Origin of the sequence: Brachybacterium sp. J144 (genome assembly GCF_036321705.1) — a bacterium.
Lineage (GTDB): Bacteria > Actinomycetota > Actinomycetes > Actinomycetales > Dermabacteraceae > Brachybacterium.
Genome location: NZ_JAZDCG010000031.1, coordinates 168,804 through 225,175 on the forward strand (window position 1 = coordinate 168,804; position 56,372 = coordinate 225,175).

50 protein-coding genes and 2 tRNA genes (2 of these 52 cut by a window edge) are annotated in these 56,372 nt (G+C 73.4%); 30 read left to right on the forward strand and 22 right to left on the reverse strand.

Annotated elements, in window-relative coordinates; genetic code table 11:
* Positions 1-27: the 5' end (the start) of an AIM24 family protein gene (locus V1260_RS12325; RefSeq protein WP_329747113.1), read on the reverse strand. 651 nt of this gene lie to the left of the window's left edge; the window shows 27 of its 678 coding nt (coding positions 1-27); its start codon is at positions 25-27; its stop codon lies beyond the left edge, outside the window.
* A 188-nt stretch (positions 28-215) separates the two neighbouring features.
* Between V1260_RS12325 and V1260_RS12330 the strand changes: the two genes are divergently transcribed.
* The 4 genes from V1260_RS12330 to V1260_RS12345 all read left to right on the forward strand — a co-directional run bounded on the left by V1260_RS12330 (position 216) and on the right by V1260_RS12345 (position 3,881).
* On the forward strand, positions 216-2,183 hold the full coding sequence (locus tag V1260_RS12330) for a serine/threonine-protein kinase (protein ID WP_329747114.1): 1,968 nt from the start codon (positions 216-218) through the stop codon (positions 2,181-2,183).
* A gap of 111 nt (positions 2,184-2,294) precedes the next feature.
* Positions 2,295-3,116: a DsbA family protein gene (locus V1260_RS12335; protein ID WP_329747115.1), complete on the forward strand. Its 822-nt coding sequence runs from the start codon at positions 2,295-2,297 to the stop codon at positions 3,114-3,116.
* Positions 3,117-3,185: 69 nt separating this feature from the next.
* Positions 3,186-3,257 (forward strand) — tRNA-Thr (locus V1260_RS12340).
* A 159-nt stretch (positions 3,258-3,416) separates the two neighbouring features.
* On the forward strand, positions 3,417-3,881 hold the full coding sequence (locus V1260_RS12345) for a hypothetical protein (RefSeq protein WP_329747116.1): 465 nt from the start codon (positions 3,417-3,419) through the stop codon (positions 3,879-3,881).
* Here the strand turns inward: V1260_RS12345 and V1260_RS12350 are convergent, their stop codons facing one another.
* Positions 3,882-5,051: a DUF6636 domain-containing protein gene (locus V1260_RS12350; protein ID WP_329747117.1), complete on the reverse strand. Its 1,170-nt coding sequence runs from the start codon at positions 5,049-5,051 to the stop codon at positions 3,882-3,884.
* A 145-nt stretch (positions 5,052-5,196) separates the two neighbouring features.
* Complete coding sequence (treS, locus tag V1260_RS12355) at positions 5,197-6,978, reverse strand: maltose alpha-D-glucosyltransferase (RefSeq protein ID WP_329747118.1); 1,782 nt, start codon at positions 6,976-6,978, stop codon at positions 5,197-5,199.
* A gap of 126 nt (positions 6,979-7,104) precedes the next feature.
* Here treS and V1260_RS12360 point away from each other — a divergent pair, with 126 nt between their 5' ends.
* Complete coding sequence (locus V1260_RS12360) at positions 7,105-7,839, forward strand: hypothetical protein (RefSeq protein WP_329747119.1); 735 nt, start codon at positions 7,105-7,107, stop codon at positions 7,837-7,839.
* Positions 7,840-7,888: 49 nt separating this feature from the next.
* Here V1260_RS12360 and V1260_RS12365 read toward each other — a convergent pair whose 3' ends face one another.
* Positions 7,889-8,563, reverse strand: coding sequence for a uracil-DNA glycosylase (locus V1260_RS12365; RefSeq protein WP_329747120.1), 675 nt, complete (start codon positions 8,561-8,563; stop codon positions 7,889-7,891).
* A 76-nt stretch (positions 8,564-8,639) separates the two neighbouring features.
* Here V1260_RS12365 and V1260_RS12370 point away from each other — a divergent pair, with 76 nt between their 5' ends.
* The 4 genes from V1260_RS12370 to V1260_RS12385 all read left to right on the forward strand — a co-directional run bounded on the left by V1260_RS12370 (position 8,640) and on the right by V1260_RS12385 (position 12,636).
* Positions 8,640-8,942 (forward strand): DUF3263 domain-containing protein, encoded by a 303-nt coding sequence (locus V1260_RS12370; protein ID WP_329747121.1) that lies wholly within the window; start codon positions 8,640-8,642, stop codon positions 8,940-8,942.
* Between the two features lie 83 nt (positions 8,943-9,025).
* A complete protein-coding gene (locus V1260_RS12375; protein WP_329747122.1) occupies positions 9,026-9,628 on the forward strand; it encodes a LytR C-terminal domain-containing protein in 603 nt (200 codons plus the stop codon).
* 227 nt (positions 9,629-9,855) lie between these two features.
* On the forward strand, positions 9,856-11,490 hold the full coding sequence (gene groL, locus V1260_RS12380; RefSeq protein WP_329747123.1) for a chaperonin GroEL: 1,635 nt from the start codon (positions 9,856-9,858) through the stop codon (positions 11,488-11,490).
* A 246-nt stretch (positions 11,491-11,736) separates the two neighbouring features.
* On the forward strand, positions 11,737-12,636 hold the full coding sequence (locus tag V1260_RS12385) for an endonuclease/exonuclease/phosphatase family protein (RefSeq protein ID WP_329747124.1): 900 nt from the start codon (positions 11,737-11,739) through the stop codon (positions 12,634-12,636).
* Between the two features lie 9 nt (positions 12,637-12,645).
* Here the strand turns inward: V1260_RS12385 and V1260_RS12390 are convergent, their stop codons facing one another.
* Together V1260_RS12390 and V1260_RS12395 are read right to left on the reverse strand one after the other, a co-directional pair.
* Entirely contained in the window at positions 12,646-13,212 is a 567-nt protein-coding gene (locus V1260_RS12390) for a hypothetical protein (protein WP_329747125.1), read from the reverse strand.
* 1 nt (position 13,213) lies between these two features.
* On the reverse strand, positions 13,214-14,221 hold the full coding sequence (locus V1260_RS12395) for an LLM class flavin-dependent oxidoreductase (protein WP_329747126.1): 1,008 nt from the start codon (positions 14,219-14,221) through the stop codon (positions 13,214-13,216).
* Between the two features lie 117 nt (positions 14,222-14,338).
* Between V1260_RS12395 and V1260_RS12400 the strand changes: the two genes are divergently transcribed.
* A complete protein-coding gene (locus V1260_RS12400) occupies positions 14,339-15,307 on the forward strand; it encodes an MsnO8 family LLM class oxidoreductase (RefSeq protein WP_329747127.1) in 969 nt (322 codons plus the stop codon).
* A 10-nt stretch (positions 15,308-15,317) separates the two neighbouring features.
* On the opposite strand, the gene V1260_RS12405 is transcribed toward V1260_RS12400, so the two are convergent.
* From V1260_RS12405 to V1260_RS12420, 4 genes are all read right to left on the reverse strand, one after another.
* Positions 15,318-16,298, reverse strand: a complete 981-nt coding sequence (locus V1260_RS12405; RefSeq protein WP_329747128.1) for a cation diffusion facilitator family transporter — start codon at positions 16,296-16,298, stop codon at positions 15,318-15,320.
* Positions 16,295-16,651 (reverse strand): ArsR/SmtB family transcription factor, encoded by a 357-nt coding sequence (locus tag V1260_RS12410; protein ID WP_329747129.1) that lies wholly within the window; start codon positions 16,649-16,651, stop codon positions 16,295-16,297. Before V1260_RS12410 ends, V1260_RS12405 begins: the two co-directional genes overlap by 4 nt.
* Before the next feature lie 107 nt (positions 16,652-16,758).
* Complete coding sequence (locus V1260_RS12415) at positions 16,759-17,235, reverse strand: rhodanese-like domain-containing protein (protein ID WP_329747130.1); 477 nt, start codon at positions 17,233-17,235, stop codon at positions 16,759-16,761.
* Entirely contained in the window at positions 17,232-18,815 is a 1,584-nt protein-coding gene (locus tag V1260_RS12420; RefSeq protein ID WP_329747131.1) for a DEAD/DEAH box helicase, read from the reverse strand. The genes V1260_RS12415 and V1260_RS12420 overlap by 4 nt, the downstream gene beginning before the upstream one ends.
* A 251-nt stretch (positions 18,816-19,066) precedes the next feature.
* Between V1260_RS12420 and V1260_RS12425 the strand changes: the two genes are divergently transcribed.
* From V1260_RS12425 to V1260_RS12460, 8 genes are all read left to right on the forward strand, one after another.
* Positions 19,067-20,068 (forward strand): LacI family DNA-binding transcriptional regulator, encoded by a 1,002-nt coding sequence (locus tag V1260_RS12425; protein ID WP_329747132.1) that lies wholly within the window; start codon positions 19,067-19,069, stop codon positions 20,066-20,068.
* A 188-nt stretch (positions 20,069-20,256) separates the two neighbouring features.
* Positions 20,257-22,209: a glycoside hydrolase family 2 protein gene (locus tag V1260_RS12430; RefSeq protein WP_329747133.1), complete on the forward strand. Its 1,953-nt coding sequence runs from the start codon at positions 20,257-20,259 to the stop codon at positions 22,207-22,209.
* A 315-nt stretch (positions 22,210-22,524) separates the two neighbouring features.
* Entirely contained in the window at positions 22,525-23,286 is a 762-nt protein-coding gene (locus V1260_RS12435; protein WP_329747134.1) for a class I SAM-dependent DNA methyltransferase, read from the forward strand.
* On the forward strand, positions 23,283-24,335 hold the full coding sequence (locus V1260_RS12440; protein ID WP_329747135.1) for a GNAT family N-acetyltransferase: 1,053 nt from the start codon (positions 23,283-23,285) through the stop codon (positions 24,333-24,335). The genes V1260_RS12435 and V1260_RS12440 overlap by 4 nt, the downstream gene beginning before the upstream one ends.
* A 10-nt stretch (positions 24,336-24,345) precedes the next feature.
* Complete coding sequence (locus V1260_RS12445; protein WP_329747136.1) at positions 24,346-25,380, forward strand: alcohol dehydrogenase catalytic domain-containing protein; 1,035 nt, start codon at positions 24,346-24,348, stop codon at positions 25,378-25,380.
* 48 nt (positions 25,381-25,428) lie between these two features.
* Positions 25,429-26,409 carry a ribonuclease HI family protein gene (locus tag V1260_RS12450; RefSeq protein ID WP_329747137.1) on the forward strand — a complete coding sequence of 327 codons (981 nt, stop codon included), beginning with the start codon at positions 25,429-25,431 and terminating at the stop codon, positions 26,407-26,409.
* Positions 26,406-27,650 carry a DUF418 domain-containing protein gene (locus tag V1260_RS12455; RefSeq protein ID WP_329747138.1) on the forward strand — a complete coding sequence of 415 codons (1,245 nt, stop codon included), beginning with the start codon at positions 26,406-26,408 and terminating at the stop codon, positions 27,648-27,650. The genes V1260_RS12450 and V1260_RS12455 overlap by 4 nt, the downstream gene beginning before the upstream one ends.
* A 5-nt stretch (positions 27,651-27,655) precedes the next feature.
* The gene (locus V1260_RS12460; RefSeq protein ID WP_329747139.1) at positions 27,656-28,207 is read left to right on the forward strand and encodes a DUF4031 domain-containing protein; all 552 of its coding nucleotides are present in this window, start codon (positions 27,656-27,658) and stop codon (positions 28,205-28,207) included.
* A 51-nt stretch (positions 28,208-28,258) separates the two neighbouring features.
* Here the strand turns inward: V1260_RS12460 and V1260_RS12465 are convergent, their stop codons facing one another.
* The 5 genes from V1260_RS12465 to V1260_RS12485 all read right to left on the reverse strand — a co-directional run bounded on the left by V1260_RS12465 (position 28,259) and on the right by V1260_RS12485 (position 33,732).
* Complete coding sequence (locus tag V1260_RS12465) at positions 28,259-29,833, reverse strand: sensor histidine kinase (RefSeq protein ID WP_329747140.1); 1,575 nt, start codon at positions 29,831-29,833, stop codon at positions 28,259-28,261.
* A gap of 29 nt (positions 29,834-29,862) precedes the next feature.
* Positions 29,863-30,582 (reverse strand): response regulator transcription factor, encoded by a 720-nt coding sequence (locus V1260_RS12470; protein WP_329747141.1) that lies wholly within the window; start codon positions 30,580-30,582, stop codon positions 29,863-29,865.
* Positions 30,583-30,636: 54 nt separating this feature from the next.
* Positions 30,637-31,152, reverse strand: a complete 516-nt coding sequence (locus V1260_RS12475) for a LapA family protein (RefSeq protein ID WP_329747142.1) — start codon at positions 31,150-31,152, stop codon at positions 30,637-30,639.
* Positions 31,153-31,180: 28 nt separating this feature from the next.
* Positions 31,181-32,866, reverse strand: coding sequence for a DNA repair helicase XPB (locus V1260_RS12480; protein WP_329747143.1), 1,686 nt, complete (start codon positions 32,864-32,866; stop codon positions 31,181-31,183).
* A gap of 68 nt (positions 32,867-32,934) precedes the next feature.
* Positions 32,935-33,732, reverse strand: a complete 798-nt coding sequence (locus tag V1260_RS12485) for a hypothetical protein (RefSeq protein ID WP_329747144.1) — start codon at positions 33,730-33,732, stop codon at positions 32,935-32,937.
* Between the two features lie 295 nt (positions 33,733-34,027).
* On the opposite strand from V1260_RS12485, the gene gndA reads away from it, so the two are divergent.
* A complete protein-coding gene (gene gndA / locus V1260_RS12490; protein ID WP_329747145.1) occupies positions 34,028-35,488 on the forward strand; it encodes an NADP-dependent phosphogluconate dehydrogenase in 1,461 nt (486 codons plus the stop codon).
* A 223-nt stretch (positions 35,489-35,711) separates the two neighbouring features.
* Here the strand turns inward: gndA and V1260_RS12495 are convergent, their stop codons facing one another.
* Both V1260_RS12495 and V1260_RS12500 read right to left on the reverse strand, forming a co-directional pair.
* Positions 35,712-35,978, reverse strand: coding sequence for a hypothetical protein (locus tag V1260_RS12495; protein WP_329747146.1), 267 nt, complete (start codon positions 35,976-35,978; stop codon positions 35,712-35,714).
* Between the two features lie 197 nt (positions 35,979-36,175).
* Positions 36,176-38,338, reverse strand: a complete 2,163-nt coding sequence (locus tag V1260_RS12500) for a helicase-associated domain-containing protein (protein WP_329747147.1) — start codon at positions 38,336-38,338, stop codon at positions 36,176-36,178.
* A 60-nt stretch (positions 38,339-38,398) separates the two neighbouring features.
* On the opposite strand from V1260_RS12500, the gene V1260_RS12505 reads away from it, so the two are divergent.
* A tRNA-Leu gene (locus V1260_RS12505) sits at positions 38,399-38,472 on the forward strand.
* A gap of 39 nt (positions 38,473-38,511) precedes the next feature.
* Positions 38,512-39,246, forward strand: coding sequence for a YggS family pyridoxal phosphate-dependent enzyme (locus V1260_RS12510; RefSeq protein WP_329747148.1), 735 nt, complete (start codon positions 38,512-38,514; stop codon positions 39,244-39,246).
* Between the two features lie 37 nt (positions 39,247-39,283).
* On the opposite strand, the gene V1260_RS12515 is transcribed toward V1260_RS12510, so the two are convergent.
* Positions 39,284-40,375, reverse strand: a complete 1,092-nt coding sequence (locus V1260_RS12515) for an ROK family transcriptional regulator (RefSeq protein ID WP_329747149.1) — start codon at positions 40,373-40,375, stop codon at positions 39,284-39,286.
* Between the two features lie 186 nt (positions 40,376-40,561).
* On the opposite strand from V1260_RS12515, the gene V1260_RS12520 reads away from it, so the two are divergent.
* From V1260_RS12520 to cls, 4 genes are all read left to right on the forward strand, one after another.
* Entirely contained in the window at positions 40,562-41,908 is a 1,347-nt protein-coding gene (locus V1260_RS12520; protein WP_329747150.1) for an MFS transporter, read from the forward strand.
* Between the two features lie 112 nt (positions 41,909-42,020).
* A complete protein-coding gene (locus tag V1260_RS12525; protein WP_329747151.1) occupies positions 42,021-43,154 on the forward strand; it encodes a trans-sulfuration enzyme family protein in 1,134 nt (377 codons plus the stop codon).
* A 135-nt stretch (positions 43,155-43,289) separates the two neighbouring features.
* A complete protein-coding gene (locus V1260_RS12530; protein WP_329747152.1) occupies positions 43,290-44,216 on the forward strand; it encodes a Bax inhibitor-1/YccA family protein in 927 nt (308 codons plus the stop codon).
* A 73-nt stretch (positions 44,217-44,289) separates the two neighbouring features.
* Positions 44,290-45,777, forward strand: a complete 1,488-nt coding sequence (gene cls, locus V1260_RS12535; protein WP_329747153.1) for a cardiolipin synthase — start codon at positions 44,290-44,292, stop codon at positions 45,775-45,777.
* A 25-nt stretch (positions 45,778-45,802) separates the two neighbouring features.
* On the opposite strand, the gene V1260_RS12540 is transcribed toward cls, so the two are convergent.
* Both V1260_RS12540 and V1260_RS12545 read right to left on the reverse strand, forming a co-directional pair.
* Positions 45,803-46,600, reverse strand: a complete 798-nt coding sequence (locus tag V1260_RS12540) for a hypothetical protein (RefSeq protein ID WP_329747154.1) — start codon at positions 46,598-46,600, stop codon at positions 45,803-45,805.
* 22 nt (positions 46,601-46,622) lie between these two features.
* Positions 46,623-47,564: a hypothetical protein gene (locus V1260_RS12545; RefSeq protein WP_329747155.1), complete on the reverse strand. Its 942-nt coding sequence runs from the start codon at positions 47,562-47,564 to the stop codon at positions 46,623-46,625.
* Between the two features lie 178 nt (positions 47,565-47,742).
* Here V1260_RS12545 and thiD point away from each other — a divergent pair, with 178 nt between their 5' ends.
* Positions 47,743-48,615, forward strand: a complete 873-nt coding sequence (gene thiD, locus V1260_RS12550; protein WP_329747156.1) for a bifunctional hydroxymethylpyrimidine kinase/phosphomethylpyrimidine kinase — start codon at positions 47,743-47,745, stop codon at positions 48,613-48,615.
* Positions 48,616-48,663: 48 nt separating this feature from the next.
* On the opposite strand, the gene V1260_RS12555 is transcribed toward thiD, so the two are convergent.
* On the reverse strand, positions 48,664-49,899 hold the full coding sequence (locus tag V1260_RS12555) for a glycoside hydrolase family 3 N-terminal domain-containing protein (RefSeq protein ID WP_329747157.1): 1,236 nt from the start codon (positions 49,897-49,899) through the stop codon (positions 48,664-48,666).
* 66 nt (positions 49,900-49,965) lie between these two features.
* Between V1260_RS12555 and V1260_RS12560 the strand changes: the two genes are divergently transcribed.
* The 4 genes from V1260_RS12560 (at position 49,966) to V1260_RS12575 (ending at position 54,923) form a co-directional block, all read left to right on the forward strand.
* Positions 49,966-50,547: a hypothetical protein gene (locus V1260_RS12560; protein ID WP_329747158.1), complete on the forward strand. Its 582-nt coding sequence runs from the start codon at positions 49,966-49,968 to the stop codon at positions 50,545-50,547.
* Positions 50,544-52,721 (forward strand): prolyl oligopeptidase family serine peptidase, encoded by a 2,178-nt coding sequence (locus V1260_RS12565; protein ID WP_329747159.1) that lies wholly within the window; start codon positions 50,544-50,546, stop codon positions 52,719-52,721. The genes V1260_RS12560 and V1260_RS12565 overlap by 4 nt, the downstream gene beginning before the upstream one ends.
* Positions 52,718-54,106: an alpha/beta fold hydrolase gene (locus tag V1260_RS12570; RefSeq protein ID WP_329747160.1), complete on the forward strand. Its 1,389-nt coding sequence runs from the start codon at positions 52,718-52,720 to the stop codon at positions 54,104-54,106. The genes V1260_RS12565 and V1260_RS12570 overlap by 4 nt, the downstream gene beginning before the upstream one ends.
* Positions 54,107-54,179: 73 nt before the next feature.
* Positions 54,180-54,923, forward strand: coding sequence for a hypothetical protein (locus V1260_RS12575; RefSeq protein ID WP_329747161.1), 744 nt, complete (start codon positions 54,180-54,182; stop codon positions 54,921-54,923).
* 13 nt (positions 54,924-54,936) lie between these two features.
* On the opposite strand, the gene V1260_RS12580 is transcribed toward V1260_RS12575, so the two are convergent.
* On the reverse strand, positions 54,937-56,372 hold the 3' portion of the coding sequence (locus V1260_RS12580; protein WP_329747162.1) for a DUF2079 domain-containing protein. It continues 19 nt past the right edge of the window; only the last 1,436 of its 1,455 coding nucleotides appear in the window; the start codon falls outside the window, past its right edge; it ends in the stop codon at positions 54,937-54,939.

Genomic DNA, 56,372 nt, shown 5'->3' on the forward strand with positions numbered 1-56,372 from the left:
GGAGGCATCGAACAGGTTCGAGCGCATGAGGGCCCTTCCTCTCTCGGCCGGGCGCTGCCCGGGATGTGACGACGCCCACCGCGCCGACGGGCCCGATCGTCTCACGGCGCGCACCCGCCGGGGGAGGGGCGTGGTCCCGCCGGGCCGGTGGGGGCCCTGTGGCGGAGCGGTGAAGGGTGCCCGGGGCGGGACGGCGGTTCCGTAGCATGGCCGACATGGCCGACCCCCGCACGCCCCGACGAGATCTCCGCGACCCGCGGCTGGTCGCGCTCGCCGAGGACTCCGGCTACGAGATCCTCGGCCGCATCGGCACGGGCGGGATGGGCATCGTCTACCGCGCGCACGACGCCGACGGACACGAGGTCGCGATCAAGCTACTGCGCCACGAGATCGCCGAGGACCCGCGAGCGCGCGAGCGCCTGGCCCGGGAGGTCGCGGCCCAGCAGCGGGTCCGCAACGACAGCATCGTGCGGATCCTCGACGCGGAGCTCGACTCCGCCGACGCCTTCGTCGTCACAGAGTTCGTGCCGGGCCCGACCCTCGAGGACGCCGTGCGGGTGCGCGGCGGGCTGCACCCGGAGGCGGTGCGCGAGATCGGCCTGGTGCTCGGGGAGTCGCTGCGCGCGATCCACGGCGCGGGGGTGATCCATCGCGACCTCAAACCGTCCAACGTGCTGCTGCGCGGGGCGGGCGACGCGGACCTCGACGGTTTCGACCCGGACGGCGACGGGCTCGACCCGGTGATCATCGACTTCGGCATCGCCGTCGCCGCCGAGGAGTCGCGGCTGACGTCGACGGGTCTGGTGATGGGCACGGCCGCCTACCTCGACCCGGAGGTGCTGCGCTCTGACCGCACCGACGAGGCGGGCGACTGGTGGGCGTGGGCGGCGATGCTGGCCTTCGCCGCGACGGGGCGGGAGCCGTACGGCACGGGCCGCGCCGACGTGGTCTTCCTGCGGGCCGAGCGCGGCGAGCTCGACGTGGACGGGACGCCCGTCGAGCTGGGGGAGTGGCTGCGCCGGGCGCTGACCTCCGAGCCGTCGGAGCGCCCCGCCCCCGAGGAGCTGCTCGCCTCCCTCGCCGAGCTCGATCTCGAGCGCTATGCGGAGGCCGGGATGACGGAGGCGCTGCCGGGGACCCCGGGGGACGGGACCGCCGAGGATCCGGAGAGCACCAGCGTGACGGCGCCGGTGCCCGAGGAGAGCACCGACGAGGTCCCGATCTCCTCCCCGACGCAGGTCCTGCCCGTCGTCCCCGCCGCGACCGAGACGCTGCCGCGGACGGCCACCCCCGCGGAGCCGGTCACCGAGGTGCTGCCGGTGCTGTCGACGCCGACGCAGGTGCTGCCGGCCGTGCCGGCCGCCGCACCCCCGGCGGGACCGCCCGTCGGACTGGGCGGTCCGGCAGGTCATCCGGTGCAGCGGGCGCCGCAGCAGGCGGGCTGGGCGGGAGCCCCCGCCGGGCCGATGACCGCGCCCGTCCCGCAGCCGCAGCCGCAGCGCGCACCGCAGCCGATGCCGCCGCAGCCGATGCCGAGCCCCTACGGTGCTCCCGGCCCCTACGGCTGGGCGACGCCGCTGCCGCCCGCGCCGCGGCGACCCGTGCTGGTCTGGCTGGGCCACCTCCTGCTCGTCGGCCTCGCCGCAGTCGCCCCCTATGTCGCACTGACCCTGATGCTCCTGCTCGGTGCGACCGCCCGCACCTGGGAGCGCTCGCACCGCTCCGTGGCCGAGAAGCGCCTGCGCGGGGCCGTCGGCGGCGGACCGCTCGTGACCGCCGGCCTGCTGGCCCCCTTCGGCCTGCTGCGCGGTCTGGTCGAGCTCGCCCTGCAGGCGCTGCTCCCGTTGATCCTGGGCCTCCTGGTGGGGATCGCGATGGACGCCGCCTGGACCCTGCTCAGCGGCGGCCCCGCCCCGCCCGACGGGGTCGTCTTCGCGATCGCCCTCGGCGTCACCCTGCTGATCACGTGGGTCGGTCTCGGCAGCGGCACGACCAGGCGGGGCGCCCACCGCATGCTCGACGCCGCGGCCCCCGACCGGATGTGGACCGGGGTGCTCCTGGGGCTGCTGCTGCTCCTCCTGGGTGCCGTGATCGCCGCGATCCTCGCCCGGCAGGGGATGGTCGACTACTTCCCGTTCCCCACCGGTCCCCGGCTCGAGGACGTGGCGGTGTGGCGGCGCTGACCGCGCCGTGACGTGCACCATCGCACCCAGCCGCGGCCAGGTCCCGGCAGTTACACTCCGAGCGGAAATGTCACCCAGCAGCGCCTCGGGCACGAGGCACAGGAGCAGCACATGGCCGCGTCTGGATCGTCGAAGTCAGCGCAGGAGCGCCGCGAGGCACAGCGGGAGGCCCTGCGCAAACAGCGGGAGTCCGAGCTGCGCCGCCAGCGCACCGTGCGCACCGTCGTGATCGCCGCGGTGACCGTCGCCGCGCTCGTGATCGTCGCGGGCGCCGGGTACCTGATCTACCGGACCACCCGCCCGGCGGGTCCCGTGGCTGTCCCCGCCGGCATGGCGCAGGACCAGCCCTACCTGAGCTTCGGTGCGGAGGAGGGCTCCGGCGCCCCCGTGGTCGAGCTCCACCTCGACTTCATGTGCCCCTACTGCGGGCAGTTCGAGCAGATCAACGGAGAGGACGTCGCCGCCCTCGTCGAGGACGACGCGATCACCCTCCACCTGGTGCCCCGCCGCATGCTCGACACCGCCTCCACCACCGGTGACTACTCGTCGCGGGCCGCGAACGCGATGGTCTGCGTGTACGAGGAGAACCCGGACGCGGCCATGGCCTTCCAGCAGCTGATGTTCGCCAACCAGCCCGCCGAGGGCACCGCCGGACTCACCGACGACCAGATCTGGGACTACGCCCAGCAGGCCGGCGCCACCGAGGCCGTCCAGGGCTGCCTCACCTCCCGCACCTATCAGCCGTGGGTGCGCCAGGTCGCCGAGCCGTACGCCTCGGAGATGCAGAAGGGCACCCCGTACATCGCGATCGACGGCACCCAGTTCGGGGAGTGGACCACCGAGGGTGCGTTCCTCGCGGCGGTGCAGGCCGCGGGCGGCTCGACGGCCTCCGACGCGGGCGGCGCCGAGGCCTCCGACGGCGGCGAGGGCTGAGCCTCGGTCGAGGCGGGCGACGAGTTCGCTAGGATCTGGGGCCGGTCGGGCATCCGATCGGCCCCTTCCGCTGGAGTGGCGCAACGGTAGCGCACCTGTCTTGTAAACAGGTGGTTGCGGGTTCGAATCCCGTCTCCAGCTCTCTTCGGCCGGGCGCCATGCCGGTCTTCCGCTCCCCGGAATGGGGACTTCTCCCCAGTGCGGCACGGATGCTCCCGGCCTAGGCTCGGAGCCTGCGGCATCAGGGGGATGCCGCCTCGCCACGCTCCGCTGCGGCGGCACGAGTACGGGGGAGCACCGATGATCATCTGGCGAGGCTGGGGCGTCCTGGCGGTCCTCTACATCGCGCTGTGCGCGGCGCTGCTCGGCGGGCTGCTGGGCGCGTCGGTGCTGCAGTCCTCGGCGGCGGCCGGGCCGCTCGCGGGGATCGGCATCGCGATCGGCGGGGCGCTCGCCACCGCCCACGGCTGGTACCTCAACATCATCGGCCCGCGGAAGCGGTCGCTGGCCTGGGCCGAGGTGGAGAAGCCCCGGCTGACCCGTGCCGCTGACGAGGGGACGCTCGTGATCGGGAACGTCCGACCGTCCAGCCGCGAGGAGGCGCACGCCCTCGTCGACCAAGTGCTGGAGGACGGGAAGCGCCAGATCGGCCGGCACGGCCCGCACTCCGTGTTCTGGATCCCGATGGAGGTGATCGGGATCCTCGCGATCGCGGGCGGCGTCGTGCTCGCCGTCGGGACCGGGATCGTCGCGCTCAGCGGGTGATCAGAAGGTCTCGTAGGTGCCGCGACTGACCATGAAGCCGTGCCCGGAGCGCACGTCCCAGCAGGTCATGCCGTCGTCGCGGCTGGTGCAGGCGACATTCCCGTCGACCGCGGTCTGGCCGTACTCGAGCGTCTCCGCGCCCTCGGCCCCGACCGTCCCCTCGCAGTCGAGGGCGACCTCTTCGCCGGTCGCGCGGATCGTGAACTGGGAGTCGCCGCAGTCCTCGACGTCCTCGTCGTAGCGGGTCTCCTCCAGCGAGCAGGCGACGGTGTCGCCGTCGAGCTCGCAGCGGATGTTCCCCGTGGGAGACTGCACCGCGGACATCTCGAGCGCGTCCTCCGGAGCGGGGGAGACAGGGTCCTCGGTCGGGGACGCGGACTCTTCCGCAGGGCTCGAGCCCTCCGCGGGCTCCTCCGCCGCCGTCGTGGAGCTGTCGCGCTCGTAGCCCTCCTCGTCACCGCTCAGCCAGGCGCGGCCCACGAGACCGCCGACCACGAGCAGCACGAGCGCCAGCAGCAGGCAGCCGCCGCAGGCGAACCACATCCGCCGATCGCGTCGGCCCTCGCCGTCGTCGGCCTGCGGTGCCGGGGCCGCTGGGAGGGCGGCTGTCGGGGCGCCGTACGCCGGGCCGGGCGCGGCGACCGGTCCGGGCGCCTCGCGGTCCGGGGTCGACGGGAGCGGCACCACGCCCGAGGAGGGCGCGATCCGCACGGTCCCCGTGGGGCCGGCGGCCGCGGTCGTGGCCGCGGCCGGGGCCGGCACCTCCTGCGGAACAGGGGTCCAGGCGGCGGTCGCCTCCGGATCCGCCGCGGACGGGGTCGAGTCCGGGGCGCTCGCGAGGTCGCCCCAGGCGGAGGTCTCGGGACCGGACTCGAAGGCGGGGGAGTCCGTGACGATCGGGTGGCGGCGGGTGGCGTCGGGATCGTCGGACGGCTCCGCGCCCACGGTTCCCTCCTCGCCCTCCTTGCCCCGCGCTCCCTCCGCCTGCTCGAGCGCCTGGCGCGCCTCGGGGGAGGTGGCGAGGATCCAGTCCTTCGCGACCTGCGGCGTGGCGGGGTTCAGGACCAGCGGCACCTGCAGCTCGGGGTGGTGCTGGGCCAGCTCGAGGAGCCGTTCAGGGCTCGTCGCGGGGTCCGCGGCCTCCTCGGCGGTCGTCCGGGGCTCTGCCACCGTGCTCTCCCTTCGTCGCGCGGCGCACCGGCGGCGTCGCGTCGACCGACGAGGATGGCACAGGTGCCCGGACGGCGGCAGGGATCGGGAAGCGTCTCGGACGCAGATCACTGCCGCCGTCAGGCCTCCGCCCGGCTGGCGCGGATCAGCCCTCCGGGGCCACCACGGGCAGGGCGGTGGTGGACGTCATCGGCTCGCCGTGGGCGTCCAGGGGGCGCATCTTGAGCCAGAAGTAGCCGTGGCCGGCGAGGGTCAGGGTGAGCGAGCCGTCGGCCGTCACCGCCGGGAACTCGTGCCCCCCGAACAGGTCGCGGATCGTGCGCCGCTCCATGCCCACCAGGTCCAGCGTCGAGGTCACCGGCTGCGCCGACAGGTTGAACACGCACAGCAGGGTCTCCGCGTGCTCCTCCGCGTCCTCGCCGTGATCGGCCCCGTCATAGGTGCGGGTGAAGGCCAGCACCCGCTCGCTGTCCGCGGCGACCGCCCGGTACGCGCCCATGCCGAAGGCGGCGTGCTCACGACGCACCGCGAGCATCCAGCGCACGAAGTGCAGCAGCGAGCCGGAGTGCGCCATCTGCGCCTCGACGTTCACGGTCACGTAGTGGTGGACCAGGTTCTGGATCACCGGGAGGTACAGCTTGCCCGGGTCCGCGATCTCGCTGAAGCCGGCATTGCGGTCCGGGGTCCATTGCATCGGGGTGCGCACGGCGTCGCGGTCCTCGAGCCAGATGTTGTCGCCCATCCCGATCTCGTCGCCGTAGTAGAGGAACGGCGAGCCGGGCAGGGACAGCAGCAGCGCATGGATCAGCTCGATCTCGGAGCGGGAGTTGTCCAGCAGCGGGGCCAGACGCCGACGGATGCCGACGTTCGCCCGCATCCGCGAGTCCGGCGCGTACCAGCCGAGCATCGCCGAGCGGTCCTCGGGCGAGACCATCTCGAGGGTCAGCTCGTCGTGATTGCGCAGGAAGGTGCCCCACTGGGCGCCGCGCGGGATCTCCGGGGTGTCGGCGAGGATGTCGATGATGTGCCGGGCGCTGCCCTCACGCAGCGCGTAGAACAGGCGCGGCATCACCGGGAAGTGGAAGCACATGTGGCACTCGGGCTTCTCCGGGGTGCCGAAGTACTCAACCACGTCCGCCGGCCACTGGTTCGCCTCCGCGATGATCACGCGGCCCGGCCAGTGCTCATCCACGTACGCGCGCAGTTCGGCGAGGAACTCGTGGGTCGCCGGGAGGTTCTCCCCGTCGGTCCCCTCCTCCTCGAAGAGGTACGGGATCGCGTCGGCCCGGAAGCCGTCGATGCCCTTGTCGAGCCAGAACCGCACCACGTCGAACATCGCCCGGCGCACGGCGGGGTTCTCGAAGTTGAGGTCCGGCTGGTGGGAGAAGAACCGGTGCCAGAAGAACTGCCGGCGCACCGGATCGAAGGACCAGTTGCTCTCCTCCGTGTCCACGAAGATGATCCGCGCCTCGGAGTACTTCTCGTCGGTGTCGGACCAGACGTAGAAGTCGCCGTAGGGCCCCTCGGGATCGGAGCGGGACTCGAGGAACCAGGGGTGCTTGTCGCTGGTGTGGTTCATCGGCAGGTCGATGATCACGCGGATCCCACGACGGTGCGCCTCGGAGACCAGCCGCTCGAAGTCGGTGATCGAGCCGAACTCCGGCAGCACCTGTTCGTAGTCGGAGATGTCGTAGCCGCCGTCCCGCAGCGGGGAGGCGAAGAAAGGCGGCAGCCACAGGCAGTCGATGCCCAGCCACTGCAGGTAGTCGAGGCGCTCGATGAGTCCGGTGAAGTCGCCGGTGCCGTCCCCGTTGCCGTCGGCGAAGGCGCGCACGAGCACCTCGTAGAACACGGCGCGGCGGTACCAGTGGGGGTCGTAGTCGACCCCGGGGCCCTGCGGCGATAACTGGGAGAGGTTCAGGGGCATCGGGTCCTCCGCGTGGACGGGGCGAGGGCGTCGCCGACGGGACGGGCACTCCCAGCCTAGAGCCCTCCGTACCATGGGCGCAGGCCCGACGCGGGCGTCGGGGAGATCAGGAGGGGAGGAGGGGACATGGGGCAGTCGGATCAGGGGTGGAGCGGGGGCGGGACGGCCGGGGGGCCGTCCTCGCCGTCCTGGGAACAGCAGGCGGGCCAGCAATGGGGGCAGGCCCCGGGCGGCCCCGCTCCGTCCGGCGGAGGACGCTCCCGGCAGTGGATCGTGCTCGGCTGCGCCGGTCTCGTAGTGATCCTGCTGATCGTGGCGATCACGGGCGGGATCATCGTGCTGGTCTCGCAGCGCGGAGGCGGCGAGGAGGAGACGAGCGCGGCGCCGCAGTCGACCGTCTTCGAGACCGAGGACTTCCGCCTCGAGTACCCCGCGGACTGGGTGACCCATGAGGTCACCGAGCAGGACGCGGGCTTCGGCAAGCTCCTGCACGTCACCGACCTGGAGATCGCCCCGGAGGACGAGTTCGACCATTACCCGCCCAACAGCCTCGAGGTCTACAAGTTCGAGAGCGACGTGCACGCCGAGGTCGAGTGCGAGATGCAGGCGATCTGGGCGGGCTTCGGCTGGGACGAGTCCGGGGACGAGGGCGTCCTCGAGGGCCCGGAGCTCGGCGGCCGCCCGGTGCACGGCTACACCAAGTCCGGGGAGCACGACGGGGCCGACGCGATCACCGAGGGCTTCTGCGCCGACGTGGGTGACGAGATCGTTCAGGTGGTCGTCGAGACCCACGGTTCCACCGAGATCTCCCCCGCCCTGCGCGAGATCCTCGACAGCTGGACCTGGGTGGGAGAGGGCTGAGGGCAGACCCGCGGACCGGGCGGGGCGGCCGGTTCGGCGCCAGCTCGCCTCAGCGAACCGTCCAGTCGATCTCCGCGCCGCCCTGCGCACGGAGCAGGGCGTTCGCCTGCGAGAACGGGCGTGACCCGAAGAAGCCGCGCGAGGCCGAGAGCGGGCTCGGATGCGGGCTCGCGACGTGCGGCAGCTCGCCCAGCAAGGGGATCAGCGACTGCGCGTCCCGTCCCCACAGGATCGTAACGAGCGGCCCGCCGCGATCCACGAGGGAGCGGATGGCGAGCTCCGTGACCTCCTCCCAGCCGCGGCGGCGATGGGAGGCGGCCGCGCCCGGTCGCACCGTGAGCACCCGGTTCAGCAGCATCACCCCCTGGTCCTGCCAGGAGGAGAGATCGCCGTGGGCGGCAGGGGAGATTCCCAGGTCAGATCGCAGCTCGGTATAGATGTTCGCGAGGGAGCGCGGCAGCGGTCGCACGTTCCGCTCGACCGCGAAGCTCAGCCCGATGGGATGGCCCGGCGTCGGGTAGGGGTCCTGGCCGACGATCAGCACCCGCACCTCGGAGAGGGGGCGGGTGAAGGCCCGCAAAACGCGGTCCCCGGCGGGCAGGTAGCCGTGCCCCGCCTCGACCTCGCCGCGGAGGAACTCCCCGATCGCGTGGATCCGCTCCTCGGCGGGGGCCAGGGCGGCGGCCCAGTCGGGGGCGATGATCTCGGCGAGCGGCTGCGGCATGCCGCCAGTCTGCCAGGCACGTCACCCTCCGGCGCGCCGGAGCGGGACGGCGCGAGCGGCCGCGTACTGTCGATCCATGCCCGTCCCGTCCCCCTCCGCGTCGTCGCCCTCCCCGGGCGACCCCGCCCCGGAGCTGTCGGCGCAGGAGCTCGCGATCCTCGCGCTCGAGGGGCGCACCTTCCGCTACGTCGGCGCGAAGGAGCGGGCGATCCGTGAGGAGATCGGCATCTCCAAGGTCGCCTACTACGTGCGGCTCAACGCCCTGCTCGACGATCCGCGGGCGCTCCGCGCGGCCCCGGCCCTGGTGCACCGGCTGCGCGGCCGACGGGTCTCAGAGCACGGCGAGATGCCCCGCCGCGGCGGCGACCGCGTCGCCTGATCCGCGGGCCGGGTGTCCCGTCGGACACTCCTGATGGGCGTGGGTTCCACGGCCCTCCCGGGGGGAGCGGGTTTAATGGGCCCGTGGCAGATTCCCAGTACCCCTACCCGCCCGACCGATTCGACGACGAGGCGGACGCCGTCGCGTTCCACGGCGCCCACCGCGCCGAGGAGCCGTTCTGGCGCCAGAACCTGCTCTACATCATCATCATCGCGGCGGCCCTGGTGCTGCTCGTGGTGCTGCTGTTCCTGATCGGGAACCTCGGCGGCGGGGGAGGGGACGACCGCTCCCAGGAGCCGACCACCGCCGCGGAGACCACCGCGGAGGAGACCACCGGCGAGGAGTCGGCGGAGGAGCCAGCCTCGGAGGAACCCGCCCCCGTGGCGGACAAGACCGTCCCCGTGCTCGTGATGAACGCCGCGGGCGTCGACGGGCTCGCCGGCGACTGGCGCGACACCCTCGAGGAGAGCGGCTGGGAGGACGTCCAGATCCAGACCGCGGACACGCAGCAGCAGGAGGCCGTGGTCTTCTACCGCGACGAGGCGGACGCCGAGACCGCCCAGGCCCTCGCGCTCGAGGTCGGCGCCGGTGAGGCGCGGCAGAGCGACGAGTTCCAGAACCGGATCACCTTCCTCGCGGTCGAGTCCCCGGGCGCCGGTGCCGAGGAGGGCGACGGCGAGGGCTGAGCCCCCGCTGTGCGCGGTTCCTCCCGGGGTTAGCACTCTCGGGCCGAGAGTGCTTATGATGAGCTGGCACTCGTCGCTCGAGAGTGACAGCACTCGCGAGCGACGGGCCAAGAGCATTCCGGCCCCGTGAGGGACCCGTCGTCGTGGGACATGAACACGGCGGCTGGTGCCGTCCGTCGCGGGCACAGGGTCGGGTGGACACCACACCACACGGGAGAGATTCCACAATGGCCAAGCTCATCGCATACGACGAGGAGGCCCGGCGCGGCCTCGAGCGCGGGATGAACCAGCTCGCCGACGCCGTCAAGGTCACCCTCGGCCCCAAGGGCCGCAACGTCGTGCTCGAGAAGTCCTGGGGCGCCCCCACGATCACCAACGACGGCGTCTCCATCGCCAAGGAGATCGAGCTCGAGGACCCCTACGAGAAGATCGGCGCCGAGCTCGTCAAGGAGGTCGCCAAGAAGACCGACGACATCGCGGGCGACGGCACCACCACCGCCACCGTCCTGGCCCAGGCGCTCGTGCGCGAGGGCCTGCGCAACGTCGCCGCCGGCGCCAACCCGATCGCGCTCAAGCGCGGCATCGACAAGGCCGTGGCCGCCGTCTCCGAGACCCTGCTCGCGCAGGCCAAGGAGATCGAGACCAAGGACCAGATCGCCAACACCGCCGCCATCTCCGCGGCCGACCCGGCCATCGGCGAGCTCATCGCCGAGGCCCTCGACAAGGTCGGCAAGGAGGGCGTGATCACGGTCGAGGAGTCCAACACCATGGGCCTCGAGCTGGAGCTCACCGAGGGCATGCGGTTCGACAAGGGCTACATCTCGCCCTACTTCGTCACCGACGCCGACCGTCAGGAGACCGTGCTCGAGGATCCCTACATCCTCCTGCTCTCCTCCAAGGTCTCCACCGTCAAGGACCTGCTGCCGCTGCTGGAGAAGGTCATCCAGTCCGGCAAGCCGCTCGCGATCATCGCCGAGGACGTCGAGGGCGAGGCCCTCGCGGTGCTCGTCGTCAACAAGCTCAAGGGCTCCTTCAAGTCCGTGGCCGTCAAGGCCCCCGGCTTCGGCGACCGCCGCAAGGCGATGCTCGAGGACATGGCCATCCTGACCGGCGGCCAGGTCATCGCCGAGGAGGTCGGCCTCAAGCTCGAGACCGCGGGTCTCGAGCAGCTCGGCCAGGCGCGCAAGATCGTCGTCACCAAGGACGAGACCACCATCGTCGAGGGCGCCGGCGAGGCCGACCGCATCGCCGGTCGCGTCTCCCAGATCCGCACCGAGATCGAGAACTCGGACTCGGACTACGACCGCGAGAAGCTCCAGGAGCGCCTCGCGAAGCTGGCCGGCGGCGTGGCCGTCATCAAGGCCGGCGCCGCGACCGAGGTGGAGCTCAAGGAGCGCAAGCACCGCATCGAGGATGCCGTGCGCAACGCCAAGGCCGCTGTCGACGAGGGCATCGTCGCGGGCGGCGGCGTAGCGCTGCTGCAGGCCGGCAAGGACACCTTCGCCACCCTCGCGCTCGAGGGCGACGAGGCCACCGGCGGCTCCATCGTCAAGGTCGCCATCGAGGCCCCGCTCAAGCAGATCGCGGTCAACGCCGGCCTCGAGGGCGGCGTCGTGGCGGAGAAGGTCAAGAACCTCCCCGTCGGCCAGGGCCTGAACGCCGCCACCGGTGAGTACGAGGACCTGCTCGCTGCCGGCATCATCGATCCGGTCAAGGTCACCCGCTCCGCGCTGCAGAACGCGGCGTCCATCGCGGGCCTGTTCCTGACCACCGAGGCCGTCGTGGCCGACAAGCCGGAGCCGGTCAAGGCTCCCGCGGGCGGCGACGACATGGGCATGGGCGGCATGGGCGGCATGATGTGATCCAGCCTCACGGCTGATCATCTGCCGCTCCCCCCGAGCGACCTGCGGGCCCCGATCCTCTCCGGAGGGTCGGGGCCCGTCGGCGTTCCCTCCGGTGCCCTGGTGCTCGCGGTCGTCTGCTGGAACTCCGCGCCCTGCGTGACCCCAGGCTCTGTGGGGCCTCGAGCTCACGCCTGGCATGGAGTTCCAGCAGGGCAGGGGCGGGCGAGGGTCGACCCCGGGGAGCTGCTGCGCGAGGATGGAGGGATGACGATGCGGAGCGACGACGCCCTGACCACCGGCCTGACCACCCGCCCGACCACCGGCACGACCCCGACCCCGACGCCGACGACTGACCCCACCCCAGCCCCTGCGACCCTGCGCGCGCTCACCCAGAACCTCCGGTACGCGGACCCGTCGGTGCCGCCCGAGCACCCGGACCACTGGCCGAGCCGCGCCCCGGTCCTCGCCGAGCTGCTGCGCGCGGCCGATGCCGACGTGATCGGCACCCAGGAGGTGCTCGCCGCCCAGATCCCGCTGCTGGACGAGGTGCTCGGCGCGACCCATCTGCGCCTGGGCATCGGCCGCGAGGGCGGCGGCCGGGGGGAGCACAACCTGCTGCTCCTGCGGCGGGAGCGCTTCGACCTGCTGGACTGGGACCAGTTCTGGCTGTCGGAGGATCCGGCGCGGATCGGCTCGCAGGGCTGGGACGGGCACTGCCCACGGATCGCGGTGTGGGCGCGGGTCCGGGACCGGTGGACCGGCGGGGAGCTGGTCTTCGCCGTCACCCATCTCGACCATGCGGGGGAGCGGGCCCGGGAGAAGGGCGCGGGACTGATCGCTCAGCGGCTGCGGGAGGCGGCAGACGGCGCGCCGACGCTGCTGATGGGCGACTTCAACGCCACCGGCGGGGACAGCACGCCCTGGCGGGTGCTGCGCGATGCGGGCTTCGCGGACGCGCACGACGTCGCCGAGGCGCAGGTCGGCGAGGACATCGGTACCTTCCCCGACTATGGCGCGCCGGAGGTGGGCGGCATCCGGATCGACTGGATCCTCACCCGAGGCCTCGCGGTCCAGGAGTACGAGGCGTCCGTCCCCCGGCGGCAGGGACGGGCCGCGAGCGATCACGCGACGGTCACCGCGCGCGTGCGGCCGATGGGGGTCTGAGCGCCCGGCTCACATGTCGCGCGCGGAGGTGACCAGCTGCGTGCCGTCGACGCACATGGCGGTCAGCTCGATGACGTCGCCGGCCTCGGAGATGTTCGCGCTCTGCACGAGGCCGGGCTGCACCTCGACCCAGCCCCCCGCGCAGTCCTCGACCTCTCCGTCGAGCGTCGGGACGAGGATCGCCCCGATCGTCTCGGGCGTGACCGGCTCGAGCGCCGTCAGCGCGCCCGCGGTCCCCTCGGCCCGGGCGATCAGCGCGTCCCGCTGCTCCGCCCCGAGCTCGATCACGGCCTGCCACCAGGAGTCGTCGGGGGCCGGGATCGGTGCCCGATCGGCGGGATCGGTGAACCGCCCGTCGGCGATCGTCACCGGCGCCACCTCGCCGAGCATCGGGAAATGCTCCTCGACCAGCTCGGTGGACTGCGAGACGAGGTCCGGGCGGTAGTAGCGGGCCGACTCCTCGTCGTACGCCCACTCGGGCTCGTCCCGGTCCCCGCCGGGGATCAGCGCGCAGCCGCCGAGCAGCAGGACGCCGAGCGCCGCGGCGAGTCCGGCGACGGCACGGTGCCCCGTCACCTCACAGCCCCCAGGCCTCCGCGAGCAGCTCGAGGCCGCGCATCCGGTGCTCGGGATCGAAGTAGTTCGCGGTGACGATCAGCTCGTCGGCCTCGGTCGCGGCGACGATCGCCTCGAGCTGCTCGACGACGCTCGCGGGCGAGCCGACGGCGCGGATCGAGAGGGTCTGCTCGACCTGGGAGAGGAGATGGTCGGGGACCGTGCCCTCGAGATCCCGGGGAGGCTGCATGGCCTGCCGCTGCCCGGTGACGACCCCGAGGAACTGCTGCACGTTGGTGGTGAACAAGTGCTGAGCCTCCGCGTCGGTCGGGGCGATGACCACGTTCACGCCGACCATCGTGCGGGGCGCCTCGAGCTGGGCGGCGTCGCTCTGCGTCGCCGAGAACTGCTCGCGGTACACGCGCAGCGCCTCGAGGTACTGGAAGGGCGCGAAGTGCGAGGCGACGGAGAAGGGCATGCCCAGCTGCGCCGCGAGGCGCGCACCATTCGTGGTCGAGCCGAGGATCCACATCGGCACCTCGGTGCCCTCGGCGACGCCCGCCCGGATCGGGAGGGTGCCGCTGGGCTCGGCCCGGGACCAGTCGCGCATCTGCTCGACGGCGGCGACGAAGGCGCCCGGCTCCGCCGAGGTGCGGGCCAGCAGCTGGGCAGTGTACTGGTCGGTGCCGGGAGCCCGGCCGAGCCCCAGGTCGATCCGGTCGCCGTGGAACTGGACGAGGGTGCCGAACTGCTCGATCACGGCGAGCGGGGAGTGGTTGGGGAGCATGATGCCGCCGGAGCCGACGCGGATGCGCTCGGTGAGGGAGGCGGCGCGGTCGATGAGCAGGCTGGTCGCGCTCGAGGCGAGGGTCGCGGCATTGTGGTGCTCGGCGTACCAGTAGCGGGCGTATCCGGAACGGTCGGCGGTCTGCGCGGCGCGCATCGAGGTGTCGATCGCCTCGCGCGTGCTCTGCCCCTCGCTGAGGGGCACGAGATCCAGGATCGACAGCGGGACGTGGGGGATGCTCATGGCGCGAGCCTAGCCAGGTCCGACGCCGTGCGGCGGGCGAGCGGAGCGGGGGAAGGATCACCCGGGATCGGGCCGTGAAACGGGAAGATCCGGGGGCACGGAGGCGTTGCGCCTGCCGTGAGACTCTCCCTCCTGGACCGCTCCCGCACGCGCGCGGGGATGCCGGAGGCGTCGGCCCTCGCCCACAGCGTGGATCGGGCCGTGGCCGCGGAGGAACTCGGCTACCACCGCTTCTGGGTCGCGGAGCACCATGCCGTCCCGGGGATCGCCTCGGGCTCTCCGGCGGTGCTGCTCGCCGCGATCGGCCAGCGCACCGCGCGGATCCGCCTCGGCTCGGGCGGGGTGATGCTGCCGAACCACCGCCCGCTGGTCGTCGCCGAGCAGTTCCTCATGCTCGAGGCGCTCACCCCGGGCCGGGTGGACCTGGGACTGGGCCGCTCCCTCGGGTTCACCGCTCCGGTCCGTGGGGCGCTGGGCCGCACCGAGGCGAGCACGGCGCAGTTCGCCGACGAGGTGGCGGAGGTGCGCGCGCTCCTCGAGGGCACGGCCGCGCTCACCGCCCGGCCCGTCACCGCGAGCCCGCCCCCGCTGCACCTCCTGGCCACAGGTGCCGGTCTCGAGCTCGCCGCCCGGCTCGGTCTCGGTGTGGTCCTCGGCGGGCCGGTGCTCGCGGCCGACGACCTCGGCGAGCGCCTCGACGGCTACCGGCGCGCCTTCCGCTCGCATCGGGGGAGCGCGCCGCACGTGATGCTGTCCCTCGATCTGCTCGTCGCCGACACCGACGCGGAGGCGCGCGAGCTGGCGCTGTCGGAGGTGTGGGCGATGGTCGCCTCCCGTCGCACCGGCGCCTTCCCACCGCTCGAGGATCCCCTCTCGATCCGGTCGGGGGAGCGGACCACCCGAGAGTCGGCGCAGCTCGAGAGCGGGCTCGCGACCGCCTGGGCGGGCAGCCCGGGGACGCTCCGACCGCGGGTCGAGCGGCTGCTCGAGCGATCGCGGGCGGACGAGATCCTCGCCGCGGGTGCGGCCTTCGACCGCGCGGCGCTCGCCGACTCCGACCAGCGGGCCATGGCGCTGCTGGGCTGAGCGGAGCGGTTCAGGCGGGCGGGCGCAGGTTCGCGTCGTCGTCCCCGTGGATCGGGACGTGCGCCTCGGGGATGTCCTCGTAGCTCGCCGGGTCGGAGATCGGCTCGAGGTGGGTGAGCACGGTGAGGGCGGGCATGGCGCGCATCAGCTCGTGCTCGAGCTCCTCGATGTAGTCGTGGCCCTGCTTGACCGTCCACTCGTCCGGCACCAGGACGTGCACGTTCATGTACTTCTGCTGCCCGGCCTCGCGGGTCTGCAGGCCGTGGAAGGTGACGGTCCCGTCGGTGCGGCGGCGGAGGATCTCGGCGATGACCTCGTTCTCCTCGTCAGGCAGCGCTTTGTCCAGCAGGCCCGAGACGGACTCGGAGATCAGGCCGATGCCGGTGATGATGATGTTCACGCCGACGGCGAAGGCGACGATCGGGTCCAGCCGGTCCCAGCCGGTCAGCGCCACGAGGCCGACTCCGAAGAGCACGCCGGCGCTCGTGACGACGTCGGTCATGAGGTGCTTGCCATCGGCGCGCAGGGTGATCGAGTTGTGCTGCCGCCCAGCGCGCAGCAGTACGAGGGCGACGCCGCCGTTGATCAGGCTCGCGACCACGCTGATCGCGAGGCCCCAGCCGACGTTCTCGAGCGGCTGCGGGTTCAGGAAGCGCTCGACCGAGGTCACCAGGATCACCGCGGCGGCCACGAAGATCATCACGCCCTCGACGGCGGCGGAGAAGTACTCGGCCTTCGCACGGCCGTAGAGGAAGCGCTCGGTCGCCGGACGGATCGCGACGCGCAGGGCGATGAGCGCGACCACGGCCGCGACGAGGTTCACCACGGACTCGGCGGCGTCGGAGAGCAGGCCCACCGAGCCGGTCATCACCCAGGCGCCGGCCTTGAGGGAGATGGTGACGATCGCGGCGGCGATCGACAGCCAGGCGAACTTCGTGAGGTCGATGCGCTGCGGTGTGGGCCGGAACGGGGGAGCGTCGGGGGTGGTCATCGGGGATCCTTCCGGGGCGGGTCGGGGGCGAGGGAGCCGTCGGGAGCGATGTGCTCGAAGATCTGCTCGACGAGCTGGACCACGTGCGGGTCCTCGACCGTGTAGTAGCTGTGGCGGCCCTCCCGGGTCGCCGAGACGATGCCCGTCAGCCGCAGCTTGCGCAGGTGCTGGCTCGTGGTGGGCAGGCTCAGCCCGACCCGCTCGGCGAGCGCCCCGACGTCGTAGCGACCGGTGCTCATGAGCTGGACCAGGTGGAGCCGGGCCGGGCTCGCGAGCATCGCGAAGGTGTCCGCGGCCGCGGCGAGCTGCGGCTCGGTGGGGGCGGGGGGCAGCTCGCCCGGGGTCGTCGTCATGACCGACATCCTCGCCGACGCTTCGTCATTCGCGCAACTGACGAAGTGTCGGATGTGGCGCTGCCGACGGGGAGCGATCCCCGGCTCGTGGCGGAATGCAGGTCGTGTCAGAGGACGACGCGGGTGGGCTTGCCCTTCACCGGCAGGCCGGCGCGGCGGTACGCGCGAAAGCCGCCCACGAGATCCGTCGCGCGGGAGAAGCCGAGATCGCGCAGGTCCCGGGCGGCGAGCGAGGAGTAGTACCCCTCGTTGCACACCAGGATCACCAGGTCGTCATGCCCGGGGCCGTCGGCCATCCGATGCGCGGAGCCCGGGTCGAGCCGCCACTCGAGCACCAGGCGCTCCATGACGGTCGCGCCGGGGATGTGCCCCTCGGGCTCGCGGGTCCGCTCGGAGCGGAGGTCGATCACGTGGGCGCCGCGCGCGATGAGATCCGGCAGGTCGGCGGGCTCGACGCGGTCTGCGCCGCGCCGCGAGGCCTCGAGCACCTCGTCGATCGAGCGGTGCGCGGGCACCTCCGCGCGACGGCGGCCGACGGGTCGCTCCGTGGAGGAGGACCCGTCGGCCGCAGACGAGGAGATCACCGGCCGCGGCGCGAGGAGAAGGCCGCGAGGCCGCCGCCCGAGGAGGAGCCTCCGGTCGAGGTCGAGTAGACGCTGCCCGAGCCGGAGCGGCCCTGCCCGCCGCTGCGACCCCGGCCCTGACCGCCGCGGGAGCCCTGACCGCCGCGGCCGCCCTGGCCGCCGGACTCGCCACGACCGCGACCCTGGCCCTGACCCTGCTGGCCCGAGTTTTCGCCGCCGCGGGCCCCCTGGCCGCCGCGACCGCGGCCCTCGCCGCCGCCCTGGCCGCCGCGTCCGCCACGTCCGCCATGGCCCTGGCCGCCGCCCTGACCGCGTCCGCGCCCCCGACCGCCGCCGGGGATGCCCGCCTCGCGGCGCGCCTGCTCCTCGGGGCTGTCCTCGGTGACCGGTCCGCGCGGCTCATGGGTCTCGACCCGCTGGCCCGGGGCGAGCGCGCTGAGCACGGGGCTCGCCGCGGTCACACCCTGGTGGCGGGTCGGGGTGATCCCGGCCTTGCGCATCAGGTCGTGGACGTCCTTCCGCTGCTCCGGGGTCTGCACGGTGATGACGGTGCCGGACTCGCCGGCCCGCGCGGTGCGGCCCGAGCGGTGCAGGTAGGCCTTGTGCTCGATGGGCGGATCGGCGTGGACCACGAGCGCGACCTCGTCGACGTGGATGCCGCGCGCGGCGATGTCGGTGCAGACCATCGTGGTCGCGGTGCCCGAGCCGAAGGCCTCGAGGTTCCGGGTGCGGGCGTTCTGCGAGAGATTGCCGTGCAGGTCCACCGCGTCGACACCGCGCGCGGCGAGCTTGCGGGCGAGGTTCTTCGCCCCGTACTTGGTGCGGGTGAACATGATCGTGCGGCCCGGCGCGGCGGCGAGGTCGCGCAGCACGTCGAAGCGGGCGGTCGGGTCGACCTCGAGGACGTGGTGCTCCATGGTGCCGACGGGGCTCGTGGCCGGGTCGGCGGAGTGGGTGACCGGGTCGTGCAGGAACTGCTGGACGATCTTGTCCACGCCGGCATCGAGGGTCGCGGAGAACAGCATGCGCTGTCCCTTCGCGGGGGTCGCCGCGAGGATCCGGCGCACCATCGGCAGGAAGCCCATGTCGGCCATGTGGTCGGCCTCGTCGATCACGGTGATCTCGATGGCGGAGAGGTCGGCGTGGCCCTGGCCCATCAGGTCCAGCAGGCGGCCGGGGCAGGCGATGAGCACGTCGACCCCGCCGGCGAGGGCGTTGACCTGCGGGTTCTGCCCCACGCCGCCGAAGACGACGGTGCTGCGGAGCTTCCCGGCGCGCTCGAGCGGGGCGAGCGAGTCGGCGATCTGCGAGGCCAGCTCACGGGTCGGTGCGAGCACGAGCGAGCGCGGCCGACGGGCCTGGCGGCGGCGCGGCTCGGCGAGCAGGCGGGCGACCAGCGGGAGGAGGAAGGCGTAGGTCTTGCCCGAGCCGGTGCGGCCGCGTCCGAGCACGTCGCGACCCGCGAGGGAGTCGGGCAGCGTCGCCGCCTGGATCGGGGTGGGGGAGGTGATGCCCTGCGGAGCGAGTGCGTCGACGAGGGCGGTGGGCACGCCGAGGCGTGCGAAGTCAGAGGTGGTCACGAGGATCCGTTCTGCATGGTGCGTCCCGCCCGGTGCGCCCGGGCCCGGCGCCGCTGACGGCGTGGGGAGGGTCTGCGCAGTCGCCCGTGACGGGGACCTGTGCCGCGGCGGGGTGACGGCACTCGAGCTCCACGGTAGGGGCCGCCCCGCCCGGTGGCGAGACCGGGGCCCGCCGATGTGAGATACCCCGGCTCCCGCAGCGGAGCGTCGCGGGGACGTAGGGTGCGAGCACCGGGAGAGCTGGAGGACCGATGGCCCGCAGGGTGAGCATCAAGGACGTCGCCGAGAGGGCGGGCGTGTCCTGGAAGACCGTGTCGAACGTCGTCAACGAGCGGCCCGTGGTCCGCCCGGAGACCCGGGAGCGGGTCCTGGCGGCGATCGAGGAGCTCGGCTACGTCCCCAACCAGGTCGGCCGCGAGCTGCGCGGCGGGCCGACGGGATCCCTCGCGCTCGTGGTCCCCGAGCTGCAGAACCCGTACTTCGCCCGTCTCGCCGAACGGATGCAGGCCGCCGCCCGGGCCCGCGGGCGCACCGTGAGCGTCGAGGTGTCGTTGCACAGCGCCGCGACCGAGCGCGCCCACATCAGCGGCCGCAGCTCGCGCCCGGTGGACGCCGTGGTCATCTCCCCGTCGGCCCTGACCGCCGAGGACCTGCGTGACCGCACGTCCGGCCCGCCCGTGGTGCTGCTCGGCGAGATGCTGCTCGCCGCCCCGGACATCGTGCACGTGGCGATCGACAACGTCGCCTCCGCCTCCGAGGTGGTGCGCCACCTGGTGGCCGCCGGTCACCGTCGGCTGCTGTTCCTGGGCGCCGACGAAGGGCGCCGCTCCACGGGCGCCGACCGCCTCGTCGGCTTCCGGCTCGCGAGCGCCGAGGCCGGGCTCGACGAGGACCCCGCGCTGATCCGCCACGTGAGCGACTGGACGCGGGAAGGCGGCCGCGACGAGATCGCCGCGGCGCTCGCCGAGGGCCTCGACTTCGATGCGGTCGTGGCCGGCAACGACCTGCTCGCCATCGGTGCGCTGATCGCCCTGCTCGATGCGGGGCTCCGCGTCCCCGAGGGCGTCGCCGTGGTCGGATGGGACGACCTGGTCGAAGCGGCGTGGACGCGCCCGGCGCTGACGACCGTCGCCCCCGACCTCGACGCCCTCGTCGCCGCCGCCCTCGACGCTGCCCTCGCCGCCCCCGCCGAGCGCGAGGGCGTCGAGCGGGTGATCGCGCACCGGCTCGTCGAGCGCGGGACCACCCGCTGACCCGCGCCCCGCCCTCCCGCGGTCCTCCGCACCTCGTTCCCGTGACACCAGCTCGTCGGCCGTGTCCACCTGGCGATTCCCACGTTGCACTTCGCGCTGGGGTGCGGTTGACTGACTCCTGACGGCCCGTCCGGCGCACCGTGCGCCGAGGCCTCAGCGCCGAGTCCCCTCGACCCCAGGAGCAGTCCGTGCCCGACCAGAATTCCACCCTGCCGGAGTCGCTCTCCGCGCTCTTCGCCCGAGCCGACGAGCTGGCCGCCCAGCTCGATGCGCCGCTCTCCGCGGCGGCGGACGTGCCCCGCCCCGAGCATCCGCGCCCTCAGCTGCAGCGCTCCGCCTGGCTGAGCCTCAACGGCACCTGGCAGTTCGAGATCGACCGCAGCGACACGGGTCGCGAGCGCGGGCTGCTCGACGCCGAGCTCGCCACCACCATCACCGTGCCTTTCGCGCCGGAGACCGCGGCCTCCGGCATCGGCGACCGCGACTTCCTCGAGGCCGTCTGGTACCGCCGCACGGTCGCTATCCCCGCCGACTGGGACGGCCTGCGCCCGATCCTCCGCTTCGAGGCCGTCGATCAGGACGCGACCGTGTGGGCGAACGGCGTGGAGGTCGCCCGCCACCGCGGTGGCTTCACCCCCTTCGCGGCCGATCTCTCGCAGGTCCCGGGCGTCGGCGCCGGCAGCGAGGTGACCGTGGTGGTCCGCGCCCGCGACCCGCACGATCAGCCCCAGGCCCGCGGCAAGCAGTCCACCTGGTTCCGGCCCACGCACGCCAACTACCACCGCACCACCGGCATCTGGCAGAGCGTCTGGCTCGAGGGCGTCCCCGTCGACGAGATCCGCTCGCTGCGCATCCTCCCCTCGCTCGCCGCGGCCTCCTTCGCGATCGACGTGCCGCTCTCGCGCAGCACCCCCGGCACCACCCTCGAGGTCATCGCCTCCGTCCCCGGCGGCGGGGAGGTCGCGCGCACCTCCGTCCGCGCCGACCTCGACCTCGCCCCGCACCTCTCGCTGACGATCCCGTCGGAGCACGTGCGCGTGTGGGGCCCCGGCGCCCCCGAGCTGTACGCGCTGCAGGTGCGGCTGCTGGACGCCGACGGCGGCGTGCTCGACGAGGTCCGCTCCTACGCGGGCCTGCGCTCGACCTCGCTGAACGCCCACGAGTACCGCCTCAACGGCGAGAAGGTCTTCCAGCGCCTGGTCCTGGACCAGGGGTACTGGGAGGAGACCTTCATGACCACGCCGACGGACTCCGCCTTCACCACCGACATCCGCCTGGCGATGGAGGCCGGCTTCAACGGCGCCCGCCTCCACCAGAAGGTGTTCGAGCAGCGCATGCTGTTCTGGGCCGACCTGCACGGGTACCTCACCTGGGGCGAGTTCGGCGACTGGGGCGTCTCGGGCCTCGGCCCGCTCGGCGACAACCAGCAGCCCACCGCCTCCTTCATCGGGCAGTGGATCGAGGCGGTCTCCCGCGACATCAACCACCCCTCGATCATCGGCTGGTGCCCCCTCAACGAGACCCACCAGATCCTCCACGACCGCTACACCCAGCTCGACACCGTCACCCAGGCGATGTACGACGCGACCAAGCTCGCCGACCCCTCGCGGCCCGTGCTCGATGCCTCCGGCTACTCGCACCGGGTGCGCGGGGCCGACGTGTACGACTCGCACTCCTACGAGCAGGACCCGGAGCGCTTCCGTGTCGAGCAGTCCGGACTCGCCGAGGGGCGGCCCTTCGCGAACCGGCGCGACCTCGCGCCCGACGAGTACCCCTTCGCCGACGGCGAGTTCTCCCTGCCCTTCGCCGGCCAGCCCTACTTCGTCTCCGAGTACGGCGGCATCTGGTGGAACGAGCAGGAGGCCCGCGAGGCCGCCGAGGCCGAGCGCGCCGGCAACAACGCCGCCGAGTCGTGGGGCTACGGCCAGCGGATCGCGAGCGAGGCGGAGCTGTACGAGCGCTTCGAGGGGCTCACCCGCGTGCTGCTCGAGGACCCCCTCATGTTCGGCTACTGCTACACGCAGATGACCGATGTCTTCCAGGAGAAGAACGGCATCGTCGACTTCGCCCGCGGGCGCAAGCTCGACCTGGCCCGCCTCCGCGCCGTCCAGGAGAGGACGGCCGCGTACGAGGCGGACTGACAGGGGTGGGTGGTCGGCCGATGGTGCTGCCTGTCGGCCGGCCCCAGCCGTCCCGTCGGCCCCACCCTGCGGGTCCACCCGCGTCGTCGGCCCCACCCGCCTCGTCGGCCCCTGCTGTCCACCATAGGGACGTGAGCGGCCCACGACCTGCTATATGCAGGGCAGGTGCCGCTGGCGTCCCGCTCGTGGACAGGGCCCCGCGCGGGGCCGGGGCGGGAAGGGGCTGCCGGCCGGGACCCCCGCCCCGACCCGGGACCCCCGCCCCGACCGGGAAATCCGCTGGCCCGAGTCCCCGCCGCCGACCACCATGGGCGCATGATCGATCAGAGCCGACTCTGGGACGCCCGTGCCGCCGCCACCTACGACACCCCCGGCGAGGGGATGTTCGCCCCCGAGGTGCTCGGGCCCACCGTGGCCCGCCTCGCCGAGCTTGCCGCGGGCGGGCCCGCGCTCGAGCTCGCGATCGGCACCGGTCGCGTGGCGATCCCGCTGCACGAGGCGGGGGTGCCGGTGACCGGGATCGAGCTGTCCGGGGCGATGATCGCCCGGCTGCGGGAGAAGGCGACCGCGGACGAGATCCCCGTGGTCGGCGGGGACATGACCACGGCCGTGGCGGGGGAGGGGTTCGCCCTCGCCTACCTGGTCTTCAACACCATCGCGAACCTGCTCACCCAGGAGGAGCAGGTGGCCTGCTTCCGCAACGCCGCCCGCCAGCTGGCCCCGGGCGGATGCTTCGTCGTCGAGCTGTGGGTGCCGCGGCTGCGCTCCCTCGCCCCGGGCCACGGCGGCACCGTCGAGGTCTCCGAGCCGGGCTACCTCCTGGTCGACACCTACGACACCCTCGCCCAGCAGGTCATCTCCCATCACGTGCGCTTCGATCCCGCCGTGGACGGCGGACGCGAGGCGCGGATCGGCCGGACCCCGCACCGCTACGTGTGGCCCGCCGAGCTCGATCTCATGGCGCAGCTGGCAGGATTCCGTCTCGAGGAGCGCTGGGCGGACTGGGACCGCAGCGCGTTCACCGCCGACTCCCGCAGCCACGTCTCCGTGTACCGCCTGATGGAAGGGACCCCATGAGCACCGCCTCCCGCGAGAGCACCGTCTCCCACGACCCCATGACCCACGCCCCCGTGAATCACAACCTCACGGCCCTCACGCTCGAGGACGTCCCCGCGCTCACCGACCTGATGAACGCGATCGATGCCCACGAGGGCTTCGGGGAGCCCACCGAGGAGCCCAGCATGCGCGAGTGGCTCACCATGCCCGATCTCGACCTCGCCACCGACACGGTGGCCGTGCGCGAGGACGGCCGGCTGATCGCGATCGGCCTGCTCGACGTCGGCGCTTCCCTCGACCGGGACGGGCGCGTGCGCTGCCAGCTGATGGGCGGGGTGCACCCCGATCACCGCCGTCGGGGTCTCGGCACGGCCGTGCTGGACCGGCTCGAGACCCGCGCCGCGGCGCTCGCCGCACAGCGGCACCCGGGCAGCTCCGCCGTGCTCCGCTGCGGCGGCGGCCGCGACCCCGAGGGGGAAGCGGAGCCCCGCGGCGGCGTCGACGTGCGCCCCGTGCTCGACCGACGCGGATACACCCGCGTCCGCTCCTGGTTCGAGATGCGCCGCGAGCTGCGCGGCGAGGCCGGGGCGGGGCTCACGGAGCTCGCCGGTGCCGACGTCCCCGGGGTGTCCCTGCGCAGCCCGTCGGCCGCGGATCGCGAGCCGACACGCCTCGCCCACGACGCCGCCTTCACCGACCATTGGGGCTCGGCCCCGATCCCCGCGGACCGCTGGGCGGGCTGGTGGGACGGTCACACCTCCCGGCACGAGCACTCGAGCATCGCCGTGGACGACCGCGGCACGATCCTCGCCTACGCCCTCACTCAGGAGGACCGCCCCGGCCACCTGCACGTGGGCCTCGTCGGCACCCGTCCCGAGGCGCGCGGCCGGGGACTCGCCCGCGCGGTCCTCGCCCGCAGCCTCGCCTCCGGCCGCGCCGCCGGCTACGAGGAGGCGCAGCTCGAGGTGGACACCGAGTCGCTCACCGGCGCCACCCGGCTCTACGAGGCCGTCGGCTTCACCCGGGCCTCCGTGTACGCGACCTACGAGAAGCCGGTCCCCACGGCGTGAGGAAACCGCGATGAGAGCCGTCCGCTACGAGGCCTTCGGCGCCGAGCCCAGGCTCGTCGAGCTGCCCGATCCGATCTGCCCTCCGGGCGGGGCGGTGATCGAGGTGCACGCCACCGGGGTGTGCCGCAGCGACTGGCACGCCTGGCAGGGGCATGACGACAGCGTCCGCCTCCCGCACGTGCCGGGGCACGAGTTCGCCGGGGTGGTCCGCGAGGTCGGCGAGGGCGTGCGGTCGTTCGCGCCGGGGGACCGGGTCACGGCCCCGTTCATCCTGGCCTGCGGGGAGTGCGCCGAGTGCCGGGCCGGAGCGCCCCAGGTGTGCCCCGCCCAGCGCCAGCCCGGCTTCGACCAGCAGGGGTCCTGGGCCGAGCAGGTCGTGGTCACGGGAGCGGAGCACAACCTGGTCCGCCTCCCCGACGAGATCGAGATGACGCTCGCCGCCGGGCTCGGCTGCCGGGTCGGCACCGCCCATCACGCGGTCCGCACCCAGGGCGCCGTCCGCCCCAGGGAGCAGGTCGCGGTGATCGGCTGCGGCGGCCTCGGCCTCGCCTGCGTGATGATCGCCCGCGCCGTGGGGGCCGAGGTCGTCGCCGTCGACGTGTCCGCGGCGGCGCTCGAGGCCGCCCGCGCCCTCGGCGCCACGCCCGTCCCCGCCGGCGAGGACGTGGTCGAGCGGGTGCGGGAGGCGACGGGCGGCGGTGCCCATCTGGCGCTGGACGCCCTCGGCTCCGCGGCGACCGCCCGCACCTCGATCCTGTCGCTGCGCCCCCGCGGTCGCCTCGTGCAGGTGGGGCTGCTGCTCGGGGACGATGCCGACCCGGCGCTGCCGATGGGGCGCGTGATCGGGCAGGAACTGCAGATCCTCGGCAGCCACGGCCTGGCCGTCGCGGAGTACGCGGATCTCCTCGCGGACGTGGCCGCGGGGCGCCTCGATCTTGGTCGCACCGTCGGCCGAATCCTCACCCTCGAGGAACTCCCCGCCGCGCTGCCCGCCCTCTCCGCCCCGCCCACCAGCGCCGGCATGACGGTGGCGCGGATCCGCTGACGGTTCTTCTCCGACGTCTCTGTGGGGCGCTGTGGAACCATGGCTCCCATGACGATCACCGCTGCGGCCGACGGCTCCGCCCTCGGCAATCCCGGGCCCGCCGGCTGGGCCTGGTACATCGACGAGGACACCTGGCGCGCCGGGGGCTGGCCCCACGGCACCAACAACATGGGCGAGCTGAAGGCGGTGCTGGACCTCCTCGAGGCCACCGCGGTGGACGCCGACCAGCACCTGCACGTCCTCTGCGACAGCCAGTACGTCATCAACTCGGTTACCAAGTGGATGCCGGGCTGGAAGCGGAAAGGCTGGCGCAAGGCCGACGGCAAGCCGGTGATGAATGTCGAGCTGCTGCAGGCCATCGACCGGGCGCTCGCCGGTCGCAGCGTCGAGTTCGAGTGGGTCAAGGGCCACGCCGGGCATGCGATGAACGAAGCCGCGGACCGTCGGGCGAACGCCGCCGCGACCGCCTTCTCCAAGAAGCAGGATCCTCAGGTCGGGCCCGGCTACCGCGGCAGCGCCCCGGCTGCCGCCGCTGCGGGGACGACTGCCGCCGCGGCTGAGACGACCTCCTCCGAGGAGCACGACCTCTTCAGCCTCTTCGAGGCCGACGAGCCCGGCCCCGGCGACGCCCCCGCGATCCCCGACCGCTGCGGCGCCCCCGAGGGCATCGAGCCCGTCCTCGCCGGCACCGCGCTCGAGCAGGTCGCCGCCCATGAGCTGGCCCTGCTGGATCCGCGGCTGCGCGCCGATCCGCCGAGTGCCGCCGCGCTGCTGCATCCGCGCTTCACGGAGATCGGGGCGAGCGGACGCGCGTGGACCCGGGAGGAGCTGCTCGAGGAGATCGCGCCGGTCTCCGGCGTCGAGGCAGAGGACCTGGTCGCCGAGGAGGTCGCCCCGGGCGTCGTCCTGCTGACCTTCGCGACCCGGCGCGACGACGGCTCGCGCGTGCTGCGCAGCTCCCTGTGGCTGCGGGAGGGCGACCGGTGGCTGCTGCGCCACCACCAGGGGACCCCGGCCGACGAGCGGTGAGCGTCCCCGCACCCCCCGGCCCGGTCCCGCTCGCGGAGCGCGCCGCCGGTCCCGACCTCGCCCGCGGCCTGGCCCTGCTCGGGATCGGGCTCGCGAACCTCGTCGCCTGGCTGCACGGCGAGCCCTGGACGGTGCTGCTCAAGCAGGCCGAGGCCGCCCCGCTCGACCGCGCGGTCGACGTGCTCCTCGCCCTGTCCGTCGACAACCGCCTCTTCCCCCTCTTCGCCCTGCTCTTCGGATACGGCCTCGGCATCCTCCACCGCCGCTCCCTCGCGGCGGGAGAGCGGCCGGGACGCTTCGTGCTGCGCATGCTGCGCCGCCACCTGGTGCTCCTCGCGATCGGCCTGCTGCACGCGACGCTGCTGTTCAGCGGTGACATCCTGGTGGCCTACGCGATGATCGGCATGCTCTGCGTGCTGCTCCTGTCCCGCCATCCGGTGCTCCTGGCGCTCGGCGGTGCGCTCGCCCTCCTCCCGCTCGGCACCTGGGGCTGGGCCGACGGGGTGGTCGGCCTCGGCGGCGGCGACGGGTACGTCCTCGCGAGCGCCGCCACCTACGCCGCGACGCTCCTGCCGCGCGCTCGCGAGGCGCTGTTCGATCTGGCCACGGCCCCCGCCTACGACCTCGGGCTGCTCGCCCCGATGGCGATCGGAGCCCTCGCCGCTCGCCACCGTCTCCTCGAGGACGTCCCGCGGCACCGCGCGCTGCTGCGCCCCACCGCCGCGATGGGCCTCGGGATCGGGCTGCTCGGCGCCCTGCCGCTCACCGTCGTGCTCGTGCTGGACCCGCACCACGAGCGGCTCGACGCGGTGATCGTGCTGGGGATCCTCGGCACGATCCACCAGCTCACCGGGCTGGTCGCTGCGATCGGCCTCGCCGCGGCCTGCGCCCTCCTCGCCGAGCGCCTGCTGCCGCCCCGGCCCAGGGACGGGGACAGCGGGACCGAGCCCGCCCGCCCGGGCGCGCTCGTCGCCCCCGCCCGCGCCGTGACCGCCCTCGGCACGATCTCCCTCACCGCCTATGTGGCGCTGTCCCTCGAGGCGCTGCTGCTCTTCCCGCCCTACACCCTCGACCTCGGCGCCCGTCTCGGCACCGCCCCGGCGGCGCTCCTGGTCGTCGCGGGCTGGCTCCTGCTCGTCGGCCTCGCCGAGCTGCTGCGGCGCCGCGGCCGACGGGGCCCGCTCGAGGCGCTCCTGCGCCGCCTCGCCCGGCCCCGCGGAGCGGGCGCGCCCGTAGGCTGAGCGCGATGACCGTCTACGCCGACACCCCGCGCTGGCCCCGTCACGGCACCGTCTGGGGCCACCTCGTCTCCGACAGCTCCCTCGAGGAGCTGCACGAGACCGCGGCCCGCGCGGCTCTGCCCCCGCGCAGCTTCGACCTCGACCACTACGACTGGCCCGAGCAGGCCCGGGACCGGCTGGTCGGCGCCGGGGTGCGGATGATCGGCGATGGGGAGCTGACCCGGATCCTGATCGCCTCCGGCTTGCGCGTCCCGCTGCGGGACCGGCCCGCGGCCCGCGCCCGGCGCACGGCCGAGCATGCCGCCGCCCTCGGCCTCGAGCCGGTCCCGACGGACCTGGTCGGCGGCCTCCTGGGCCATGCCGACCCGCTGCCGCCTGCGTCGGACGCCCCGCCCGGAGCGTTCCGGCTCGGCCGCGAGGAGCCCGTCGGACCCGCCCGGATCGAGGCGCATGACGACGCGGGGCGCCGCGCGGCCGAGCACCTGCTCGCGCATCTCGACCAGCTCGCCCGCGCCCGCGGCGAGGCGGGCTTCGTCGGCCAGCTGCTGCAGCTCTGACAGCTCCGCCCCCGACCGCGTGAGCACCGCCCCGCGACCACTGCGCCGGGCTCAGCCGGTGGAGGAGTCCCCGTCGGCCCCGCGCACGTCGATCGCCCGGACCTGGTCGGGCTGGGCGCGGTCCTCCGGCTCGATCTCGGTGCCCGGCAGCTCGACCCAGAAGGTCGCGCCGCCGCCCGGGGTCTCCTTCACGCCGATGGCTCCGCGGTGCTGCTGCACGATGGTCGTCGCGATGGAGAGCCCGAGGCCTGCGCCGCCGCCCTGGGTCGCCGAGCGCACCCGCGAGGAGTCGGTGCGGTAGAAGCGCTCGAAGACCCTCTCGCGCTGCTCCTCGTCGATGCCCTCGCCGTGGTCGCGGACCTCGAGCAGCACCGTGCCCTGCTCGGTGTAGCCCACCGCGATCTCCACCGGCGACCCCTTGGGCGTGTGCCGGTTCGCGTTCCCGACCAGGTTGAGGATCACCTGGCGCAGCGAGGCCTCGTCGCCCAGCACGCCGATCGCGACGTGCGGCTGCACGGTCAGCGCCGTCCCCGCGAGCGACACCACCATCACCCGGCGCCCCGGGTCCAAGGCGCGCAGGTCCTGGGCCGCGTCGAAGAGCGCATCGGAGAGGTCCACGGGGGTGAGCGCGAGGTCCGGGTTCTCGTCGAGCCGGGCGAGCCGCAGCAGGTTCTCGACGAGCGAGCCCATTCGCCGCGCCTCGTCCTCGATGCGCCGCATCGCCGAGGCGACGTCCTCGTCGGTGCGCAGCGCCCCCATCCGGTACAGCTCGCCGAAGCCCCGGATGGCGGCGAGCGGGGTGCGCAGCTCATGGGAGGCGTCGCCCACGAAACGCCGCATCCGCGCCTCGGAGCGGGTCGCGTGCTCCTCCGACTCGGACTGCGCCGCGAAGGCCTGCTCGATGCGCACCAGCATCTCGTTGAGGGACATGGCCAGGGCGTGCACCTCGAGGCTGGTCTGCGTGACCGGCACACGTCGAGAGAGGTCGCCGCCGGCGATCTGCGAGGCGGTCGCCTCGACGTCGCGCAGCGGCTCGAGGGAGCGGTGCGTCATGTACCCGCCGAGGCCCATGCCCACGAGCACCACCAGGGTCCCGACGAGCACGATGATCAGGGCCATCTCGTGCATGGTGCGGTCCACGCCGGTGAGCGGCAGGGCCACGTACACGCTGCCCTTCTCGGGCCCGGTGTTGAGCATCGCCACGACCCGCCAGCGGTTCTCCGCCGAGTCCAGCACGGTGAATGGCCGGCCCCCACGATCCCGGATCTGCTCCTCGGTGAGATCCGGGAAGGGGACGGAGACGTCCTTGCTGCCGTAGTGGACGACGACCTTCTCGATCGATTGCCCCGAGCTGTCGCGCACCTCGACCGCGTACTCGACCGGGGTGTAGGTGCTCGAGCGCACCTCGTCGTCCTGCCCGGCGAGCTCGTGCTGGGCCAGCTCGAGCATCTCGCCCATGCCGGAGTGGAGGTTGTTGTCGACGGCCTGGATCAGCGTGCGGTTGAGCAGGAACAGCGAGAGGCTGCCGGTGATCACGGTGCCGAGCACCAGCAGCAGCGAGATGAGGGCGACGATCCGGGTCCACAGGGACACGGGCCTCTCGGTGCGCAGGGTCGGCAGGGCCACGACTCGGAGTCTTCTCGGGGCGCCCGGGCTCAGGCGCCGTCGGCGGCGCGCAGCACGTAGCCGATGCCGCGCTTGGTGTGGATCATCGGGTCGCCGATCACGTCGATCTTGCGGCGCAGGTAGGAGATGTAGGACTCGACGATCCCCACCTCGCCGGACCAGTCGTAGTCCCACACGTGGTCGAGGATCTGGGTCTTGGAGACCACGCGCCCGGCGTTGAGCATCAGGTAGCGCAGCAGCTTGAACTCAGTGGGGGAGAGCTCGATGGTCACGTCCCCGCGGTAGACCTCGTGCGAGTCCTCGTCGAGACGGAGGTCGCCGACCACGAGCGAGCTGTCGACCGCGGTCTCCGAGCCGCCGTGGGTGCGGCGCAGCACGGCGCGGATCCGGGCCACGACCTCTTCGAGGCTGAACGGCTTGGTCACGTAGTCGTCGCCGCCGACGGTGAGCCCGGCGACCTTGTCCTGCGTCTCGTCCTTCGCGGTGAGGAACAGGATCGGGTACTGCTCGCCGCGGTCGCGCAGCCGACGGGTCACGGTGAAGCCGTCCATGTCGGGCAGCATCACGTCGAGCACCACCAGGTCGGGCTGGTTCTCGGTGGCCTCGCGGATCGCCTCGTTGCCGGTGGAGGCGGTGAACACCTCGAAGCCCGCGAAGCGCAGGGAGGTGGCGAGGAGGTCGCGGATGTTCGGCTCGTCGTCGACGACGAGGAGCCGGGCCTCGAAGTCCTGGTCTGCAGTCGTGGTCATGGGCTCACCGTCCTCCCCGAACGTGGGAGTCGGCTGAATGTCGGCTGGACGCGCTCACCGGGTGACGCGACGGACCTTCTCCTGCTGCTTGCGCAGCTTGCGGATGGTCCAGCTCATCTGGATCATCCGCACGGAGCCGACGAGCGCCATGACCAGCGCGCCCGCGATCGCGGCGAGCAGCATGGCGACGCCGAGGGGCAGATCGAACTCGGCGCCGAAGTACTGGAAGCGGGCGGTGACGTTGTTCTGGATCACGAAGATCAGCAGCAGGACGAGGACCACCGCGCCGAGGATCAGGCCGATCCACATGCCGGCCGTCTTCCCGCCGCGGGAGGTGTCGACCGGCTCCTCGACGACGGGCTCCGGCGCGTCCGGTCGCGGCGCGGCGCGGCGGCCGGTGGGGGAGGAGGTCGGGGCGTCGGCCGACGGCGGACCGGCGGGGGCCTCGGTCGCGTTCGTCGGGGCGCCGGCGGTGGTCGGGATCTCGGGCGACGCGGTCTCCGCGGCGGGGCGCGGCGGCTCGGGGGCGCGACGGACGGGCTGGTCGGTGTTCTCGGGTCCGGTGCTCATGAACGCTCCTCGGGGTCGACGACTGGGCTCACTCTAGCGATCCGGCGACCTCGTCCGGGGCCCTCCCGTCCGCGAGTCGCCGCAGGTCCTCGCCGTCGACGATGCGGTAGGCGTAGCCCTGCTCGGCGAGGAAGCGCTGACGGTTCGCCGCGAAGTCCTGGTCCTGGGTGTCTCGCAGCACGACCGTGTAGAAGTGCGCGGAGCGCCCGTCGGCCTTGGGCCGCAGCAGCCGCCCGAGCCGCTGCGCCTCCTCCTGCCGGGAGCCGAAGGCGCCGGAGACCTGGATCGCGACCGAGGCCTCCGGGAGGTCGATCGAGAAGTTCGCGACCTTCGAGACCACGAGGCGGCTGATCTCCCCGGCGCGGAAGGCGTCGAACAGCTCCTGGCGACGGCGCACCGGGGTCTGCCCGGTGATGAGGTCGGCGCCGAGCCGCTCGGCGATCTCCTCGAGCTGGTCGAGGTACTGGCCGATCACGAGCAGCGGCTCCTCCGGGTGGCGGGCGACGAGCTGCTCGACGACGTCGATCTTCGCCGGGTGCGCGGCGCCGAGCCGGGGGCGGTCCTCGGTCTCGGCCATGGCGTAGGCCATGCGGTCCTCGGCGGGCATGCTCACCCGCACCTCGGTGCATTCCGCGGGGGCGATGTACCCCTGCGACTCGATGTCCTTCCAGGGGGCGTCGTAGCGCTTGGGGCCGATGAGCGAGAAGACCTCGCCCTCGCGGCCGTCCTCGCGTACCAAGGTCGCGGTCAGGCCCAGCCGCCGTCGTGCCTGCAGGTCCGCGGTCATGCGGAACACGGGAGCGGGCAGCAGGTGTACCTCGTCGTAGACGATCAGGCCCCAGTCGCGGGCGCTCATCAGTTCGAGATGTGGGTGGATCCCCTTCCGCTTCGTGGTGAGCACCTGGTAGGTCGCGATGGTGATCGGGCGGACCTCCTTGCTCGATCCGGAGTATTCGCCGATCTCCTCGTCGGTGAGGGTGGTGCGGCGCAGCAGCTCGTCGCGCCACTGCCGCGCGGAGACGGTGCTGGTGACGAGGATCAGCGTGGTGCGCTGCATCGCGGCCATCGCCCCGGCGCCGACGAGGGTCTTGCCCGCGCCGCAGGGGAGGACCACGACGCCGGAGCCGCCGTGCCGGAAGCCCTCGACCGCCTCCTGCTGGTAGGGGCGGAGCTGCCAGCCGTCCTCCGCGAGCGCGATCCGATGGGCCTCGCCGTCGACGTATCCGGCGAGGTCCTCGGCGGGCCAGCCCAGCTTCAGCAGCGCCTGCTTGAGCGCGCCGCGCTGGGAGGGATGGACGGCGACGGTGTCCTCGTCCAGGCGCGCTCCGAGCATGCCCTGCACCCGCCGGGCGCGCAGCACCTCCTCGAGGACGGGCCGGTCGGTGGTGCGCAGCACGAGCCCGTGCCGGGGATCGGCCTCGAGGTGGAGCCGACCGTAGCGATCCATGGTGTCGGCCACGTCGAGCAGCAGCGCGTGCGGGACGGCATAGCGGGAGTGGTCCACGAGGGCGGCGACGACGGTCTCCGCGTCGTAGCCGGCGGCGCGCGCGTTCCACAGGCCCAGGTCCGTGATCCGGTAGGTGTGGACGTGCTCGGGCGCCCGCTCGAGCTCCGCGAAGGCGGCGATCGCGAGCCGGGCCGCACGGGCTCCGGGATGGTCGACCTCGAGCAGGAGGGACTTGTCGCTCTGGACGATGAGGGGGCCGTCGGTCATCCCTTCAGGCTACGCCGGGACCGGGGCGCGACGGCCGCCCGAGTCTGCTCAGGCCCGCTCAGGTCCGCTCAGGCCCGCGCGGGATCCGGCAGCTCGCGGCCGTTCAGCCGCTCGAAGAGGGCCAGCTCGAAGAGCATGAGGAAGGGGGCGAGCGCGATCACCGCGGGGAGGACGAAGGCCACGACCGTGGCGATCAGCGAGATCACGAGCACGGCGACGATGGTGGTGGCGAGGTTCACGCGGGCCAGGGCCACGGACTGCTTCACCGCCTCGACGGGGCCCGCGCCGCGCGCGGCCGCCGGGACCGCGTAGATCAGCACGACCGAGGCGATCAGCCCCGGGACGTAGAGGAGGAAGAACCCGACCGTCGTGATCACGGCCACCAGCAGCACGGTCAGCATGATCCGCACCGGACCCGCGAAGACCTGGCCGATGCGGGGCCGGCCGCCCTCGCGGACCACCTCGGCCGCGTGCGCCGATCCCGACTGCCACAGCAGGGACACCGGCAATAGCAGGAGTAGCACGCCGTAGAACGCGGCCATCCCGAGCATCATGTCGAGCAGCTCCGGCTCGGCCTCGGCGTAGGGGAGACGGCTGAATATCACGGCGAACATCGCGACGGTGGCCACGACGCACACCCCCAGGATCAGCACGAGGTACACCACGCCCGGCACGAGATGGGCGACGACGTTGCGCTGCAGGCCGCGCAGGGCGAAGGTCAGTGCCGCGCCGAGATCGGCGCCGAGATCGGTGCCGGGGGCGGGCGTGCGGACCGGGCCCCCCGGCGCGGGCTCCCGGGCGGGGGCCGATCCGGGCGCGGGACCGGAAGCGGGATGGTTCGTCGAGGACGTCGGCGGGTACGTCATGGGTCGGCTCCTCGGAGGGGGAGGCGGAAGCGCGCAGAGAGCTGGTGGGCGGACGGGGGCCGAATCACCCCGCCCCCGGCACGACCGTACCGTGGCGCCGGCCGTCCGAGCACCGCGATCCGGAGCCGGGAGAGCGATGTCCCGGGGCGCGGACGCGGCAAGCCCTGGCACGCTCGGACGCCGTCGGCGCGGACTCCCTAGAATGGTCGCGATCGATCGGGCCCGCGATGCCCGCCGGCCTGTCCGGCGCCGCGGATCCGCCCGGCGCGACAGTCACCTGATCTGAGGAGATCCCATGGCAAGCTTTGCTCCCTCCCCCGCGAACGTCGCCGACATCGGCGTCACCGGAATGGCGGTGATGGGCTCGAACCTCGCCCGCAACTTCGCCCGTAACGGCTTCAAGGTCGCGATCCACAACCGCTCCGTCGGCAAGACCGAGAAGGTCATCGCCGATCACGGCACCGACGGCGAGTTCTACCCGTCGGAGTCGATGGCGGAGTTCGTGGCTTCGCTGCAGAAGCCGCGCGTCGCGATCATCATGGTGAAGGCGGGCAAGCCCACCGACGCCGTCATCGACGAGCTCGCCGGACTCATGGAGGAAGGCGACATCATCGTCGACGCGGGCAACGCGCTCTTCACCGACACGATCCGCCGCGAGGCCGCCCTGCGCGAGAAGGGCCTGCACTTCGTGGGCTCGGGCGTCTCCGGCGGCGAGGAGGGCGCCCTCAACGGCCCCTCGATCATGCCCGGTGGCACGAAGGAGTCCTACGACCGCCTCGGCCCGATGTTCGAGAAGATCTCGGCGCACGTCGACGGCGTGCCCTGCTGCACCCATGTCGGCGCCGACGGTGCCGGTCACTTCGTGAAGATGGTCCACAACGGCATCGAGTACGCCGACATGCAGGTCATCTCCGAGGCCTACGACCTCATGTCCAAGGCCCTCGGCATGGACGCCCCCTCGATCGGCGACGTCTTCGCCGAGTGGAACAAGGGCGACCTGGAGTCCTTCCTCATCGAGATCACCGCCGAGGTGCTCCACCACACCGACGCCACCTCCGGCAAGCCCTTCGTGGACGTCATCCTCGACCGCGCGGCCCAGAAGGGCACCGGCGCGTGGACCGTGCAGACTGCCCTGGACCTCGGCGTCCCGGTCACCGGCATCGCCGAGGCGACCTTCGCCCGCTCCGTCTCCGGCTCCGTGCCGCAGCGCGAGGCGGCCCGTGCGGTGCTGCCCGCGGAGACCCAGTCCCTCGAGATCGCCGATCACGCCCAGTTCATCGACGACCTGCAGAAGGCGCTCTACGCTGCGAAGCTGGTCTCCTACTCGCAGGGCTTCGACGAGATCGCCGCCGGCGCGAAGGAGAACGGCTGGGAGATCGACCTCGGCGCCATGGCCCGCATCTGGCGCGGCGGCTGCATCATCCGCGCCCGCTTCCTCAACCGCATCACCGAGGCCTACGAGCGCAACGCCCAGCTGCCCCTGCTGCTGGCCGACGAGTACTTCACCGCCGAGATCGCCAAGTGCATCCCGGCCTGGCGCCGCGTGGTGGCCTTCGCCGCCGCTTCCGGCTACCCGGTCCCGGTGTTCGCCTCGACCCTGTCCTACTACGACGCGGTGCGCTCCGAGCGCCTCCCCGCCGCCCTGGTCCAGGCTCAGCGCGACTTCTTCGGCGCGCACACCTACCAGCGCGTCGACACCGAGGGCACCTTCCACGTGGAGTGGTCCGAGGACCGCCGCGAGAGCAAGCAGGACTGATCGACGTACTGCGAGGAACGAGCGGTAGGAGATCAGTCGATCTGATGCAGGACTGATCGACGTACTGCGAGGAACGAGCGGTAGGAGATCAGTCGATCTGATGCAGGACTGATCGCCTGATCACCCCGGGGCCCCGCCCCGCTGCACGAGAAGAGCCCGGACCGAACGGTCCGGGCTCTTCGTCATTCCTGGGCGCCGCGGGCGGCGCGAGGATCGGTCGGGATCAGTAGGTCTCGATGTTCGCGTACATGTTGCCCATGGCCACGAAGTAGATGATGAGGCCGACGATGTTGATGACCAGGAAGATGCCGTAGGCGATCCAGCCCCACTTGTAGTACTTGTTGGCAGTCTCGAGGTCGGTGTCGGCCTTGGTCAGGCCGAGGATCGCGAGGATCAGGGTGACGATGTTGCCCAGGCAGAGGACGCTCACGACGAGCTGGACGATCCACTTGGTCTTGGAGACGGAGGCTCCGGTCTGCGGGGTGGTCATGGGGGGATCCCTTCGGGTCGCGCGGCGCGGCCGCGATCATTCAGTGCGAGCGTCGTCCGGGAACAGGGCCCGTCGACGTCGGGCACAGCATAACCATGGGAACACTCTGGAAGGACATGGGGAGGACTCCCCATGCCGCCGGGGCGATGCCGCTGTCGCGCCCGCCGTTGTCCGCCCGCTCGCGTCCCGTCCCGGAGCTACCCGAGGGTCACCCGGTGGACCAGGACCGTGAACTCCTCGGGGCTGCCCGGGACCCGGGCGCGCAGCCTCCCGCCCTCGAGGGAGAGCGGCAGCGCCTGACGCACCGCGACCCCGCCGCGGCCGTCGACGATGCCGAGCGCGAGCTCCTGCCCCTGGGCGATCGCCTCGAGGAGGCGGTCGGTCACGCTGAGGTCCCGCTGCCCCTCCTCGGCGGCGCGGATCCTCGCGACGGCCTCCGCGGGCGGCAGACGCAGCTCGGGCCCGTCGACGGTGACGAGGTCCGCCGCGGGGGCGGGGGCGTGGAGCTCATGGGGCAGCTCGGCCGCCGCGGGACGGCCGTCGGGCCCCACCGCCTGGGGCGACAGCCCGGCGCGGCGGGCGATCTGCAGGGCGAAACCGGGATCCGAGAGCGTCGTGGCGACGGTCGGGGCGAGCCGGTGCAGGTCCAGCGGCTTCGCCTCGGGGGCGACCTGCAACAGGTCCAGCACCTCCGCCTCGGCCGTGAGCACCGTCGTGGCGCGGGCGATACGCACCCGGCCGTGGCGCCGCTGCTCGTCCTGCAGCAGGTACTCGAGGGCCTGGGGGAGCGGGGTGCGGGAGGCGCGGTCGAGCAGCTCGAGGAGGGCCAGCGGATCCCGGCCGGACCCGAGGGCGCGGCGCACGGACTCTGCGGTGAAGCGCAGGGTGAGCGCCCCGCCGCGGGAGACGACGTCGGTCCAGTCCAGCAGGGGCAACAGCGTCTCGGCGGGACGACCGGGGATGACGGCCGTGAGGTCGGCGCCGAGCAGCACCTCCTCGACGGGCGGAGGAGCGGCCTCGCGGAGGGCGGTGGCGAGGCGCTCGTCGGCCGTGGTGACCGGTTCGTCCAGCGCCCGCACCAGCTCCTGGCCGAGCAAGGTGAGGCAGCCCCCGTCGAGCAGACCGAGCGCCCGGCCCTCGACGCGCAGCGCCTCGACCTCCTCGGCGAGGATGTCGGCCGGGACGAGGGGGAAGGCCCAGGCCAGCGAGCGCTGCAGCGATTCCGGGGAGGTGTCGAGCGCGGGGCAGGTCTCGAGCGCCCGCAGCAGCGAGGCGCGGCGGCTGCGCACCCCGTCGCGGCGGGTGAGGTCCGAGAGCAGGGCCCGGCCCGTCCCCGAGGAGTCCGGGGTGCCGACCACGGCGGCCAGATGATGCCCGCGCGCCCAGGCGAGGGCGAGCTCGGCCCAACGCTGCTCGGGGGCGAGCGAGCGATGGGAGTCCCAGTCGCGCGTGGGGTGCCACTCCTGGCCGTCATGGCCGATGAGACCGTCCTGCCAGGCGGTCTGCAGCACGGTCGCGCAGTCCAGGAGCGGGGCGTCGGCCCGGTCGGCGAGCCGGCGCAGGTCCCGCTGCGGGATGCCGCCGCGGCGCAGCACCCCGGGCGGGTCGTCGTCCCAGTCCCGCACGGTGCCGAGGATCCGCAGCGCCTCGAAGGCGCGCTCGACGGCCTGCGCGGCGCGGCTCCCGGAGATCCGCTCGGTGATCTCGGGTCCCTCGGGCTGCGGCCGACGGGCGACGAAGCTCCGGCGCACGCGACCCCCGCGCAGGGCGAGGTGCACGGTGCGGGGGATGCGCAGCGCGCCGTCGGCGTCGGCCGCGACGATCCCCGCCTGCCGCAGCTCCTCGGCGAGCCGGCCGGTGCCCTGGACCTCGGCGGGGCCCCAGGCGAGGGTCTCGAGGACCTCGCCGAGGCGCTCCCGCGCCGCGTCCACCCGATGACGGGCGAGGACGGGTGCGGGATCGTCCTCGTGGGCGGGGGCGAGGCCGGCGGGGGTGCGCAGCCCCTCGCGCAGGGGCCGGACCAGGCGCAGCTCGTCCTCGCCCCACACCAGGGCGAGGGTCTCGAGGCGCTCGAGGGCGGTGGTGATCTCGGCGGGCTCGGCGGAGACCGCGGCGGCGAGCTCGGCCGGGGAGGTGCCGTCGGGGAGGACCGCGAGGGCCTCGACGAGGTGCAGCTCGGGCAGGGTCAGGGACTCGAGCGCACGGCGGGCGGAGGTCGGCCCGGCCGCGCGGGCGGCGAGGGGGCCGATGCCGTTCGGGAGCGGGGCGGCGAGATCCGGTCGGGCGAGGAGGAGGGCCTCCAGGCGGTCGTCGCCGAAGAGTCGCAGGGAGTCCGCGAGGGACCGGATCACAGCGGTCATGATGCATTCCAGCATATTCAGCTTAGGCTTGGCCCGCCGCGCTCCCGCCCGGGCGGCGGCGCCCCCATAGCCCAATCGGCAGAGGCGGCCGCCTTAAAAGCGGCGCAGTGCGGGTTCGAGTCCCGCTGGGGGCACGGGCGTCCCGGACCGCGCCGCCTGCCACAATGGGGGCCATGACCTCCTCCGCCGTCGACCACGAGCTGCTCGCCGAGCGCCTGGACGCCGTGCTCGCCCGGATCGATGCGGCCGCCGCGCGCGCCGGCCGGGACCCGTCGGCGATCACGCTGCTGCTCGCCACCAAGACCCGCACGCCCGCCGAGGTCGCCGCCGCCGTGGACCTGGTCCGCGCGCGGGGCCGACGGCTCGCGGTGGGGGAGAACCGCGCCCAGGAGATCGCCAAGCACGAGGATCCGCTGCTCGCGGGCAACGGCGTCCCTCGGCATTTCATCGGGCGCCTGCAGACGAACAAGGCCCGCGACGTGATCGCCTTCGCCGAGCTCGTGCACAGCGTGGACCGCGACGACATCGCCGACGCCCTCGAACGACGCGCGGAGCTCGCGGGGCTGCACCGTGACGTGCTGGTGCAGGTGAACACCTCGGGGGAGGAGTCCAAGGGCGGCTATGCCCCGGACCTCGAGGCGCTCTGCGCGATCGTCGAGCGGCTGCGCGGGAGCGAGCATCTGCGCCCCGTCGGGCTGATGACCATCGGCGCGAACACGAGCGAGGAGGCGACGGTGCGGGCCTCGCTGCGCGGCCTGCGGGAGCTGCGTGACCGGCTCCGCGAGCGGCTCGGCGCGACGGAGCTGGTCGAGCTGTCGATGGGGATGAGCGGCGACCTCGAGATCGCCGTCGAGGAGGGTGCGACGATCGTCCGCGTCGGCTCGGCGATCTTCGGCGCCCGCGCCTGAACTGCGCCTGACCCGCGAGCCCGCGCCTGGCCCGGGCTCACTCCGGGCCGACGAGCCCCTGTGGCACCCCGTAGGCGTGCTCGAGCACCTCGCAGGCCGCGCCCACCGCGATCAGGTCCGCGCCGCGCGTGGACAGCAGCACCTCGACATGGATCCACGGCTCCGCGAGCAGACCTGCCGAGAGGTCGCGGCGGATCGCCTCCATGGTGACGGCGTGGTGCTCGTGCACGGTGCGGCCGCCGAGGATCACCCGGTCCACGTCCACGAGGCGCACCAGGTCGAGCGCCACCGAGGCGAGCACGTCGGCGGCTGCCGCCGCATCGCCGGCGTCGAGCGCCGCGCGGTGCTCGGCCTGCGCACAGCCGCGGCGCCCGCAGGAGCAGGGCGCGCCGCCGATCCGCACCACGGTGTGGCCGATCTCCCCGGCCTGGGAGTGCGCGCCGTGGATGATCCGGCCGTTCAGGCACAGGGCCGCCCCGAGGCCGTCCTCGACCAGCAGCAACGCGGTGTCGCGCAGCAGATGCGGCTGGGTCCAGGTCTCGCCGACGAGGGCCGCGCGCGAGTCGTGGTCCAGCAGCACCGGGAGCTCCAGCTCCGCGGCGAGCAGCCGGCGCAGCGGCGCCCCGCGCCAGGGGTCCGGGTCGGCGGTGCCGCGGTACACGCCCTCGCCGCGGTCGACGGGGCCGGGCATACCGACGCCGACGCCGAGCAGCTCGCCGTCGCCGATGTCCGTGAGCTCGCGGGCCATCGTCGCGAGGGTCGCGACGAGGTCGGGGATCGGCTGCAGGTGCCCGATCTCCAGCGCGAGCCGCCCCAGGATCTCGCCCGTGAGGTCGACGACCACGCCGTGCAGGCGGGTGCGGGTGAGGTGCAGGCCGATCGCGCGGCGCGAGGACGGCTCGATCCGGTAGAGCGTCGTGGGTTTGCCGGGGCCGGCGGTGATCGTGCCCGCCTCCGTCATCAGCCCGCGGCCGATGAGACGGGCGAGGATCTTCGAGATGGCCTGCGGCGTGACCCGCAGCTCCGCGGCGAGATCGGCCCGGGAGACCGGATCGCCCCGTCGGGCGACGGCGAGGACGGCGGCGTCATGCGCGCCGGCCACGCGGTCGAGCGGGCTGGACGGTCTCACCGGATCATCCTTGCACGGACCCCCGCGCGCACCGCGCACGATCGCGCACCCGTCGGGCCCGCCGACGTGATCCGGACCCGCACCGCGCCCGTACCCCTTGACGTAACGCAACAGCGTTGGCTTACTGGGTGTCAGAGGCGAAGGAGCCCGTCCGCACCGTCCGCTCCCGACGACCGAGGTCTCCCCATGAACACCCTCGACAGCACCCGTCCCCTCCCCGATGCCGCCGGCCCCGCCCCTGCCGACGGCGCCCGCCCCGCACCGATCGCTCCGGCCCGCCGCCGCCTGGCACTCCTCGCCCTGGCCCTCGGCGGCTTCGGCATCGGCGCCTCCGAATTCGTCTCCATGGGCCTCCTGCCCGACATCGCCGGCACGCTGCTCGGCGAGCAGATGGTCGCCGACCGGGAGGGCGGCATCGCCACCGCCGGTCACGCGATCACCGCGTACGCCCTCGGCGTCGTCGTCGGCGCCCCGGTGCTCGCCCTACTCTCGGTGCGCTGGTCCCGCACCACGATGATCGTGGCCCTCGCGGCCGCGCTCGCCGTCGGCACCGCCCTCTCCGGCCTCATGCCCACCTTCGAGCTGACCGTCGCCGCGCGCTTCCTCGCCGGGGTCCCGCACGGCGCCTACTTCGGCGTCGCCTCCCTGCTCGCCGCCTCCCTCATGGGCCCCGGCAACCAGGGCAAGGGCATCGCCCTCGCGCTCTCCGGCCTGACCGTCGCGAACCTCGCCGGGGTTCCCCTGCTCACCGCGCTCGGTCAGGTCGCCGGCTGGCGCGCCGTCTACCTCGTGATCACCGTGATCTTCGTGCTCACCATCGTGGCGCTGCTGCTGACCGTGCCCCGTCAGGCCGCCCCGAAGGGCCGGCGCATGATCGACGAGCTCGCCGCACTGCGCCGGCTGCAGCTGTGGATCGTCATGGGCATCGCCGCGATCGGCTTCGCGGGAGCCTTCGCGGTCTTCAGCTACATCGCCGACATCACCACCCATGTCACCGGCGCCCCGGCCTCCGCGGTGCCGTGGGTGCTCGTCGCCGCCGGTCTCGGCATGACCCTCGGCAACCTCGCCGGCGGTGCCCTCACCGACCGCTCGCTGACCGGCACCCTGCTCGGGGCCTTCCCCGTCTACATCGCCTCGCTGGTGCTCTTCCTGCTGGTCTCCGAGGTGTCGCTGGTGGCGATGAGCCTCGCCTTCTTCCTCGTCAACGCCACCAACTCGATGCTCGGCCCCGCCATGCAGACCTGGCTGATCCGGATCGCGCACCGCTCCGAGGTGCTCGGCGCCTCGCTCAACCACGCCGCCTTCAACGTCGCCAACGCGATCGGTGCGGCCCTCGGCGGGGCGGTCATCGCCGCGGGCCTCGGCTACCGCGCGCCGATGGTGGTCTCGATCGTGCTCGCCGTCGTCGGCTTCGCGATGGTCGGCGCGACCCTGCTCGCCCTGCGGGTGCGGGCCCGTCGCACCCGCGCGCTGCTCGCGGCGAACCCGCCCGCGACCACCGGCTCGATCCCCGTGGTCACCGCGGGGGTCTGAGCCCGCGGGCGCCGCGCCCCCGGGCGTGTCACACGCGGTCATCGGCCTCCTCGGGGCGAGGCCTCCCCGCGTACGGTGTGGTCACGCCGCGCCCCGTCCCGAGGAGACCCCCGTGCACATCCAGACCCTGGCCGTCCAGCATCTCCATGCCCAGGACCTCGGCGCCGTGGTGCCGCCCGTGCACCTGGCCTCCACCTACGCCCTCGACCCCGCGACCGAGGACGGCCCCTACGCCTACCAGCGGGGCGCGAACCCCACTCGCGGGCAGCTCGAGTCGCTGCTCGCCGCGCTCGACGGCGCCCGGCACGGCTTCGCCTTCGCGACCGGCATGGCCGCGACCGCCGCGGCGCTGTCCCCCCTCGGCGTCGGCGACGAGATCATCCTCCCCACGAGCGTCTACGGCGGCACCTACCGCTTCGTCGAGGAGGTGCTGCCCGCCCGCGGGATCACCTCCCGCTACGTCGCGGACCTCAACCAGCTGACCGCCGAGGACCTCACCCCCGCGACCCGCGCGCTCTTCATCGAGACCCCCTCCAACCCGACGCTGCGGATCACCGACCTGCGCCGCCTCGTCGACCTCGCCCACGCCCACGGCGCCCTCGTGATCGTCGACAACACCTTCATGACCCCGGTGCTGCAGCGCCCGCTCGAGCTCGGCGTCGACGTCGTGGTCCAGTCCGCCACCAAGTACCTCGGCGGCCACTCCGACCTCCTCGCGGGCACGATCACCACCAACGACGACGCCCTCGCGACCGCCTACGCCCACGCGCAGAAGGCGCAGGGCGGGGTGCTCTCCCCGAGCGAGTCCTTCCGCCTGATCCAGTCGATCAAGACCCTCCCGCTGCGGCTCGAGCGGCAGCAGGAGACGACCGCCGCGATCGTCGCCCACCTGCGCGGCCGCGAGGAGATCGCCGTGGTCCACCACCCCGGCTCCCACAGCGCCGAGGAGGCCGCGATCCACGCCTCCCAGGCCACGGGCACCGGCGCCGTGCTGTCCTTCGAGCTCGCCGAGGGTCTCGACCGGGTGCGCTTCCTCCAGGCGCTGCGGATCCCCGCCTACGCGGTGAGCCTCGGCGGGGTCGAGTCGCTGATCTGCCGCCCGGCGACCATGACCCACGAGGCGATGACCCCCGCGGCGCGCGAGGCGGCGGGGATCGGTGACGAGCTGCTGCGGCTCTCCGTCGGCATCGAGCACGCCGACGACCTCCTCGCCGATCTCGACCAGGCTCTGTCCGCTGCAGGCTGAGCGCGCACCCAGCGCGATCCCGGGAACGGTCGATACCATGTGGGGGTCGGCGCGCCGCGGGACCTCTCCCGGACCCGCCCCGAGGTCAGGACCTCGGACACGGCGCCCGCCATCCGCTTACTCGTGAGGAGCCCCATGGCACGCCACAACATCGTGTTCGGCCGCGACCAGGCCGTGCAGCAGGGCGCGCACACCGCCCCGTCCTTCGGTCGGTCCGCGTCGTCCGGCCCCGCGCCCGGCACCCAGTGGTCCACCGGATTCGACCAGGCCGGAGCCGCCGCGGGCACCGCCGCCGGCTACGCCCAGGGCGGCGACCAGCTGGAGTCGATGTACGCCCGTCCGGCCGCGACCGGCCACGACACCGGCCGCATGACGATGCGGGACGCGCTCAACGCGATCACCGCGACCCTCGGCACGATCGTGGTCATCGGCTTCGTCGTCGCGGTCATGCCGTACGTGCTCGGCGCCGTCGCCGGCGAGGACGGCCTCATGATCGGCCTCGCGCTGACCGGGGTCGCGGCCGTCGTGGGCCTGATCGGCGGGCTCGTCCTCGCGCTCGTCAACTCCTTCAAGAAGACCCCGTCGCCGATCCTGGTGCTCGCCTACGCGGCCTTCGAGGGCCTCGCCCTCGGCGGCATCAGCGGCAGCCTCGAGCAGGTCTACCCGGGCATCGCCATGCAGGCCGTGGTCGGCACGCTGGTGGTCGCGGGCGTCGTGCTCGTCGCCTTCCGCTTCGGCGTGCTGCGCACCACCCCGCGCCTGACCAAGATCTTCGGCATCGCGATGATCGCCTACATGGGGCTCCTGCTGGTGAACCTGGTGCTCTCCCTGATCACGGGCGCGGGTTTCCTCACCGGGGCGCTCGGCCTGCTGATCGGCGGCATCGCCGTGGTCATGGCGTCCTACTCGCTCGTGATGGACTTCGAGGATGTCCAGCGGGCGGAGAGCGCGGGCGCGCCCCGCGTGTACGCGTGGCGCTGCGCCTTCGGCCTCGCCGTGACCATGGTGTGGCTGTACATCGAGGTGCTGCGGATCCTCGCGATCCTGCGCGGCAACGACTGATCGCCCTCGCCTAGTCTGAGACGGCGGGTCCCCGGTTCCGGGGGCCCGCCCTCGGCCGTTCGGAGGTGAGGCCGTGGAGGCCTTCTGGCAGTGGTTCCCGGAGCACGGGGTCGTCGTCGCGACCTATCTCGCGCTGGGGCTCGACGTGGCGCTGCGCATCGCCGGGCTCGTCCTCGTGCCCCGCAACCGACGCCCCGGCTCCGCGCTCGCCTGGCTGCTCGCGATCATGGTGCTGCCGATAGTCGGGTTCCCGCTGTACCTGCTGCTGGGCAAGGCGCAGCTGCCCCGCAAGCGCCGCGTGAAGCAGGAGCACATCAACGCCCTGATGCACGAGCGGGCGGAGCGGATCCCCGACAGCGCGCTCGATCCGGACGTGCCGAGCTGGCTGCAGGGGGCGGTGCGGCTGAACCGCGAGCTCGGGGCGTTCCCGCTGACCGGCAACAACTCGGCGGACCTGGTGATCGACTACGACACCTCCCTCGCCGGCATGGCCGCGGACATCCGCGCGGCGCGCGAGCAGGTCCACGTGCTCTTCTACACCGCGGGGCTCGACGAGGTCACCGCCGATCTCTTCGCGGCGCTCGGCGAGGCGGCCGACCGGGGGGTGCGGGTGCGCGTGCTGTACGACCACTGGGGCTCCGCCTCCCACAGGGCGGTCTACCGGGCCATGCGCGAGCACCTGGACGCGCACGGCATCGAGCACTATCCGATGATGCCCTTCAAGCCCTTCCGCGACGGGGCGTTCCAGCGGCCCGATCTGCGCAACCACCGCAAGCTCGTGATCGTCGACGGGCAGGTGGGCTGGATGGGGAGCCAGAACCTCATCGCCGCCCACTACGACAAGCCCGCGAACATCCGCCGCGGTCTGCACTGGCAGGAGACCATGGTGCGCCTGCGCGGCCCGATCGTGGCCGAGATGAACCTGCTGTTCGCGACCGACTGGTATTACGAGTCCGACGAGCAGATCTCGGAGGGCGAGCTGGTCAGCGCCCCGGAGGACACCTCCGGCAGCTACGAGTGCCAGCTCGTGCCGAGCGGCCCCGGCTTCGTGTTCGAGAACAACCTGCTGCTGTTCAACCAGCTGTTCTACTCGGCGGAGCGGCGGATCAGCGCGGTCAGCCCGTACTTCGTGCCCGACGAGTCGATGCTCGCGGCGATGATCACCGCGGCCCGGCGCGGGGTCGAGGTGGAGCTGTTCGTCTCGGAGATCGGGGACCAGTTCCTGGTCTTCCACGCCCAGCGCTCCTACTACACGGCGCTGCTCGAGGCCGGGGTGCGGATCTGGCTCTACCGGGCGCCGACGATCCTGCACGCCAAGCACGTCACGATCGACGAGTCGGTGACGGTGATCGGCTCCTCCAACATGGACATCCGCTCGTTCCTGCTGGACATGGAGTCCTCGCTGATGGTGGGCGGCACGGACTTCATGGAGAAGATGCACGAGGTCGAGGACGTCTACCGCTCCCGCAGCCGGGAGCTGACCCTCGAGGAGTGGCAGCGCCGACCGCGCCTCATGCAGCTGCTCGACGACCTGTGCCGCCTCGCCTCCGCCGTGGTCTGAACAGCCGGTGTCCGCCTGCGGGCCCTCAGCCGGAGAGGCCGGTGAGGGAGCCGATCGCCTCGTCGACGGCCTCCTCGTGCTCGGTCACGCCCACCGCCCAGTCGGTGAGGAAGAAGCTCGGTCCCTGCGGGGTGGTGACCACGATGACGGTGATCCCGGTGGCGTCGGTGAGCTCGAGCGGGTCGTCGGTGAAGTTGACGACGCCGTCGGCGCGGTAACCGGGCATGCCCGCGATGGTCACGGCCTGGGTGAACTCGTCGTCGAGGGTGCGGCCGGTGGCGTCGCCCCAGTTCGACCCCCGGAAGAAGCAGTCCAGGATCGTCTCGGCGGCGACCTTGTCCCCGGGGTACTCGATGCCCGGCTGCCACTCCACGGCGCCGACCGCGATCGTCGAGTACCAGGTGCCCTCCACATGGGCCGCGGCGACCTGCATGTCCTGCGCGTAGGCGGGGAAGCCCCACTCCCACCGCTCGCTGAACACGGCGGGCGGGATCATCTCGAGACCGCCGCCGCGCAGGCGGCCCGACGGATTGGTGGAGGTCCGCTCCCGCTCCTCGGGCGCCCAGCAGCGCTCCGCGGTGACCGTCTCCGGGGCGGCGGAGGTGGTGGTCTCCGTGGCGGTGGTCTCGGCCGCGGTGGTCGTCCCGGTGGCGACCTCACGGCCCCCGCCGCCGCCCCCGCGGAGCACCAGATAGCCCACGGTGCCCGCCACGATCAGCAGGAAGACCAGGGCGAAGGCGATGCCGCCGATCAGCAGCGCCCCGCTGACCCCCCTGGACGGGGCCTGAGGCCGGGTGTGGGGTGACTGCGGTCCGGTGTGCACGGCTGCTCCTTGGGCGGTGGGCTCAGTCGACGACGACGAGGCTGGCGATGATGTCCTCGAGGTTCTGGACGTGCTCGGGCTGGTCGGCGGCGACGTCGGAGACCAGGGCGCTCGGCCCGGAGGGGGTCTCGACGACGATCGACGTGACGATCGAGGCGCTCGAGGTCTCGAGGATCTCCGGATCCTCGAAGTGGTAGGTGGCCTGCACGATCCAGGCGGCGCTGCCGTCGACGGTGGTCGCCTCGGAGCGGTAGTCGGTGACCACCGGATGCTCGCCGAAGTGGCTCATCACCCCGGCGGTGGTGGCGTAGCACTGGAAGAGCGCGACGGCGCTGGTCTCGAGGCCGGGATAGCCGCCCTCGTCCTCGGGCCAGACGACCCGGCCGAGGTTCACGACGCTGTACCAGCTGCCCTCGACGTTGCGCCCCTCGGCGCCGACCTGGTCGAGGTACGGGATCGACCCGGCGCCCCAGCCCACCCCCCAGCCGTCGGGGATCGTGTACTCGAGGTTCCCGCCGCGGATCGCGTCGCCGCCGGAGGGCGACGCCGCGGACTCGGGCGAGTCGGGGATGGTGCAGTCGGTGGTAGGGGCCTGGGTGAAGATCGGCGGCGGGGGAGCGAGTTCGGGATCGTCGGGATCGGGCACGTACTCGCTCTGCCCCTCCGCAGTGCGGTCGCCCGTGGGATGCGCGGAGGGATCCGGGTCGGCGAGCACCGAGCGGAAGACGGTCTGGGAGAGCACGAGGGCGATCACGGCCAGGAGCACGACGCCTGCGCCGACCACCGTGAGGGTCACGGCGAGAGTCCGCCGCTGGGCCCCTTCGCTCGGCGGTCCCAGGGTGGCCGGTCCAGTCGCGTGGTCATACGCGGGCAGGCCGCCCTCGCCGTCGGGGGAGGAGTGCGCGGCGAAGTCGGGCAGCGACCCGCTCTCCGGCCGGTCGCCGTGCTGATCATGCTGCGACATCGTCACCTCCCCGGCGCGGGCCCTGTGCCCTGCCTGCCCCTCGGAGCCCCTCGCCCCGGACGATTCTCGCACGAGCCCTCGCCCCCAGGGTGCGAGCGGCTCGCCTTGGTACGCTCCCCGGGACCGGTCGCCGGTGCCGCCACCGCGACCCACCCGCCGCCGAGCAGACGGAGTCCGCATGCGCCCGCCCCTGGTCCTGACCATCTCCGCCTCCGACTCCGACGGTGCCTCGGGCATTCAGGCGGATCTCAAGACCCTCACGGCGCTGGGCTCCTACGGCGCGAGCGCCGTGACTCTCGTGCAGGCGGTGAACCCGCAGGGCTCGCGCGCCGTCCACTACCTCCCCGCGGATCTGGTCGGGGCGCAGATCGACGCGGTCGCCGAGGATCTCCTGCTCGACGTCACCAAGATCGGGGTGCTCGGCAGCGCGGCCGTGGTCGGCATCGTCGCCGAGGCGATCCGCGCCCACGGGACGCGGCTGGGGCGGCTGCTGCTGGATCCGGTGATGACCTCGAGCGACGGCACCGCCCTGATCTCCGCCCAGGGCGCCGCGGCGATGCGCGAGCAGCTGCTGCCGCTGGTGCACGTGCTCACCCCGAACATCGCGGAGGCGGCGCAGCTTCTGGGCCGCGCCCGAGCCACCTCGATCGACGAGATGCGCGAGCAGGCCCTGGCCCTGCGCGCCCTGGGACCGTCGACGGTGCTGATCACCGGCGGCGGCCTCGACGGGGAGGACGCCGTGGACGTCCTGGTCCACGACGGTGGCACCGACCTGCTCCGGGCGCGCCGCCGGGCGGACCGCTCGGTGCGCGGCGCGGGGGCGACCCTCTCCGCCGCGATCGCCGCGCAGCTCGCCCGCATCGCCGAGTTCGAGCGTGCCGGGGAGCTCACGGAGATCGGCGCCCCCGGGCGCGACGACGACATGGTCACCATCGTCGCCTCCGCGAAGGAGTTCCTCGCGAGCGCCCTCGAGAACGCGGAGGGCTGGCGCCTGACCCGCGGGGGCGGGGCCCAGGTCGTCAACCAGCTGATCACGCTCGACAAGGACTGAGCCGGTCCACGTCCCGTCGGAGCCCCGACGGCGCCCCGTCCGCCCGGATCAGCCCTCCAGCAGCCCCTGGCGCTCCTTGAGGGCGAGCATCCGCCCGGCCGACTCCCGCACGCGGCGCGCCTCCTCCTCACCGCGCGCGGCCCACTCGAGGATCGCGTCGACCAGCTGGCCGGTGAGGGTCGGGTCGGCCGTGAGCACCACGTCGCCGCCCGCCTCGAGCAGCCGCGTAGCCCGCTCGGCGACGGGGACGTCGGCGACGGCCTTCGCGGCGCCGATGTCGTCGGTGACCACGAGCCCGGTGAAGCCGAGCTGATCGCGCAGCAGGCCCTGGACCGCGGCGCGGGAAAACATCGCCGGGACGTCGGGCTCGATCCGCGGGTAGACCGCGGAGGACATCATCACCAGCGGCGCGCCCGCGTCGATCCCGGCCGTGAAGGAGCCCAGGAACGGGTCCTCCGGGGACGTCTCCGCATCCTCGATGCCCTCGGCGGAGAAATCGGTGTTCTGCTCGACCCGGCCGAGGCCCGGGAAGTGCTTGAGGGTGGCGGCGACACCCTGCTCGTCGAGCGCCCGCACCGCGGCGGCCACGCACGCGCCGACCGCTTCCGGATCGGTGCCGAAGCCGCGATCGAGGGCCCCGACCGGTTCGTTCTCGTCTCCCAGGGCGGGATCGACGACGTCCGCGACGGGGGCGAGGGCGACCGCGATCCCGCGGGCGGCGAGATCCTCGCCGATGCTGGCGTACGCCTCGGCGACGGCCTCCGGCCCCTGCTCGCCGAGCTCCTCGGCCGACGGGGTCCTCCGGGCGGCGTCCCCGCGCAGCATGCGCACCTGCCCGCCCTCCTGGTCCACCGCGAGCAGCGGCGGCAGGTCGGGACGGGAGAGCTCCCGGGCACGGGCGACGGCGCGGTCGACCTGCTCGGCGCTCTCCCAGCGCTGCAGCAGGAAGACCCCGCCGGCGTGATGCTCGGTGAACACCTCCGCGGGAACCTCGGTGCCGAAGGCGTGGCCGACGAGCACCAGCTGTCCGGCGATCTCCCGCTCGTCGAGCTTCTCGAGGAGGCGCTCGGCGGCGCTGGGCGGCTCGGTCGTGGGGCCGGCCGTCGTGGGCGAGGCGCTCGGCTCCCGAGCCGGCCCGTCCGAGCCACCGTCGGACGCGGAACCCCGGTCCGAGGCGGAGCCGCCGTCGGACGCGGAGCCCTCGCCGTCGCCCGGATCCGGAGCGGCGGTGCAGGCCGTGAGCGCGGCGAAGGGTGCGAGGGCCAGGAGCTGTCGGCGGCGCATGCGGTCAGTCTTCCACGGCCCCGGGACGTGACCTGCCCCACCCGTCCACGCCGTAGGCTGGCCCGCATGACCTTCACGAACCCGCCCGCGGAGCATCCTCGCGCCGCATCGATCGAGACCGGGACCGGCACCGCTCTCGCGGTCTGGGCCGAGCGGCTCGACGACGCGGGCGCCCGGGATCTCGACCACACGGCGACCGCGCGGATGCTCGTCGAGCGCTGGGACGTCGACGGCTGGTGGGCGCAGGGGGTCACGGTCGCCTACGAGCAGCTGATCGGCCGACGCGTGGAGGGTCAGAGCTGCGAGGGCGACTTCTCCGCCTCCGCCTCCCGCACCGTCCCCGGGGATCCGGACGCCGTGCGCGACGCCTGGGACGCGTTCTGCACCGCCGAGCGCCGCGAGGAGCTCGGGCTCGCCGCGCCGACCCTCACAGACACCGCCTCCTGGCGCTACTGGCGCACCGCCGTCTCGGACGGCAGCCGCCTCTCCGTCAACATCACCGCCAAGGACGGCGCGGGCGAGACCGCCCGCTCGACCCTCGGTATCGAGCACAAGGGTCTGGAATCGGCCGAGAGCCGCGAGGCCTGGAAATCCGTCTGGACGTCCGTGCTCACCGACTTCACCACCTCAATGAAGGAGACCCGATGACCGCCGAGCCGACGACCGGCCCCCAGCTCCCCGCCGCCGACGGCTCCGCCGACCCGCATCTCTGGCTCGAGGAGGTCACCGGGGAGGAGGCGCTCGCGGCGGTGCGCGCGCGCAACGCCGCGGCCGAGTCCGAGCTCGACGCCGTCCGCGACCCGCTCGACCCGGACGGCGCCCCGCTCGCCGCGACCCTGCAGCGCGAGATCCTCGAGATCCTCGATGCCACCGACCGCATCCCCGGCGTGGTCAAGCGAGGCGAGCACCTCTACAACGTGTGGACCGACGCGGAGCACGAGCGCGGCCTGTGGCGGCGCACCACCCTCGCCTCGTACCGCACCGAGGAGCCCGAGTGGGAGGTGCTGCTGGACGTCGACGCCCTGAACGAGGCCGAGGGCGAGGACTGGGTGTGGCACGGCGCGCGCCTGCTGCGTCCCGCGGGCGCCGCCGAGGGCGAGCCGTACCGTCGGGCGCTCGTGGACCTCTCCCACGGCGGCTCCGACGCCGACGTCACCCGCGAGTTCGACCTCGAGACGCTGTCCTTCGTGGACCCGGCCGACGGCGGGTTCCTGCGCCCCGCCGCGAAGGGCTCCGTGAGCTGGATCGACGAGGACACCGTCTGGGTCTCCACCGACTTCGGCGAGGGCACGCTGACCACCTCGGGCTATGCCCGACAGGCTCGGTTGTGGCGCCGCGGCACCCCGCTCGAGGAGGCCGAGCTGGTCCACGAGGCGGCCGAGGACGACATGGCCGTCTTCGTCGCCCACGACTCGACGCCGGGCTGGGAGCGGGACTGGGTGGTCCAGGCGCATGCGTTCTACGACCAGACGGTGCATCTCGTGGACCGCTCCGAGCAGCCGCCCGTGCTCACCGCCCTCGACGTCCCCCGCGACCTCGAGGCGAACGCGCACCGCGACCTGGGGATCTTCAGCCCGCGCAGCGACTGGCAGGTCGGCGAGGCGGTGTTCCCGGCCGGATCGCTCGTGGTCGGCGACTTCGACGCCTTCCTCGCGGGGGAGCCGTCGTTGCACGTCCTCTTCGAGCCGACGGAGAGCTCCTCCCTCGCGGACATGACCATCACGCGCAGCACCGTGGTGCTCGCGATCCTGGAGGACGTGGTCCACCGTCTCGAGGTCCACCACCGCGACGAGGACGGGCAGTGGATCCGTCAGGACCTCTACCCCGAGCTGCAGGGCTCCCTCTCGGTCTCCGCGGTCGACGCGGACGAGTCCGACGAGGTCTGGGTGACGGTCTCGGGCTTCCTGGAGCCGACGACCCTCCTGCTCGGCGATCTCGCCGAGATCCCCGCCGGCGGGCCCGCCGGGCCGCTCGAGACGATCAAGGCCACCCCCGCCCGCTTCGACGCCGAGGGGCTCGAGGTGGTCCAGCACTTCGCGACCAGCGACGACGGCACCCGCGTCCCGTACTTCGAGATCTCGCAGGCGGGAGAGCCGACTGAGCAGTCGGCGCCCCGTCCCACCCTGCTGTACGGCTACGGCGGCTTCGAGATCTCGTTGACCCCGTCCTATCTCGGCGCGATCGGCAAGGCGTGGCTCGAGCGCGGCGGCACCTACGTGCTCGCCAACATCCGCGGCGGCGGCGAGTACGGTCCGCGCTGGCACCAGGCCGCCCTGCGGGAGAACCGCCACCGCGCCTACGAGGACTTCGCCTCGGTCGCCCGGGACCTCGTCGAGCGGGGCGTCACCGACCGGGAGCACCTGGCCGTGCGCGGCGGATCGAACGGCGGTCTCCTCACCGGCAACATGCTCACTCAGTACCCCGAGCTGTTCGGCGCCGTGATCATCCAGGTGCCGCTGCTGGACATGAAGCGTTACAGCCACCTCCTCGCGGGGGCCTCCTGGATGGCGGAGTACGGGGACCCGGACACCGAGGACTGGGAGTTCGTGCGCAGCTTCAGCCCGTACCACCTGCTCGCCGAGGGCGTCGACTACCCGCCGACCTTCCTGCTCACCTCGACGCGCGACGACCGGGTGCATCCGGGGCACGCCCGCAAGTTCGCGGCCGCCCTCGAGTCCCTCGGGGCCGACGTGCGCTCGTGGGAGAACATCGAGGGCGGCCACGGCGGAGCGGCGACGAACGAGCAGGCCGCCCGTATGAACGCGCTCCTCTACACCTTCCTCTGGGACACCCTGGGGGCGGGCGGGAGCCGCGCTCGATGAGCCCGCGCTCCCACCGCGTCGACCTCCTCGAGCGGCCGACGCAGGATGACCTGCTGCAGGTCCGCAACGACCTCATGACGGTCTACCGCGAGATCCGCACCGGTCGGCCCGAGCTGTTCCCCCTGCGCTACGCCCGGGCCACCCCGCGCCCGCCGCATCGGCGCTGGCGGCGGTCCGCCGCGGAGGAGCCCGGCGGCGCCGAGGTGCCGGTGCTGATCCTGCCCGACGGGCCCGGCCGCGCCTCGGTGCTGCCCTATGACGTGCTCCGCCGCAGTCTCGCGGGTCGTGGCCTGGACGTGCTGATGATGGAGCATCGCGGGGTGGGCTTCTCCCGCCTCGACGCCCGCGGCGAGGACCTCCCGGCCGAGGCCGTCACCCTCGAGGAGGTGCTCGGGGACGTGCTCGCCGTGCTCGACCACGCGCGGGTCGAGCGGGTGGCCGTGCTCGGCACCGGCTACGGCGCCTACCTGGCGCAGATCCTCGCCGCCCGGCATCCGGACCGGGTGCACTCGCTCGTGCTCGACTCCCCGCTCACCTCCGCGGACGACGAAAGGATCGGGCAGCGGGCGCTGCGCGAGCACTACTGGACCGGGGCCGTCCCCGCGACCTCCTCGATCGCCGCGGCCCTCCGCCGGCTCGCCGACGAGGACATCGTCGACGCGCAGCGCGCGGGCCCGGTGCTGCTCGCCGTCCACGAGCACGGCGGCACCGCCGCGGTGCGCGATCTGGTCGATCTCCTCGCCCTCGGGCGGGGGAGCCTCACCTGGTCCAGCGTGCGCCAGGTCCTCAACCAGGGGTGGCTGCAGTCCACCCCCTTCGTGATGGAGCACGACCTGATCGCGCGGCTCGCCCACACCGAGCTCGGACAGGGGTCCGGCGCCGACGGCGGGCCGATGGACCCGCTGCTGCTCGCGGCCGACGAGGCGCGAGCGGTGCCCCCGTTCGCGGGGGAGGCGCTCGACGTGCACGCGCTGTCCCGCACGATCATCGCGCCGACCCTCGTGCTCGTCGGCTCCGAGGACCTGATCACCCCGCCCTGCATCTCGCGCACGCTCGCCGAGCGGATCGACGGCGCCGTGCTGCTGGAGATCCCGTGGGCGCGGCACTCGCTGCTCGACACCCGCAGCCAGGTCGCCCAGATCGCGCTGCGGTGGAGCGCCGCCGGGGCTGCGCCGCTGCTGCCGCAGCACGCGGCGGCCCTCGCGGCCCTGCCCGCCGCCCCGGTCGACCTCGCACTGTCGAAGGGGCTCCAGCTGGCGCTCGCCGCGGAGCGGCTGTCGCCCTGGCGGCTGCGCCGCGAGTGCGCGAGGGCGCTGCGCGAGGAGCCGCGCACCGTGACTCCCGACGCGAATCGTTCCGTTCCGCGGCCGCCGGATCTACCCTGACCTCGGGGAGCGATCCCCCGGGGAGTGACAGGACGAGTCCGCGGCGAGCACCGCAGGAGCCACAGGGGGACGCATGGCGCGACGGGCCACCGGGATCCGCAGCGAGGTGCCGACACGGCGTCGGCCGTGGGCGACGATGACCCTCGCCGCGGCGAGCGTGGTCACCGTCGGCACCCTCACCGGCTTCGGCCTCGCCGGTGCCGGTCCCCTCGCCGCCCTCGCGGGAGACCGGGAGGCGCCGACCGCCCCGCCCACCGGCCAGGAGCTCGCCACCCTCGACCCGGTCGAGCCCGCCCCCGAGGGTCCCGCTCCCTCCGACGGCGGCGGCGAGACCACCCCGAGCACGCCCAGCACGACGCCCGCGCCGAGCCCCACGACCGCAGTCCCCAGCACCGAGGCGCCCGCTCCGGAGGAGACCGTCGCCCCGGCCCCCGTCGAGGACACCGGCTCCCGGAACGGCTCGGGGTCCGAGGGCGGCTCGAGCTCGGGTGGCAGCGGCTCGGGTGGACCCGGCGGCGGCGGATCCGGCGGCGGTGGCGGCAGCGACTCCGGGGACGACGGCGCTCCCGACGACGGCGGCAGCGACGGCGAGGGCGATCCCGGTGACGGCGGAACCCCCGAGCCGACGGATCCGGAGACCCCGACCTCGCCTGCCCCGCCCACCGAGCATCCGACCGACCCCACCTCGGAGCCGCCGATCGAGACCTCGACGCCCCCGGAGAGCGAGTCGCCCGTCGAGCCGAGCAGCCCGGAGAACCCTGGCGGCGACGAGGACTCCTCTGCTTCCGAGACCTCGGGCGGCGGCCTCGGCGGCTGAGCCGGTCCGCGACTCAGGTCGCCTGCGTGCGGGGCACCCCGTCCCGGCAGGCGACCACGAAGCCGCCCTCGTCGTAGCGGGTCTCGAAGGCCTCGCCCCACTCCTCGCCCGCCCACGAGGCGACGTCGGCCAGCTGCTTCCCGCCCCAGGAGAAGGCGTAGACGTCCACCAGCACGCAGTCCGGCACCCGCTGGTTCGACCCGTGCACCCACTGCACGTCGTGATCGGGGACGGCCTGGGCCATGAGGGTGATGTCGACGGCGAGCACGGTGTCGTCGGGCACCGCGGCGAGCGCTCCCGCCGCCGGTTCCGCCCGCCAGCTCGCCTCCCACTTCGCGGGCCGGAGGACGTCGAGGATCGGCATCTGGCTCCCCAGCAGCAGGGTCGCGGCCGCTGTCGCGGCGACAGCGGCGGTGCGCACCTCGGGCCCGGGCCGCGGCGCGTCCCGGCGCCGGAGCGCGGTGGCCCGGCCGGTGCGGCGGTCGCCGAGCGCGTCGAGCAGGGCGGCGAGCGCGATCGGCACGAGCACCGCGTTGTAGTGCCAGTACCACTCCCAGTAGAAGCTGACCGTTCCGGTGAAGCGCCAGGCGAGGGTGGGCAGCATGAGCAGGATCAGCGGGGAGCGCGCACCGATGATGCCCGCCGAGAGCAGCAGCATCCCCACCGTCACCCACTTCACGGGAGGTCCCAGGACGTCGAGCGGTGAGCCGAGGTTGTCGGTGTAGTCGTACTGGCCGGCGGTGTTCAGCAGCGGCAGGATCACGAAGGTCGACAGCACGAACCAGCCGACGCCCCAGCAGGTGAGCCCCAGCCCGCCCCACCGGTGCTCCCGGGCGCGGAGGGCGATGATCCCGCCGAGCACGGCGACCGTGAGTCCGAGGTCCTCCTTCACGAAGACCAGCGGAGCGGCCCAGAGGATCGCCGCGACGGTCCGCCCCCGTAGCAGCGCGGTCAGGGACAGGGCGAGCAGCGGCACCGCGAACGCGATCTCGTGGAACTGCACGGCGGCGGCCGACTGCAGACCGAAGGAGAACACGGCGGCGCCCCCCGCGACCGACCCGGTGACCGGCCCGAGCCGGTCGATCGCGAGCCGGGTCAGGGGGATCGCCGAGCCGCCGAGCAGCGCGGCCTGGGTCCACAGCAGCGCCTCCCCGCTCGGCCACACCCACCACACCGGGGCGAGCAGCACCAGGATCGGATGGAAGTGGTCGCCGAGGAGGTTCGCCCCGTCCCCCTTGATCGGCACGATCGGAGCGCGCAGCTCTCCGTAGGCCCGGGCCAGCTGGGTGAAGATCCCCAGGTCCCAGGAGTGCGTGACGAGGGTGCGGAACTGCTGCGAGCCGAGCAGGCCGTAGACGAGGGTCGCCGCGAGGGCGAGTGCGACGGGGACCAGGCGCCGCGTCCAGCGGGTCGCGCGGTCCTCGACCGCGAGCTCGGCGGAGGGCGCGA

What these genes read in the sequence shown, in the direction of transcription:
- V1260_RS12480 (WP_329747143.1), bottom strand. Translation starts at nt 32,866, where the DNA reads ATGACCGACGGCCCCCTCATCGTCCAGAGCGACAAGTCCCTCCTGCTC.
- V1260_RS12475 (WP_329747142.1), bottom strand. Translation starts at nt 31,152, where the DNA reads ATGAGCACCGGACCCGAGAACACCGACCAGCCCGTCCGTCGCGCCCCC.
- V1260_RS12570 (WP_329747160.1), top strand. Translation starts at nt 52,718, where the DNA reads ATGAGCCCGCGCTCCCACCGCGTCGACCTCCTCGAGCGGCCGACGCAG.
- V1260_RS12575 (WP_329747161.1), top strand. Translation starts at nt 54,180, where the DNA reads ATGGCGCGACGGGCCACCGGGATCCGCAGCGAGGTGCCGACACGGCGT.
- V1260_RS12500 (WP_329747147.1), bottom strand. Translation starts at nt 38,338, where the DNA reads ATGACCGCTGTGATCCGGTCCCTCGCGGACTCCCTGCGACTCTTCGGC.
- V1260_RS12530 (WP_329747152.1), top strand. Translation starts at nt 43,290, where the DNA reads ATGGCACGCCACAACATCGTGTTCGGCCGCGACCAGGCCGTGCAGCAG.
- V1260_RS12450 (WP_329747137.1), top strand. Translation starts at nt 25,429, where the DNA reads ATGACGATCACCGCTGCGGCCGACGGCTCCGCCCTCGGCAATCCCGGG.
- V1260_RS12345 (WP_329747116.1), top strand. Translation starts at nt 3,417, where the DNA reads ATGATCATCTGGCGAGGCTGGGGCGTCCTGGCGGTCCTCTACATCGCG.
- V1260_RS12335 (WP_329747115.1), top strand. Translation starts at nt 2,295, where the DNA reads ATGGCCGCGTCTGGATCGTCGAAGTCAGCGCAGGAGCGCCGCGAGGCA.
- V1260_RS12330 (WP_329747114.1), top strand. Translation starts at nt 216, where the DNA reads ATGGCCGACCCCCGCACGCCCCGACGAGATCTCCGCGACCCGCGGCTG.
- V1260_RS12370 (WP_329747121.1), top strand. Translation starts at nt 8,640, where the DNA reads ATGCCCGTCCCGTCCCCCTCCGCGTCGTCGCCCTCCCCGGGCGACCCC.
- V1260_RS12560 (WP_329747158.1), top strand. Translation starts at nt 49,966, where the DNA reads ATGACCTTCACGAACCCGCCCGCGGAGCATCCTCGCGCCGCATCGATC.
- gndA (WP_329747145.1), top strand. Translation starts at nt 34,028, where the DNA reads ATGGCAAGCTTTGCTCCCTCCCCCGCGAACGTCGCCGACATCGGCGTC.
- V1260_RS12395 (WP_329747126.1), bottom strand. Translation starts at nt 14,221, where the DNA reads ATGAGCATCCCCCACGTCCCGCTGTCGATCCTGGATCTCGTGCCCCTC.
- V1260_RS12495 (WP_329747146.1), bottom strand. Translation starts at nt 35,978, where the DNA reads ATGACCACCCCGCAGACCGGAGCCTCCGTCTCCAAGACCAAGTGGATC.
- V1260_RS12360 (WP_329747119.1), top strand. Translation starts at nt 7,105, where the DNA reads ATGGGGCAGTCGGATCAGGGGTGGAGCGGGGGCGGGACGGCCGGGGGG.
- V1260_RS12545 (WP_329747155.1), bottom strand. Translation starts at nt 47,564, where the DNA reads ATGTCGCAGCATGATCAGCACGGCGACCGGCCGGAGAGCGGGTCGCTG.
- V1260_RS12460 (WP_329747139.1), top strand. Translation starts at nt 27,656, where the DNA reads ATGACCGTCTACGCCGACACCCCGCGCTGGCCCCGTCACGGCACCGTC.
- treS (WP_329747118.1), bottom strand. Translation starts at nt 6,978, where the DNA reads ATGCCCCTGAACCTCTCCCAGTTATCGCCGCAGGGCCCCGGGGTCGAC.
- V1260_RS12435 (WP_329747134.1), top strand. Translation starts at nt 22,525, where the DNA reads ATGATCGATCAGAGCCGACTCTGGGACGCCCGTGCCGCCGCCACCTAC.
- V1260_RS12425 (WP_329747132.1), top strand. Translation starts at nt 19,067, where the DNA reads ATGGCCCGCAGGGTGAGCATCAAGGACGTCGCCGAGAGGGCGGGCGTG.
- V1260_RS12485 (WP_329747144.1), bottom strand. Translation starts at nt 33,732, where the DNA reads ATGACGTACCCGCCGACGTCCTCGACGAACCATCCCGCTTCCGGTCCC.
- groL (WP_329747123.1), top strand. Translation starts at nt 9,856, where the DNA reads ATGGCCAAGCTCATCGCATACGACGAGGAGGCCCGGCGCGGCCTCGAG.
- V1260_RS12440 (WP_329747135.1), top strand. Translation starts at nt 23,283, where the DNA reads ATGAGCACCGCCTCCCGCGAGAGCACCGTCTCCCACGACCCCATGACC.
- V1260_RS12365 (WP_329747120.1), bottom strand. Translation starts at nt 8,563, where the DNA reads ATGCCGCAGCCGCTCGCCGAGATCATCGCCCCCGACTGGGCCGCCGCC.
- V1260_RS12520 (WP_329747150.1), top strand. Translation starts at nt 40,562, where the DNA reads ATGAACACCCTCGACAGCACCCGTCCCCTCCCCGATGCCGCCGGCCCC.
- V1260_RS12565 (WP_329747159.1), top strand. Translation starts at nt 50,544, where the DNA reads ATGACCGCCGAGCCGACGACCGGCCCCCAGCTCCCCGCCGCCGACGGC.
- thiD (WP_329747156.1), top strand. Translation starts at nt 47,743, where the DNA reads ATGCGCCCGCCCCTGGTCCTGACCATCTCCGCCTCCGACTCCGACGGT.
- V1260_RS12405 (WP_329747128.1), bottom strand. Translation starts at nt 16,298, where the DNA reads ATGACCACCCCCGACGCTCCCCCGTTCCGGCCCACACCGCAGCGCATC.
- V1260_RS12385 (WP_329747124.1), top strand. Translation starts at nt 11,737, where the DNA reads ATGACGATGCGGAGCGACGACGCCCTGACCACCGGCCTGACCACCCGC.
- V1260_RS12510 (WP_329747148.1), top strand. Translation starts at nt 38,512, where the DNA reads ATGACCTCCTCCGCCGTCGACCACGAGCTGCTCGCCGAGCGCCTGGAC.
- V1260_RS12445 (WP_329747136.1), top strand. Translation starts at nt 24,346, where the DNA reads ATGAGAGCCGTCCGCTACGAGGCCTTCGGCGCCGAGCCCAGGCTCGTC.
- V1260_RS12470 (WP_329747141.1), bottom strand. Translation starts at nt 30,582, where the DNA reads ATGACCACGACTGCAGACCAGGACTTCGAGGCCCGGCTCCTCGTCGTC.
- V1260_RS12410 (WP_329747129.1), bottom strand. Translation starts at nt 16,651, where the DNA reads ATGACGACGACCCCGGGCGAGCTGCCCCCCGCCCCCACCGAGCCGCAG.
- V1260_RS12555 (WP_329747157.1), bottom strand. Translation starts at nt 49,899, where the DNA reads ATGCGCCGCCGACAGCTCCTGGCCCTCGCACCCTTCGCCGCGCTCACG.